Annotated in this window: 41 protein-coding genes, 1 tRNA gene, 1 rRNA gene and 1 pseudogene; 21 read left to right on the top strand and 23 right to left on the bottom strand. The window is 70.5% G+C overall.

Annotated elements, in window-relative coordinates:
- The first annotated feature begins 99 nt into the window (after positions 1-99).
- The 5 genes from KDL01_RS08880 (at position 100) to KDL01_RS08860 (ending at position 3,745) form a co-directional block, all read left to right on the top strand.
- A tRNA-Gly gene (locus KDL01_RS08880) sits at positions 100-170 on the top strand.
- 193 nt (positions 171-363) lie between these two features.
- Positions 364-1,179, top strand: a complete 816-nt coding sequence (locus KDL01_RS08875) for a hypothetical protein (protein ID WP_212527895.1) — start codon at positions 364-366, stop codon at positions 1,177-1,179.
- A gap of 45 nt (positions 1,180-1,224) precedes the next feature.
- Positions 1,225-1,794: an ArsR/SmtB family transcription factor gene (locus KDL01_RS08870; protein WP_212527894.1), complete on the top strand. Its 570-nt coding sequence runs from the start codon at positions 1,225-1,227 to the stop codon at positions 1,792-1,794.
- Positions 1,791-3,101, top strand: a complete 1,311-nt coding sequence (locus tag KDL01_RS08865; protein WP_212527893.1) for an MFS transporter — start codon at positions 1,791-1,793, stop codon at positions 3,099-3,101. The genes KDL01_RS08870 and KDL01_RS08865 overlap by 4 nt, the downstream gene beginning before the upstream one ends.
- Positions 3,102-3,103: 2 nt before the next feature.
- On the top strand, positions 3,104-3,745 hold the full coding sequence (locus KDL01_RS08860; RefSeq protein ID WP_212527892.1) for an FMN-binding negative transcriptional regulator: 642 nt from the start codon (positions 3,104-3,106) through the stop codon (positions 3,743-3,745).
- Here KDL01_RS08860 and KDL01_RS08855 read toward each other — a convergent pair.
- Genes KDL01_RS08855 through KDL01_RS08830 form a run of 6 tightly spaced genes read right to left on the bottom strand, consistent with a single transcriptional unit; the run spans position 3,742 to position 9,178 of the window.
- Positions 3,742-4,314, bottom strand: a complete 573-nt coding sequence (locus KDL01_RS08855) for a methylated-DNA--[protein]-cysteine S-methyltransferase (RefSeq protein WP_212527891.1) — start codon at positions 4,312-4,314, stop codon at positions 3,742-3,744. The two genes, KDL01_RS08860 and KDL01_RS08855, sit on opposite strands and share 4 nt — an antisense overlap.
- A gap of 15 nt (positions 4,315-4,329) precedes the next feature.
- The gene (locus KDL01_RS08850; protein ID WP_212527890.1) at positions 4,330-5,460 is read right to left on the bottom strand and encodes a methyltransferase; all 1,131 of its coding nucleotides are present in this window, start codon (positions 5,458-5,460) and stop codon (positions 4,330-4,332) included.
- Entirely contained in the window at positions 5,457-6,341 is an 885-nt protein-coding gene (locus tag KDL01_RS08845; protein WP_212527889.1) for a metal ABC transporter permease, read from the bottom strand. Before KDL01_RS08845 ends, KDL01_RS08850 begins: the two co-directional genes overlap by 4 nt.
- Positions 6,342-7,253: a metal ABC transporter permease gene (locus tag KDL01_RS08840; RefSeq protein WP_212527888.1), complete on the bottom strand. Its 912-nt coding sequence runs from the start codon at positions 7,251-7,253 to the stop codon at positions 6,342-6,344. It abuts the gene before it with no gap.
- An 8-nt stretch (positions 7,254-7,261) separates the two neighbouring features.
- The gene (locus KDL01_RS08835) at positions 7,262-8,182 is read right to left on the bottom strand and encodes a metal ABC transporter ATP-binding protein (RefSeq protein ID WP_212527887.1); all 921 of its coding nucleotides are present in this window, start codon (positions 8,180-8,182) and stop codon (positions 7,262-7,264) included.
- A 27-nt stretch (positions 8,183-8,209) separates the two neighbouring features.
- Positions 8,210-9,178, bottom strand: a complete 969-nt coding sequence (locus tag KDL01_RS08830) for a metal ABC transporter solute-binding protein, Zn/Mn family (protein WP_212527886.1) — start codon at positions 9,176-9,178, stop codon at positions 8,210-8,212.
- 243 nt (positions 9,179-9,421) lie between these two features.
- Between KDL01_RS08830 and hrpA the strand changes: the two genes are divergently transcribed.
- Complete coding sequence (hrpA, locus tag KDL01_RS08825; RefSeq protein WP_212527885.1) at positions 9,422-13,402, top strand: ATP-dependent RNA helicase HrpA; 3,981 nt, start codon at positions 9,422-9,424, stop codon at positions 13,400-13,402.
- A 168-nt stretch (positions 13,403-13,570) separates the two neighbouring features.
- Here hrpA and bldC read toward each other — a convergent pair whose 3' ends face one another.
- Positions 13,571-13,774 carry a developmental transcriptional regulator BldC gene (gene bldC / locus KDL01_RS08820; protein WP_034266952.1) on the bottom strand — a complete coding sequence of 68 codons (204 nt, stop codon included), beginning with the start codon at positions 13,772-13,774 and terminating at the stop codon, positions 13,571-13,573.
- Positions 13,775-14,272: 498 nt separating this feature from the next.
- Here bldC and KDL01_RS08815 point away from each other — a divergent pair, with 498 nt between their 5' ends.
- On the top strand, positions 14,273-15,364 hold the full coding sequence (locus tag KDL01_RS08815; protein ID WP_212527884.1) for a Glu/Leu/Phe/Val family dehydrogenase: 1,092 nt from the start codon (positions 14,273-14,275) through the stop codon (positions 15,362-15,364).
- 285 nt (positions 15,365-15,649) lie between these two features.
- Positions 15,650-15,907: a DUF3073 domain-containing protein gene (locus KDL01_RS08810; RefSeq protein ID WP_212527883.1), complete on the top strand. Its 258-nt coding sequence runs from the start codon at positions 15,650-15,652 to the stop codon at positions 15,905-15,907.
- Positions 15,908-16,122: 215 nt separating this feature from the next.
- Here the strand turns inward: KDL01_RS08810 and purM are convergent, their stop codons facing one another.
- From purM to purD, 12 genes and pseudogenes are all read right to left on the bottom strand, one after another.
- Positions 16,123-17,202 carry a phosphoribosylformylglycinamidine cyclo-ligase gene (purM, locus tag KDL01_RS08805; RefSeq protein ID WP_212527882.1) on the bottom strand — a complete coding sequence of 360 codons (1,080 nt, stop codon included), beginning with the start codon at positions 17,200-17,202 and terminating at the stop codon, positions 16,123-16,125.
- A gap of 40 nt (positions 17,203-17,242) precedes the next feature.
- Positions 17,243-18,739: an amidophosphoribosyltransferase gene (gene purF, locus KDL01_RS08800; RefSeq protein ID WP_307846191.1), complete on the bottom strand. Its 1,497-nt coding sequence runs from the start codon at positions 18,737-18,739 to the stop codon at positions 17,243-17,245.
- Between the two features lie 108 nt (positions 18,740-18,847).
- Positions 18,848-21,628 (bottom strand): PKD domain-containing protein, encoded by a 2,781-nt coding sequence (locus KDL01_RS08795; RefSeq protein ID WP_212527881.1) that lies wholly within the window; start codon positions 21,626-21,628, stop codon positions 18,848-18,850.
- Positions 21,629-21,677: 49 nt separating this feature from the next.
- Positions 21,678-24,245: a PKD domain-containing protein gene (locus KDL01_RS08790; RefSeq protein WP_212527880.1), complete on the bottom strand. Its 2,568-nt coding sequence runs from the start codon at positions 24,243-24,245 to the stop codon at positions 21,678-21,680.
- Between the two features lie 134 nt (positions 24,246-24,379).
- Positions 24,380-24,646 (bottom strand): annotated as a pseudogene (locus tag KDL01_RS08785) (sterol carrier family protein); the annotation flags it as partial.
- Between the two features lie 37 nt (positions 24,647-24,683).
- Positions 24,684-26,954, bottom strand: coding sequence for a phosphoribosylformylglycinamidine synthase subunit PurL (purL, locus tag KDL01_RS08780; protein ID WP_212527878.1), 2,271 nt, complete (start codon positions 26,952-26,954; stop codon positions 24,684-24,686).
- Positions 26,954-27,655, bottom strand: coding sequence for a phosphoribosylformylglycinamidine synthase subunit PurQ (gene purQ / locus KDL01_RS08775; RefSeq protein ID WP_212527877.1), 702 nt, complete (start codon positions 27,653-27,655; stop codon positions 26,954-26,956). The genes purL and purQ overlap by 1 nt, the downstream gene beginning before the upstream one ends.
- The gene (purS, locus tag KDL01_RS08770) at positions 27,655-27,900 is read right to left on the bottom strand and encodes a phosphoribosylformylglycinamidine synthase subunit PurS (RefSeq protein ID WP_212527876.1); all 246 of its coding nucleotides are present in this window, start codon (positions 27,898-27,900) and stop codon (positions 27,655-27,657) included. The genes purQ and purS overlap by 1 nt, the downstream gene beginning before the upstream one ends.
- A 149-nt stretch (positions 27,901-28,049) precedes the next feature.
- Positions 28,050-28,958 (bottom strand): phosphoribosylaminoimidazolesuccinocarboxamide synthase, encoded by a 909-nt coding sequence (locus KDL01_RS08765; RefSeq protein ID WP_212527875.1) that lies wholly within the window; start codon positions 28,956-28,958, stop codon positions 28,050-28,052.
- Positions 28,955-30,265 (bottom strand): adenylosuccinate lyase, encoded by a 1,311-nt coding sequence (gene purB, locus KDL01_RS08760; RefSeq protein WP_212527874.1) that lies wholly within the window; start codon positions 30,263-30,265, stop codon positions 28,955-28,957. Before purB ends, KDL01_RS08765 begins: the two co-directional genes overlap by 4 nt.
- A gap of 92 nt (positions 30,266-30,357) precedes the next feature.
- Positions 30,358-31,659: a hypothetical protein gene (locus KDL01_RS08755; protein WP_212527873.1), complete on the bottom strand. Its 1,302-nt coding sequence runs from the start codon at positions 31,657-31,659 to the stop codon at positions 30,358-30,360.
- 233 nt (positions 31,660-31,892) lie between these two features.
- The gene (gene purD, locus KDL01_RS08750; RefSeq protein ID WP_212527872.1) at positions 31,893-33,194 is read right to left on the bottom strand and encodes a phosphoribosylamine--glycine ligase; all 1,302 of its coding nucleotides are present in this window, start codon (positions 33,192-33,194) and stop codon (positions 31,893-31,895) included.
- 26 nt (positions 33,195-33,220) lie between these two features.
- Between purD and KDL01_RS08745 the strand changes: the two genes are divergently transcribed.
- The 4 genes from KDL01_RS08745 to KDL01_RS08730 are packed head-to-tail and all read left to right on the top strand — an operon-like array spanning position 33,221 to position 35,341.
- Complete coding sequence (locus KDL01_RS08745; RefSeq protein WP_212527871.1) at positions 33,221-33,664, top strand: fluoride efflux transporter FluC; 444 nt, start codon at positions 33,221-33,223, stop codon at positions 33,662-33,664.
- A complete protein-coding gene (locus tag KDL01_RS08740) occupies positions 33,661-34,002 on the top strand; it encodes a DUF190 domain-containing protein (RefSeq protein ID WP_212527870.1) in 342 nt (113 codons plus the stop codon). The genes KDL01_RS08745 and KDL01_RS08740 overlap by 4 nt, the downstream gene beginning before the upstream one ends.
- A gap of 2 nt (positions 34,003-34,004) precedes the next feature.
- Positions 34,005-34,376 carry a fluoride efflux transporter CrcB gene (gene crcB / locus KDL01_RS08735; RefSeq protein WP_307846188.1) on the top strand — a complete coding sequence of 124 codons (372 nt, stop codon included), beginning with the start codon at positions 34,005-34,007 and terminating at the stop codon, positions 34,374-34,376.
- A 23-nt stretch (positions 34,377-34,399) separates the two neighbouring features.
- Positions 34,400-35,341 carry a DUF3626 domain-containing protein gene (locus KDL01_RS08730; RefSeq protein ID WP_212527869.1) on the top strand — a complete coding sequence of 314 codons (942 nt, stop codon included), beginning with the start codon at positions 34,400-34,402 and terminating at the stop codon, positions 35,339-35,341.
- Here KDL01_RS08730 and KDL01_RS08725 read toward each other — a convergent pair.
- Entirely contained in the window at positions 35,235-35,915 is a 681-nt protein-coding gene (locus KDL01_RS08725) for a nucleotidyltransferase domain-containing protein (protein ID WP_212527868.1), read from the bottom strand. The genes KDL01_RS08730 and KDL01_RS08725 overlap by 107 nt on opposite strands.
- Positions 35,916-36,058: 143 nt before the next feature.
- On the opposite strand from KDL01_RS08725, the gene KDL01_RS08720 reads away from it, so the two are divergent.
- From KDL01_RS08720 to KDL01_RS08700, 5 genes are all read left to right on the top strand, one after another.
- Positions 36,059-36,517 carry a hypothetical protein gene (locus tag KDL01_RS08720; RefSeq protein WP_212527867.1) on the top strand — a complete coding sequence of 153 codons (459 nt, stop codon included), beginning with the start codon at positions 36,059-36,061 and terminating at the stop codon, positions 36,515-36,517.
- 183 nt (positions 36,518-36,700) lie between these two features.
- Positions 36,701-37,903, top strand: coding sequence for an endo-1,4-beta-xylanase (locus KDL01_RS08715; RefSeq protein ID WP_212527866.1), 1,203 nt, complete (start codon positions 36,701-36,703; stop codon positions 37,901-37,903).
- 118 nt (positions 37,904-38,021) lie between these two features.
- Positions 38,022-39,149 (top strand): MFS transporter, encoded by a 1,128-nt coding sequence (locus KDL01_RS08710; RefSeq protein WP_212527865.1) that lies wholly within the window; start codon positions 38,022-38,024, stop codon positions 39,147-39,149.
- Positions 39,150-39,199: 50 nt separating this feature from the next.
- Positions 39,200-40,792, top strand: coding sequence for a leucyl aminopeptidase family protein (locus tag KDL01_RS08705; RefSeq protein ID WP_212527864.1), 1,593 nt, complete (start codon positions 39,200-39,202; stop codon positions 40,790-40,792).
- Complete coding sequence (locus tag KDL01_RS08700; protein WP_212527863.1) at positions 40,782-41,474, top strand: maleylpyruvate isomerase N-terminal domain-containing protein; 693 nt, start codon at positions 40,782-40,784, stop codon at positions 41,472-41,474. Before KDL01_RS08705 ends, KDL01_RS08700 begins: the two co-directional genes overlap by 11 nt.
- 51 nt (positions 41,475-41,525) lie before the next feature.
- Here the strand turns inward: KDL01_RS08700 and KDL01_RS08695 are convergent, their stop codons facing one another.
- Positions 41,526-42,215, bottom strand: a complete 690-nt coding sequence (locus tag KDL01_RS08695; RefSeq protein ID WP_212527862.1) for a YbhB/YbcL family Raf kinase inhibitor-like protein — start codon at positions 42,213-42,215, stop codon at positions 41,526-41,528.
- 156 nt (positions 42,216-42,371) lie between these two features.
- Between KDL01_RS08695 and KDL01_RS08690 the strand changes: the two genes are divergently transcribed.
- Positions 42,372-43,250, top strand: coding sequence for a helix-turn-helix transcriptional regulator (locus KDL01_RS08690; RefSeq protein WP_212527861.1), 879 nt, complete (start codon positions 42,372-42,374; stop codon positions 43,248-43,250).
- Between the two features lie 6 nt (positions 43,251-43,256).
- On the opposite strand, the gene KDL01_RS08685 is transcribed toward KDL01_RS08690, so the two are convergent.
- Entirely contained in the window at positions 43,257-44,705 is a 1,449-nt protein-coding gene (locus KDL01_RS08685) for a DHA2 family efflux MFS transporter permease subunit (protein ID WP_212527860.1), read from the bottom strand.
- A gap of 59 nt (positions 44,706-44,764) precedes the next feature.
- Between KDL01_RS08685 and KDL01_RS08680 the strand changes: the two genes are divergently transcribed.
- Entirely contained in the window at positions 44,765-45,217 is a 453-nt protein-coding gene (locus KDL01_RS08680) for a MarR family winged helix-turn-helix transcriptional regulator (RefSeq protein ID WP_212527859.1), read from the top strand.
- 85 nt (positions 45,218-45,302) lie between these two features.
- On the opposite strand, the gene KDL01_RS08675 is transcribed toward KDL01_RS08680, so the two are convergent.
- A complete protein-coding gene (locus tag KDL01_RS08675) occupies positions 45,303-48,116 on the bottom strand; it encodes a PKD domain-containing protein (RefSeq protein WP_212527858.1) in 2,814 nt (937 codons plus the stop codon).
- A 255-nt stretch (positions 48,117-48,371) separates the two neighbouring features.
- Between KDL01_RS08675 and KDL01_RS08670 the strand changes: the two genes are divergently transcribed.
- On the top strand, positions 48,372-51,194 hold the full coding sequence (locus KDL01_RS08670) for a PKD domain-containing protein (protein ID WP_307846193.1): 2,823 nt from the start codon (positions 48,372-48,374) through the stop codon (positions 51,192-51,194).
- Between the two features lie 539 nt (positions 51,195-51,733).
- A 16S ribosomal RNA gene (locus tag KDL01_RS08665) occupies positions 51,734-51,793 on the top strand; the annotation flags it as partial.

Here is a 51,793-nt window from a genome sequence, read left to right as displayed (position 1 = left end):
CGCCCCCCAACCTGCTCCCATCCCGCCGCCCGAATCTGCTAACCTGAGCGGGCGCAACACGCAGTCGCCACCGGTTCACCGGTGACGGACGGTGGTCGTGCGGGTGTAGTTCAATGGTAGAACATCAGCTTCCCAAGCTGACAGCGCGGGTTCGATTCCCGTCACCCGCTCGGTACGAAGGCCCGGCCCGGAGATGATCTCCCGGCCGGGCCTTCGACGTTGTGTCATATCAGTGGCCCGGCGGTCTACGCTGGCGGCGTGACGAAGTGATCCATCGCGCGGTGGGATGCCGCGCGGCGAGGGTTCAGACATCCGACAGCGCGCGGCGTTCTGCCTGCGTGCGGTTCACCCTTGGAAGATCACATGACGCTCGATCACTTCATGCAGTCCTTTCCCGCCGGCCTGTCGGCCCGCGGTGTCTTCGATGCCTTCCTGCGCGCCGCCGGCGACGACGCGCGCGTGGTGGGGGTGGTGCTCACGGGGTCGGCGGCTCGGGCGGGGATGGCTACCGTGCGGTCGGACTACGACGTCTACGTCGTGGTCGAGGACGACGACGCATCCGGCACCGACTCCGACGCCGCCTCACTCCTGGGGCTCTCCGGCTTTCGCTCGGCTCAGCTGGATCTCAACGTTCTTCGGCTTGCCGAGTTCCACGACTATGCGATGCCGACGCATCCGGCTTCGTGGGACGGCTATGCGTTCGTGGGAGCGCAGGTGGTGCTTGACCGGGCCGGCGGGTTGATCGGCGAGCTCGTTGTGCGCAAGGCGGTGCTGAGCGAGGCGGACGCCCGTCGGCGGGTCGTCGATCACTTGGATGCGTATACGAATTCCGTGTACCGGTCGCTGAAGAACCATCGGGACGGGCGGCTGGCGGCGGCTCGGCTCGATGCCGCGGACACCGTTCCCTGGCTGCTGACCTTGGCCTTCGCGCTGCAGCGTCGCATCCGGCCTTACAACAAGTACCTGGAGTGGGAGCTCGCGCAGCGGCCGTTGGACGGGGAGTGCTGGGCGGCGCCGGTGCTGTTCGACGGGATGGAACGGATTCTGGCGGACGCGGATCCGGGCACGCAGCGCTTGTTCTTCGCGGCGATCGAGCGCTCTGCGCGGGCGCAGGGGCATGGCGAGGTTCTCGACTCCTGGAGCGATGACCTGCTGTTTCTTCTGGACAAGACTCCTTAATCAAGACTTCTTGATTAAGGAGTCTTGAGCGCGTACGCTGGCGCCATGAGTACTGACCCTCAGGCACTGCGCGCGCTGGCACACCCGCTCCGGTGGACGCTGATGGACGTGTTGGAGCGGGAGGGGAGCGCGACGGCCACGCGGTGCGCGGAACTGACCGGGGAGAGCGTGGCCAGCTGCGCGTACCACCTGGGCATTCTGGCCAAGTACGGCTACGTCGAGGCATCTCCCGACCGCTCGGGGCGGGAGAAGCCGTGGCAGCTGACCGGGCAGGAGCAGCGGATCGGCGGCGATGACCTGGACCTGGACGGGGAACTCGCCGCCGAGGCCGCGGTGGAGGCGTTCCTGGAGCACGAGTTCGGGCGGATCCGGCAGCGTGCGCGGCAGCGCAGTCGCCTGACTCCGGAGTGGCGCGAGGCGAGCTGCGTCCTCGGATCCTCGATGTGGCTGACCGCCGAGGAGATGCGCGAGATCAAGACGCAGCTGACGGAGATCGCGTACCGGTACGCCGCGCGCGACGCCGACGCCTCGCTGCGGCCGGAGGGCGCGCAGCACGTGCGGCTGTTCAGCGCGACCACGGTGGCGGTGCCGCCTTCGGGTGAAGGCGCGATATGAGCAGCGGACCGCTCGCGGATCCGCGCTTCCGCAGACTGCTTGCGGGGCAGGCGCTTTCGAGCTTCGGTGACGCGGCGCTCTACCTGATGCTCGGGATCTGGGCCAAGGAGCTGACGAACAGCGACTCCGCGGCCGGCGCCGTCTTCCTGGCGCTGGGGCTTCCGGCCTTCCTCGGCCCGCTCGTCGGGCAGTTGGCGGATCGAGTGCGGCGTCGGCCGCTGCTCATCGCGACGAACGCGGTCGCCGGAGTCGTGGTGCTCGCGCTGCTGGCCGTGCACGGGCGCGACCAGCTGTGGATCATCTACGCGGTCGCGTTCGGGTACGGGCTCGCCTCCGGCATCCTGAGCAGCGCGGGCGCGGGACTGCGCAAATCCCTGCTGGGTGACGAACAGGCCGCCGCGGGCAACGCCATGCTGCAGAGCGTCACCCAGGCCCTGCGCGTCGCGGCGCCGCTGGTCGGCACGGGTTTGTTCGTGGCGGTGGGCGGCGGCGTGGTCGCGATCCTGGACAGCGCCACGTTCGTGGCGGCGATCGTGGCACTGGTGACGATCAGGCTGGATGAGGGCAAGCGGCGGGCGGACCATGCCGATCACGGCGGCCGCGGCAGCTCCTTCCGTGCCGAGGTGACGGCGGGCTTCCGGCACATCCGCTCGGTGCCGCTGCTGTTCCAGGTCACGCTGGTGACCGGCTGTGCGTTCGCGGTCATCGGGCTGACCGAGACGGTGATCTTCGCAGTGGTCGATCAGGGCTTGCATCGCTCGCCCGCGTTCCTGAGCGTGCTCAACACCGTCCAGGGCGCCGCGGCGGCGGGCGGTGGGCTGGTCGCCTCGTTGCTGCTGCGCCGACTCGGCGTGGCGCGGGTGGTCGGGCTGGCCCTCGGGGCCTTCGGGATCGCGTCCTTGTTCTACATGACCGACTCGACCGCGCTGTGCCTGTGCGGATCGATCGGCGACGGGTTCGGCCTGGTCTGGCTGGTCGTGGGGCTGAGCACGGCGGCGCAGGTGCACACCCCGTCCGCGTTGCAGGGGCGGGTGAACTCGGCCTGGACGATGGCGGTGCTCGCCCCGCAGTCGCTGTCGATCGCGGCCGGGACGTGGCTGATCGCAGTGGTCGACTACCGCGTCCTGTTGCTCGCGATCACCGTGACGATGGCGGTGTGCGCCGCGATGCTGCTGATCAGGCCGGCTGCGGCGCCGGACCCGGCGGTCGAGCCCGTCCCCGAGCCCGCACCCGAGGCCGCCTCCGAGCCCGCACCCGAGATCGTCGCCGAGCCTGTCGCCGAGCTGGCCACCCAAAGTACGATGTGATCATGTATGTACCTGCGCACTTCGCGCTCGAGCAGGACGCCGTCGCCGAGCTGCTGACGAATCTCGGCGCCGCAGACCTCGTCACGATCACCGCCGACGGGATGGATTCCACCTTCCTGCCGCTGCTGTTCGATCCGACGCGCGGCGAACACGGCGCGCTGCTCGGCCACGTGGCCAGGAACAACGAGCAGTGGAAGCGCCCGGCGATCGGCGACGCGCTGGTGATCGCGCACGGGGAGCAGGGCTACATCACGCCGTCCTACTACGCCTCGAAGGCCGAGCACGGACGGGTCGTGCCCACCTGGAACCACCTCACCGTCCACGTGCACGGAACCTTCGTCGTGCACGACGATCCGGAGTGGGTGGGGTCGCTGGTGCGGCGGCTGACCGAGAAGTACGAGGCCGGGCGGGAGCGGCCGTGGGCCGTGTCCGACGCGCCGGAGGACTTCATCGCCGGTCAGCTGCGGGCGATCGTCGGCGTGGAGGTGCTGATCAAGCGGATCGAGGCGAAGGCAAAGTACAGCCAGAACCGTTCCGCCGCGGATGTGGACGGGGTGGTCGCCGGCCTTTCGCACGACGGCTTCGAGGAGCACGCGAACGCGGTGCGCGCGGCGCAGAAGAACCGGGAGAGCCGGGAAGGCTAGGCCGGGTCCGGGCCGTCCCAGTCGAGGGTCGGCGCGAGGCTGCCCTCGAGAGTGAGCAGCCAGCGCTTGGTGGGCAGCGCGTCGGGTCCCGCGCCGAAACCGCCGAGCCCGTCCGCGGCGACGACGCGGTGGGCCGGGATCAGGATCGCGATCGGGGTGGTGCCCATGAGGGTGCCGACGATACGTGCGGCCGGGCCGCGGGCCGCCTCGGCGTCGAAGGCACCGCAGCGTTCGGCCAGTTCGCCGTAGGTGACGGTCTCGCCGTAGCCGACGGTGCCGTAGAGGCATTGCAGCACTCTGCGCTGCAGGCCGCTGGTCAGGCTCCAGTCGATCGGCAGCTCGAGCCCGCGGCGGCGGCCGGCGAAGTAGTCCGCGTAGCGCTCGGCCACCATCGCCGCGCGCCGGTCCGCGGATATGTCCGCCAGGTCGAGGCCTTCCGGAAGCAGGACCGTGTCATCCTCGTGGAAGGCCGCCCACAGCACCCCGTTCTCGCTCGCCGCGACCCGGATCCGGCCCGACGGCAGCGGCGTGTCCACGCTGAACCGCACGACCGGTGCCGACGGTGGCATCGAGCTCAGTGTCCTTCACTCCCCTGGGACGGCGCCGCCGGTGGCGCGTGCGGGCGCGGCAGGTGCGGCGGTGGCACGCAGGATCACGAACTTGGCGTTGCCCGCCACGGTGTCGCAGTTCCCGAATACGCGGCGGAGCTTTCCATGGTAGCCGAGGTGCCGGTTGGCCACGACCCACAGCTCACCGCCCGGCCGCAGCACCCGCCGCGCGCCGGTGAACATCCGCCAGGCCGTCTCGTCCGAGGTGGCGCGGTGGGAGTGGAAGGGCGGGTTGTTCAGGACCAGGTCGACGCTCGCCGGCCGCAGTGGCTCGGTGGCGTCCCCGGCCAGGAACTCGGCCTGTTCGAACTGCGCGACCGGGACGTTCTCGGCGAAGCTCGCGCGGGCCGAGGCGAGCGCGGGGAAGGACTCGTCGAGGAAGGTCAGGCGGGCTGCGGGATTCGCCAGGGCCGCCGCGAGGCCGAGCACGCCGTTGCCGCAGCCGAGGTCCACGACGCGGTCGGTGCCACGCCGGGTGGGCAGGTTCTCCAGCATGAAGCGGGTGCCGATGTCGAGGTGGTCGGCGCAGAAGACGCCCGCGTGGTTGACCACGGTCCGCCCGGCTACAGGGCCGAGAACTTTATCCACAGGCAGTGCATAACGCAGTGGCCAGGGATTCGACGGTGCGGTCGCGGTCGCGGACGGCTCCGGCGTGGCGAAGATCAGCCGCGCCTTGCGCACCGCGAGTGAGGTGCGCGTCGGCCCGATCGCCTTCTCGAACAGCGTGAGGGTCGAGGTGTGGATCTCGGTGGACTTGCCCGTGCCGACCACGATCGAGCCCTGATGCAGCCTCGGCGCGAGCCGGTAGAGCTGATCCTCCAGCAGGGCCAGGCTTTTCGGGACGCGCACCACGAGCACGTCGATCCGCTCGGGCGGCTCGTCCTGCGTGGTCAGGACCTGCGTGGCGGCCTGTGCGCCGGGGGTGCGGCCGGCCAGGTACGAGTCGGTGATCAGGACGGGCCGGCACCGCGGATCAAGCGCGATCAGCCCTTGCACGAGCTCGCCGGTCCGATCGCCGAACACCACGGTCGTTCCGGTGAGGTCCACCGCCTCGTCGGCGAGATGCCGCAGGACGTAGTCGTCGGCGGCGTCGGGCCCGGGCGTCATGCCGCGGCCTCCTTGGATGTGGCGGACTCGGCGGGATCGGCCGGCTTGTCGGGCGCGCGTCGTTTGGCTCGCGCGCTGCGGGAGTACGCGACCGCGGCCGCGTACGTCACAGCCGCGACGGTCATGATCCAGAAGCTCGTGGGCGCGCGCGGCACCAGATGTGTCAGCAGCAGGCCGATCCAGATGTCGGCCACGGCCAGCCCGGCTGACAGGGCCAGGCCGAGGTACGGCCGATCCGTCAGCAGCAGGGCGGTGCCGGCGGGGGCGGCGAGCAGTCCCAGCAGCAGCATCGATCCCACGGCCTGGGTCGCCTCGCCCGCCGTCACGCCGATGAGCACCAGGAAGCCGTAGCCGAGCAGCCGCACCGGCACGCCGCGCGCCGCCGCCACCGACTCGTCCAGGGTGGCGAACAGCAGCGGGCGCGCGATCAGCAGCAGCACCAGGCTGACCGCGAGCCCGATGGCCAACGCCGTCACCGCCATGCTGCTGGACAGGCCGAGGATCGAGCCGAACAGCACCTGCACGGTCTGGTTGCCGCCGTCGCCCGAACCGGACTGGTTCGTCGTGTACAGCGTCATGAAGAACACGCCGAGGCCCAGGATCCACGCGAACACGTTGCCGATCACGACGTCGTCCGCGCGCCCCCGGCGTCCCAGGGCGCCGAAGAGCACGGCCACCAGGACGCAGCCGGCGAACAGCCCGACCCGCAGGTCGATGCCGAAGGCCAGGGCGGCGAGCGCGCCGGTGAAGGCCACGTGCGAGAGCGCGTCGCCGGTGAACACCTGCGCTCGCAGCACCAGGAAGTAGCCGACCAGCCCGCAGGCCAGCGCGATCCCGGTGCCCGCCACGAGCGCGGTGAGCATATAAGAGTCCTGGAACATCTAGGAGACCCCCTCCAGCGCGCCGGACGCGGCCGCGGGCGTACGCAGCCGGGTCCGGACCGCCCGGATCGCCAGGGCCAGCACGTAGCAGCCGAACGCGAGCGTGGTGATGGTGAAGCCGGTGCCCTGGTTGCCGAAGAACGCCCAGGCCAGGCCGATCCAGGTGGACAGCACGCCGATGACGACGCCGATGGCCAGACCCAGCGCGGGCCGCGCGGTGAACACCTGCGCGGTCGCGGCCGGCATCACCAGCAGTGCGAAGACCAGCAGCGCGCCGGTGAACTGGGAGACCTCGGCCACGGTGGCCCCGAGCAGCACCAGGAACAGCGCGTTCACGGCGCGCACCGGCACCCCGCGAGCCGCGGCGACGGCGGGATCGATGGAGACGAACAGCAGCCGCCGGCCGATCACCGCCATCACCACGAGCACCACCGCGGCGACCGCGACGAGCACCACCACGTCGGCCGAGGTGATGCCGAGGAAGTTGCCGAACAGGAAGTCGGAGGTGCTGTTCAGGAATCCGCCGTAGAGCTGCAGGAAGAGCGCGCCGAGGGCGAGTGCGAAGGCCTGCACGACCGCGATCAGCGCGGAGGAGTGCGCCCGTTCGCCCGCCGTGTCACCGGATCCGCTTCCCCTGGTGTAGTAGGCGATCACGAGTGCGGCACCGATGCAGAACCCGAAGTAGCCGAGCGTCGCGCTCAGGCCCGTGTAGACGGCCGCCGCCGCGCCCGGGAACCCGGTGACCGCGATCGAGTGGCCGGCGAAGGTCTGGCGCCGCAGCACCATGAACCAGCCCACAACCCCGGCCAGCACCGCGACGACCACGCCGGCGCGGTAGGCGTTGAGCACCGAAGGCACCGACCAGAGCCACTGCACGTCGGTGACCAGGTTCCAGCTGAACTGAGGATTCATCGAGGTGCCTAGGACCCGAAGCCGCGCGGGGACGCGGCCGCGGCGGCGTGCGCGTGGCCGTGGTCGGAGTGGTGCCGGTCGCTGTGCAGCGCGGGCGCCTCCGGCCCGCCGACCACGACCAGCCGTCCGTCCGCGGCCTTGAGCACCTCCACCGGCGTGCCGTAGAGCCGGGTCAGCGTCTCGCTGGTGATGACCTCTTCGGCCGGGCCCGAGGCAGCGCCGCCGGCGACGATGTACACGACCCGGTCCAGGTAGCTCAGGATCGGGTTCACGTCGTGCGCCACCATCACCACGGCCACGTCCTCGTGCCGGCAGATGCGGTGGATCAGCGCGGCCACGCCGGCCTGGTTGGGCAGGTCGAGGGAGTCGAGGGGCTCGTCGAGCAGCAGCAGCCGGGGCCGGCGTACCAGTGCCTGCGCGATCAGCAGCCGCTGCTGCTCGCCGCCGGAGCACTCGCCTATCGGCCGGTCCGCGTACGACGAGGCGCCGACCAGTTCGACCACCTCGCGCACCCGGGTCTCGGCGGCCCGGTGCCGGGGGCTCAAGCGCGAGGCGAAGGGCAGCGGCACGCCCCACCGGTCGCCGTCGAGGCCGAGGCGCACGATGTCCACGCCGCGGATGCGCAGCGAGCCGTCGAAGTTGCGCCGCTGGGGCAGGTAGCCGATCTGGTCGCCCGCGCCGCCCGGACGCGCGCCGAGCACGCGCACCTGCCCGGCCGCGGCCGGCAGCGTGCCCAGCAGAACCTTGATCATGGTGGACTTGCCGACGCCGTTGGGGCCGAGGACCGCGACGAACTCGCCCGGCCGCACGGTCAGGTTCACCCCGCCCCACAGCCGGCGCCCGCCCACCGCCACGGCCGCGTCCCGCAGTTCGAGCACGGCGTCCGGCAGCGGCGGGATCCCGGCGGCTCGCGTATCGGTGTTCTTCATCCTCTTCGTCCCTCCTCGCGGCGCGACTTACTGGTGCCCGGTCGCCTCGGCCAATGCGGCCTCGAGGCTCTGCAACTGCGTGACCATCCACTGTTGGAAGGTGTCGCCGGCGGGGGAGAGGGTCTCGGTGACCGTGGTGACCGGGATGCCCTGCTGCCGGGCCAGGGCGATCTGCGCCTGGATGTCGGGCGTGGAGTTCTGCGAGTTGTACACGTAGACCTTGATCTCGCGGTCGGTGATCTGCTGGTCGATCAGGCTCTTGTCGGCCGCGGTCGGGTCGGAGCCCTCGCTGATGTCCTTCAGGAAGGAGTACGGCGTGCGCAGGTCGAGCCCGAGGCTGTCGGCGAGCGGCGAGACGATGGACTCGGAGGCGCCGATCGGCGTTCCGGCGTACTGCGCCTTGATCTCGGTCTCGAGCCGGTTGTAGTCAGCCAGCGCGGTGTTCTCGAACCAGGTCCGGCGCTCGGCGAAGTACGACGCGCCGGCCGGGTCGATGCGCTGGTAAGCCGTGGTGATCGCGTCGATGACCGCGTACACGCTGGCGCGGGAGTACCACTGGTGCGGATTGTCTCCGTCGGACAGGCCCAGCACGTCCCCGACGGTCAGCACGGTACGCGCAGAGCTGGGGTTGGCCGCGACCAGGCTCGGCGCCCAGGAGCTGTCGTAGCCGATGCCGTTCTGGATGAACAGGCGCGCGCCCGCGATGCGCAGCGCGTCGGCCGCGGTGGGCTCGTAGGAGTGCGGATCGGTCTGCGGGTTGGAGATGAGCGAGGTCTCGGTGACCCGGTCCCCGCCGAGCTGCGCGGCGATCGAGCCCCAGAAGTTCTCCGCCGCGACCACGCTGATCCTGCCGCCGGAGTCGGCCGCGCCCGCGGAGCCCGGCGCGGTGGTCGCGCATGCCGAGGTCGCCAGGCCCGCGGCGACCAGCACAAGCGCCGCGAGTACGCGCAGGGGACCGGGCCCCCGACGCGGCCCGCAGGCGCGGCGTGCGGTCATGGCGATCCCCCATCCGGTGGTAATGAACATCATTTTAGCCCGAGCTATCCTCTCGAGCTTAGCGATAATGGTTTTCATATGCAATGGATCATCCGTGGGGGGCCGGATGGGCGGCCCGAGCCTGCCCGAACGGGCAGGCCGACCCGGGTCGGGGCCCCGCGACCGCGGTCCTGACCGCTGCGCGAGGGCCGCGCGAATAACGTGAGGCGCGCCCGTGTGCGGAGTCTCTATGCTGGTGACGTCATGTGCGCACAACGCCGGCCTGCCGCAGGCTCTTCTCATCCGGCCTCCGCGGGACCCGCGGCCGCCGCCCTCGCCGCTCTGCGCCCCCGCCTCGCCGAACTCCCGCCACGGGACGCGGCCCGGCTGCGGCGGCGGATCGAGGGCGCCCGCAAGGTGCGCAAACCGGAGGCGGCCGCCGCCATCGCGGCCGAGATCTCCGCCCAGATCGACACCGCCATAGCCGGGCTCGCCTCCCGCCAGGCCGCCCTGCCGGAGCTCAGCTATCCGGAGAACCTGCCGGTCAGCGCCAAGCGCGAGGAGATCCTGGCCGCGATCAGGGACAACCAGGTGGTGATCATCGCGGGGGAGACCGGCTCCGGCAAGACCACCCAGATCCCGAAGATCTGCCTGGAGCTCGGGCGCGGGGTGCGCGGCGTGATCGGCCACACCCAGCCGCGCCGGCTCGCCGCCCGCACCGTCGCCGAGCGCATCGCGCAGGAGCTGCACACCGAGCTCGGGCAGGTCGTCGGCTACAAGGTCCGCTTCACCGACAAGGGCGGCGCCGACACCCTGGTCAAGCTGATGACCGACGGCATCCTGCTGGCCGAGCTCCAGCACGACCGGGACCTGCTGCAGTACGACACTCTGATCATCGACGAGGCGCACGAGCGCAGCCTCAACATCGACTTCATCCTCGGCTATCTCAAGCAGCTGCTCCCCCGCCGGCCCGACCTCAAGGTCGTCATCACCTCGGCCACCATCGATCCGGAGCGCTTCGCCGAGCATTTCGCCACCGCGGACGGCACCCCCGCCCCCATCGTCGAGGTCTCCGGACGCACCTACCCGGTGGAGGTGCGCTACCGGCCGATCGTCGATCTCGACGATCCCGACGGCGACCCGGACCGGGACCAGATCCAGGCCATCTGCGACGCGGTGGTGGAGCTGCAGGCCGAGGGCGCGGGCGAGGGCGACATCCTGGTCTTCCTGAGCGGGGAGCGCGAGATCCGCGACACCGCCGACGCGCTCGGCAAGATGCAGCTGCGCCGCACCGAGGTGATCCCGCTCTACGCGCGGCTCTCCAGCGCCGAGCAGCACCGCGTCTTCCAGCCGCACAGCGAGCGCCGGGTGGTGCTGTCCACGAACGTGGCGGAGACCTCGCTGACCGTCCCCGGCATCAAGTACGTCATCGACCCGGGCACCGCGCGCATCTCGCGCTACAGCCACCGGCTCAAGGTCCAGCGGCTGCCGATCGAGCCGGTGTCGCAGGCCTCGGCGAACCAGCGCAAGGGCCGCTGCGGACGCACCTCGGACGGCATCTGCGTGCGGCTGTACTCCGAGGCCGAGTTCCTCTCCCGGCCCGAGTTCACCGAGCCGGAGATCCTGCGCACGAACCTGGCCTCGGTCATCCTGCAGATGACCAACATCGGGCTCGGCGACATCGCCGGCTTCCCGTTCGTCGAGCCGCCGGACCGGCGCAACGTCAAGGACGGCCTCGACCTGCTGCACGAGCTCGGCGCCATCGACGAGGTGACGGCGGACCACCAGCCGCGGCTGACGCCGGTGGGACGCAGGCTCGCCCGCATCCCGGTGGACCCGCGGCTGGCCCGCATGGTGATCGAGGCGGACCGCGCCGGCTGTCTCAACGAGGTGCTGGTCATCGCCTCCGCGCTCTCCATCCAGGACCCGCGCGAGCGTCCGGTGGACAAGCAGGCGCAGGCCTCGCAGTCGCACGCGCGGTTCGTGGACAAGGAAGCCCAGTCGGACTTCCTGACCTACCTCAAGCTCTGGGACTACATCAGGGACAAGCAGCGGGAACTGTCCTCGAACCAGTTCCGCCGGCTGTGCAAGAGCGAGTACCTGCACTACCTGCGCATCCGCGAGTGGCAGGACCTGCACGCCCAGCTGCGCCAGTCCGTGCGCGACCTCGACGTCGTGCCCAACTCGGCCGAGGCCCACCCGCAGGTGGTGCACAGGGCCCTGCTGGCCGGGCTGCTCTCGCACATCGGCATGTACGACCCGGAGAAGCGCGAGTTCATCGGCGCCCGCAACGCCCGGTTCGCGATCTTCCCCGGCTCCTCGCTGTTCAAGAAGTCCCCGCGCTGGGTCATGGCGGCCGAGCTGGTGGAGACCTCACGGCTGTGGGGACGCGTGGCCGCCCGGGTCGAGCCGGAGTGGATCGAGGAGCTCGCCGGGCACCTCGTCAAGCGCAGCTACAGCGAGCCGCACTGGTCCAAGGCCGAGGAATCCGTGCTGGCCTACGAGAAGGTCACGCTCTACGGCATCCCCATCGTCGCCCAACGCCGCGTCAACTACGGCCGGATCGACCAGGAGCTGAGCCGGGAGCTGTTCATCCGGCACGCGCTCGTCTACGGCGAGTGGAACACCCGCCACCAGTTCTTCCACGACAACCGCAAGCTGCTCAAGGAGGTCGAGGAGCTCGAGAACCGGGCCCGGCGCCGCGGCATCGTCGTGGACGACGAGACGCTGTTCGACTTCTACGACCAGCGCGTGGGTGCCGACTGCGTCTCGGCCAAGCACTTCGACACCTGGTGGAAGGCGGCCCGGGCCGAGCAGCCGGACCTGCTCTCCTTCGAGCGCTCCATGCTCGTCAACGAGGGCGCCGCGGCGGTCACCGAGGAGCAGTACCCGAACACCTGGCGGCAGGGCAAGCTGCGGTTCAAGCTGACCTACCAGTTCGAGCCCGGCGCCGACGCCGACGGCGTGACCGTGCACATCCCGCTGGCCGTGCTCAACCAGGTCGAGCCGGAGGGCTTCGACTGGCAGATCCCCGGCCTGCGCGAGGAGCTCGTCACCGAGCTGATCCGCTCACTGCCCAAGCCGATCCGCCGCAGCTTCGTCCCGGCGCCCAACTACGCCAAGGCGCTGCTCGAGAAGCTCCCGCACGGCGTCGACGGGCGCAACGGCTCGCTGCTCGACGGTCTCGAGCGCGAGATGCGCCGCATGGGTGCGCGCGATCTCGAGCGCCAGGACTGGGATCTGGACCGGCTGCCCGAGCACCTGACCATGACCTTCCGGATCGTGGACGACCGCGGCCGCAAGCTGGCCGAGGGCAAGGACCTGGCCGCGCTCAAGGAACAGCTCAAGCCGAAGCTGCGCGAGGAGCTGTCCTCGGCGGCCGAGGACCTCGAACGCACCGGCGCGCGCGGCTGGGACTTCGCCACCGTGCCGCAGGTCTACGAGCAGCACCAGCGCGGCGTCGCGATGAAGGCGTACCCGGCGCTGGTCGACGAGGGGCAGACGGTCGGCCTGAAGCTGCTCGACACCCCCGAGGAGCAGGCCGAGGCGATGCACTTCGGCGTGCGCAGACTGCTGCTGCTCACGATTCCCTCTCCGGTCAAGGCGATGCTCGCGGCCCTGGACAACAAGCAGAAGCTGGCCCTGGGTACGAACCCGTACGGCCCGGTCCCGCTGTTGTTCGAGGACTGTGTCGCCGCCGCGGCCGACTACCTGATGGAGCGCGCCGGGGGACCGGTGTGGGACGAGGCGGGCTTCGCCGCACTGCGGGAGAAGGTGCGCGCGGATCTGGCCGAGACGGCCGAGAACGCGCTGCTGATCGTCTCCGACACGCTCGTCGCGGCGCACGAACTCGAGCGCCGGCTCAAGGGCACCGTGACGCTGGGGCTGCTGCCCTCGCTCACGGATGTCAAGACCCAGTTGGCGCGCCTGCTGCCGAAGGGCTTCATCTGCGCCACCGGCTACGAGCAGTTGCGGCAGCTGCCGCGGTACCTGCGCGCGATCGCGTACCGGCTGGAGAAGATGGCGGACGACCCGTATCGGGACCAGGCGAACATGGCCAAGGTCGCGCAGCTCGAGCGGGAGTACGAGGACGCACTCGCCCGGGTGCCCAAGGGTCGGCGGCCGAGCCCGCAGCTGCGTCAGGCGCGCTGGCTGATCGAGGAGTACCGGGTCAGCCTGTTCGCACAGCAGATCGGCACGGCGAGCACGGTCTCGGAGAAGCGGATCCGCAAGCTGCTGGCGTGAACGCGGCAACGGCGTGCACCCGAGCATGGCTTGCGCCGGCACGGCGGCCTGCGGCCGTCGGAGAAGCCGGATACGGCAGTCCGTCTGGGTAGGGGACGGACTGCCGTTCTTGGCGCGAACCGGTCGGCGCCCCGCGACGCCTCCCGGAAAGGGTGTGTGGTTCGGGTCTCAGCCTTCGCGCTGAGCCGGGATACCGGCCAGCAGGGCCCGCACCTCGGCCTCGCGATAGCGCCGATGTCCGCCCAGCGTGCGGATCGACGTGAGCTTGCCCGCCTTGGCCCACCGGGTGACCGTCTTGGGGTCGACGCGGAACATCGTGGCCACCTCGGCCGGGGTAAGCAGCGGCTCAGCGTCGGGCGTGCGCGCGGTCATGAGCGGCTTCCTCCATCTCCATGATGAACGGCCCGCCAGGGCCGATTCGGCAGGATCCTCCCCGATGGTCCGTCATGCCCTCTGGTGCAAGGTCAGGCGTGCCGGTAATCGGACGAACGGCTTGTCGTTCAAGAACTAGAACTACACCATCCGGGCCCGCTTGGCCGCGAAGTCTATGAAATCGATACATAGAAGAGGCAAATCGCTGGAAGCAGGCAGAAGCGGCGAGGCGCCCATTTGCGGACAGTGGCGACATGGTGACTTTTCGTCATGCACCCGCCGTAACGGCGCCACTGCGGGCGCTGCGGCCATAGCAGACGTGTCCACTGTACCGACTTAAAACCGAACGATATTGGATCATGCCAGAGAACGGAAGACCCTCGTGGGCCGCCTGCGCGCACCCGAGGATCTACCCTGGTGCCTGGACGGTTCGGGAGACCCCTGATCCCGTCCGCACCAGGCGCACCAGCCGACGTCTCAACGAGGAGACCCCTTCCTATGAGCACCCCCTCCCCCTTCCGGTCCGGCGGCCCCGAACAGGTCGTGTACTGCCATGACGAGCCCACCGGACTGCGTGCGATCATCGCGATCCACTCCACCGCGCTCGGCCCCGCACTCGGCGGAACCCGGTTCTACCCGTACGCCGACGAGGACGCGGCCCTGGCCGACGTGCTCAACCTGGCCCGCGGCATGGCCTACAAGAACGCTCTGGCCGGACTCGACCTCGGCGGCGGCAAGGCCGTGATCATCGGCGACCCGGCCACCGGCAAGACCGAGGCGCTGCTGCGGGCCTACGGCCGGTTCGTGCAGTCGCTGGGCGGGCGCTACTTCACCGCGTGCGACGTCGGCACCTACGTCGCCGACATGGACGTCATCGCGCGCGAGTGCTCCTTCGTGACCGGGCGCTCCCCGCAGGACGGCGGCGCCGGGGACTCCTCCATCCTGACCGCCTTCGGCGTCTACCAGGCCATGCGCGCCTGCGCCCTCGACCGCTGGGGCGAGGCCAAGCTGGGCGGGCGCCGGGTGGGCATCGCGGGCGTGGGCAAGGTCGGGCGGCACCTGATCGAACATCTGACCGGCGATCAGGCCGAGATCGTGGTCACCGACGTGAACGCGGCGGCGCTGGACTGGGTCAGGGCGAACCACCCGGGTGTACGGATAGCGGACAGTACGGACGAACTGCTTGACTCCGAGCTCGACGTCTACGCCCCGTGCGCCCTCGGCGGAGCCCTGAACGACGAGACCGTGGCGCGGCTGAGCGCGGCGGTGGTGTGCGGGGCGGCCAACAACCAGTTGGCCCATCCGGGCATCGACAAGGCGCTGGCCGACCGCGGCGTGCTCTACGCGCCGGACTACCTGGTCAACGCCGGCGGGGTGATCCAGGTCGGCGACGAGGCCGCCCACCTGCGCGGCGGCGGCTTCAGCTTCGACCGGGCCAAGGCCAAGGCGGAGCGGATCTTCGACACCACCCTGGAGATCCTGCGCCGCTCCAAGGCCGACGGGGTGCCCCCGGCCGCCACCGCCGACCGCCTCGCCGAGGAGCGGATGCGCGACGTGAGCCGGCTGCGCGGCATCCTGCTTCCGGGCTAGCGGCGGGTCCCGCTGTACGGGCCCGGACGAATCACGCCGCCGCCACACAGTGTGGAATCGACCATCAGCACGGAAGCCATGTATTCTCGACCGAGGTATCGAGTCCCCGTGTAGGAGAAGTTTCGGCCCCCGCCGTACCGATTCGACGCGGAACCAGGTACCTTTAGCTGTGTGACCGGTCCAGCGATCCCCACGTGAGGCATCGGTCACGCCAGTGACTGTGTCGTTGATCGTTGTCGAGACCCGGGGCCGTGCGAAACGCCCCGTCGTTGAGGGGGTCGAGCCATGGGGCGCGGCCGGGCCAAGGCCAAGCAGACCAAGGTCGCTCGCCAGCTGAAGTACCAGCCGGCTGGTGATCTGGACCGTTTGCGGTCGGAGCTGGGCGTAAATGAACCGAATGATCCGCCGTCGAGGAGCAACGGCTCCCGCGAGCATGAGCTCGATGACCGCTATGCGGCCTACGCGGATTATGCGGAAGACGCCGAGGATGAGGAAGATGACGACGATGAGGATGACGAGGACGACTCGTATCCGCATCGTTGAGCTCGCGGCCTGCGCCGACGAGGTGATCCTCAGATCGAATGACAGCTCGCTTCACCCGTAGATCGGTGGACCTGGGTAAGGGTGTGCGGGACGGTTGACCCCGTCCGGCACACCCTTTTCGGGCTTTCGGTCCAGCCGGTCTTCGTCACCCGAACGGAGTACGGGCGCCCGATTGCGAGCGCCCGTTTCAGCCGTTGCCGTGATCCTGCCTTTGGTTACGCCGCGTAGTCGCCGACGAGCTCCGCCGTGCCCTCGGCCCGCGTGTCCGGACCGGCCGTGATCTCGCCGAGCACCCAGGCCCGCTGACCCAGCGCCTCGAGTTCGCGCAGCGCGGCGTCGGCCTGGGCGGCCGGCAGCACGGCGACCATACCGACGCCCATGTTCAGCGTCTTCTCCAGCTCGAGCCGCTCGATCCCGCCGACCTCGCCGACCGTCTGGAACACCGCGGCCGGGGTCCAGGAGGCCCGCTCCAGCCGGGCGTGCAGGCCGGTCGGGATCACCCGGGCCAGGTTCGCGGCCAGGCCGCCGCCGGTGACGTGCGCGTAGGTGTGGATCTCGACCCGGCGGGCGAGCTCGAGGCAGGCCTTCGCGTAGATCTTGGTCGGCTCGAGCAGCTCCTCGCCGAGCGAGCGGCCGAACTCCGGCACCTGCCGGTCCAGCGCCCAGCCGGCCTGGTTGAGCAGCACGTGGCGCACCAGCGAGTAGCCGTTGGAGTGCAGGCCCGAGGAGCCGATCGCCAGGATCGCGTCGCCCTCGCGCACCCGGTCCGGGCCCAGCAGCGCGTCCGCCTCCACCACGCCCGTGGCGGCGCCGGCGACGTCGTAGTCGTCCGGACCCAGCAGTCCGGGGTGTTCGGCCGTCTCCCCGCCGATCAGGGCGCAGCCGGCCTGTACGCACGCCTCGGCGATGCCGCGCACGATCGCGGCGACCCGCTCCGGCACCACCTTGCCGACGCAGATGTAGTCCGTCATGAACAACGGCTCGGCCCCGCACACGACCAGGTCGTCCACCACCATGCCGACGAGGTCGAAGCCGATGGTGTGGTGCACGTCCAGCTTCTGCGCCAGCGCCACCTTGGTGCCCACCCCGTCGGTGGAGGTGGCCAGCAGCGGGCGGCGGTAGCGGGTGAGCGCGGAGGCGTCGAACAGCCCGGCGAAGCCGCCGAGGCCCCCGAGAACCTCGGGGCGGGCGGTCTTGGCCACCCATTCCTTCATCAGTTCGACGGCGCGGTCGCCGGCCTCGATGTCCACGCCGGCGGCGGCGTAGGTCGCGCCGGCACGCGGGTTGTCGTTCACGGCTGAAGCCTTTCGGGGCCGAGGACGGACGCGGGGTCCGTCAGGGGCGGGCGAGCGGGGAGGCGGCGGAGGCCGGCACCTCGAGCAGGTGCTTGCCGAGCCGCTCCGGGTCGGGCAGTTCCACCGGGTAGAAGCCGTCGAAGCAGGCGCGGCACAGCCGCTCGGCGGGGATGGTGGTGGCCTCGATCATCCCTTCGAGGGAGATGTAGCCGAGCGAGTCCGCGCCCATCGAGTGCGCGATCTCGTCCACCGAGAGCCCGTTGGCGATCAGCTCGGCCCGGGTGGCGAAGTCGATCCCGTAGAAGCAGGGCCACTTCACCGGCGGGGCGGAGATGCGCAGGTGGATCTCCGCGGCTCCGGCCTCGCGCAGCATCTTGATCACGGCGCGCTGGGTGTTGCCGCGCACGATCGTGTCGTCCACCACGACCAGGCGCTTGCCCTCGATCACCTCGCGCAGCGGGTTGAGCTTGAGCCGGATGCCGAGCTGGCGGATGGTCTGGCTCGGCTGGATGAAGGTGCGGCCCACGTAGGCGTTCTTGACCAGGCCGTGCCCGAACGCGATGCCGGACTGCTCGGCGTAGCCGATCGCGGCGGGCGTGCCGGACTCCGGGGTCGGGATGACCAGGTCGGCCTCGACCGGGTGCTCGACCGCCAGGCGGCGGCCCATCGCGAGCCGGGAGGCGTTGACCGAGCGGCCGGCGATCGTGGTGTCCGGGCGGGCCAGGTAGACGTACTCGAAGACGCAGCCCTTGGGCTCGGGCTTGGCCCAGTGGTGCGAGCGCAGGCCGTCCTCGTCGATGACGATCAGTTCGCCCGGCTCGATCTCGCGGATGAAGGTGGCCCCGACGATGTCCAGGGCCGCGGTCTCGCTCGCCACCGCCCAGCCGCGCTCCAGCCGGCCGAGGACGAGCGGGCGGATGCCCTGCGGGTCGCGGGTGGCGTAGAGCGTGGTCTCGTCCATGAACACGAGGGAGAAGGCGCCGCGCAGCTGCGGCAGCACCTGCATCGCCGCGTCTTCGAGGCTGAGCTCGGAGCGGCTGGCCAGCAGGTCGGTCATCAGGTCGCTGTCCGAGGTGGCGCCGCGGTCCTTGCCGATCACCTCGCCGTTCGCCCGGGCCGCGCCGACCAGCTCGCCGAGCTCGGCGGTGTTGGTCAGGTTCCCGTTGTGCCCGAGCGCTATGGCGCCGTGCGGGGTGGCCCGGAAGGTCGGCTGCGCGTTCTCCCAGACGGAGGACCCGGTGGTGGAGTAGCGCGTGTGCCCGACGGCGAGGTGGCCGCGCAGCGAGGCCAGCGTCTGCTCGTCGAAGACCTGGGAGACCAGGCCCATGTCCTTGTAGACGAGTATCTGGCTGCCGTTCGAGGCGGCGATGCCGGCCGACTCCTGGCCTCGGTGCTGCAACGCGTAGAGGCCGAAGTAGGCGAGTTTGGCGACTTCCTCCCCCGGCGCCCAGACTCCGAACACCCCGCAGGCGTCGTTGGGGTGCTTGTCTTCGTCGGGGAGTATGTCGTGGGTCAGTCGTCCATCTGGGCGCTTCACGCCCCCCAGTCTACGTCATGGCCGGTTATGCGAAGATCCGCGCGTTCCGGTATGGGAACGCACGGATCTTCGCTGGTGGAGAGCCCGGACCTGGCGGCTCGGCGGGACTCAGTAGGAGAAGTAGCCGAACACGTCGGAGATCAGATCGGCCTTTCCGGCCGACTGGTTGTAGACGCTCACCTGCTGTTGCGTGCCGTTGGTGGCCAGGATGTCCAGGCCGGAGACGGTCTGGTCCTTGAGGTAGTTCAGGCTCGAGACACTCGGCTGGCTGGTGTACGACTGGTACGCCGTGATGTAGCCGTTGGCGGTCTCTTCGGTGAGCGTGAGGTTGGTGACGAGCGTCGCGTCCATCGGGATGTTCTGGGTCTCGTACGCGCTCAGGAAGTACGAGTTGGTGTGGTCGGCTTGGAGCATGCCCCCGGCCTTGCGCGTGTCCAAGGCCCGGTACGGCGTGATCGGCACGTACGCCTCGGAGTACTCGCCGACCGGCCCCGGGGCGAAGTAGCCGGCCACGTCGGCGATCAGGTCCACCGAGCCGCTGCCGCCGCCGTTGTAGAGCTCGACCTTGCCGTCCTTCGCGACCGGGACGATGACGGTGTTCGACACCGTCTGGCCCTTGAGGAAGTTGAGGATCGAGGTCGAGGGCGTCCCGGCGCCGTCGGGCTCCGCGGCGATCCAGCCGTTGGCCGACGCGTCGGTGACGGTCACGTGCAGGGCCACGGCCTTGACGCCGGCCGGGATCGCGTCCTTGCCGGAGACGGCCACGGACAGGCCGTGGTTCGGCGCGACCTTCGCGCTCGGCGCGCCGGTGCCGTGCCGGGTGTCCAGGATGCGGCCGGGGGTGACGGCGGTGTAGCGGCTGCCCGCGGACTGGCGGAAGTAGCCGGAGACGTCCGCGATCAGGTCCACGCTGCCGGCGGCCGTACTGACGTCGTACACGTCGATCTTGCCGTCGGCCGCGACCGGGACGATCGCGTAGTTCGTGACGGTCTGGCCCTTGAGGTAGTTGATGTTCGAGCTCTTGGTGGCCGCCGTGCCGTCCGGCTCGGCGCTGACGTAGCCGTTGGCGCCGGTGGCGTCGGTCACGGTCAGGTTCAGGGCCACGGCGGTCACCCCGGCCGGGATGGAGCCGTTGCCCGCGATCTTCAGCACGACGTGTCCGCCGGTGGAGACCTTGGCCTGCGCCGCGCCGATGCCGTGCCGGGTGTCCAGGATCCGGGTCGGGCCGTACGCCGTGTAGTCGGATCCCACCGTGGTGAACTTGGTGGTCGTCTTCGCGGTGTTCCCGCCCGAGTCGGTCACCGTCTCCGTGATCGTGTACGTACCCGACGCGGCGTAGATGTGGCTGACCACCTCGCCGTCGTCATCGGACACGGCCGGGGTGCCGTCGCCGAAGTCGAGCGAGACACTCGCGATACTCCACGCGTCCGTGATGCCCGACGGGTCCGCGTCGACCATCGTGGACTGATCCGCCTTGACGGCGAGCGAGGGCGTGAGCGGCGCCGCGGCGACGGCGTAGACGGTCAGGGAGCTGACCGAGACGTAGCCGTATCCGTTGTAGTTCACGGCGAGGTCGACCGTGTAGGTGCCCGCGGTCGGCAGCGCGAGGCTCATGTCGGTGGCCGTGGTGGTCACCGTGGACGAGCCGTTCGGGCCGTAGAAGCTGTATTCGTACGTCGGGCTGTCCGACCAGGTGTCGGCGTAGTTCGTGTGCAGCGCGACCGTGGCTCCGATCGGAGCCTGGCCGGCCGACGCGGTGAACGTGCTGCCCGTCAGCGTGGTGTGCGGGTCCTGGAACTCGACGGCACCGCGGTCGTAGTAGTCGTACGACCCGGCGCCGGTGTGCGCGACCGTCGGGTCGGACACGCGCGGGTTGCCGTAGTAGTCGGTCGACTGCTCGCCGGGCGCGTCGGAGTCGGCCGAGTCGATCATCGGCGAACCGTCGGCGACCGTGGTGCTCTGCACGGTGTTGAAGTCGTGCCGTCCCTGGCCGGTTGCGGCGTCGAGGCTCGAGGCGGTGCCGTAGACGTTCCCGCCCCACTCGTATCCGGCGGAGGAGTAGACGTCGTTGTAGTCGCTGACGGTACCGGCGGCGGAACCGGAGTCCACGACCATGCCGTAACCGCCGGCCGAGGACGGGCAGGACGACTGCGAGGCGTCGAGGCTGACGTTGTTGTTCTCGATGTTCGTACCGCCGGACGCGCCGGTGACCGAGATCGCCGATCCGCAGCCGCTGATCTGGTTGCTCGTCACGTCGGTGCTCTGGGCGCCGACGAGGGAGACCGGACTGGCGTAGTCGGAGGCGATGATGTTCGTCGTCAGCATCGTGCCGGTGCTGCCCGCGTCGATCAGGACGCTGTCGAGCCGCGAGTCCTGCACCGTCACGTCCGATGCCGCGCCGGTCACGTGCAGCCCGGACGAACCGGTGACCGGGGGCCCCTGGATGATGTCGTGCGCGAACGTGACGTTGGAGCCGCCGGACACCGTCACCGTGCCGACGGCGTTGCCGAGGGCGAGGTCGTCGAACTCGATGTCCGAGGCGCCGTCCAGGGTGAGGCCCTGAACGTGGACGTTGGTCCCGGTCTGGGCCGAGCCCTGCACCGCGACGAACTGGATCGGCGCGGACGCCGTGCCGGAGCGGGTGAGGGTGGGCGCCGCGTAGGTGCCGGGCCCCACCCTCACGATGTCACCGGGGTTCGCCACGTCGGCCGCGGCCTGGAGCGTGCAGTAGGGCGCGTCGGCCGTGCCGCTGCCCGAGTCCGTGCAGCCGGAGGCGGCGCTGTTGCTGACGTAGATCGTGTTCTGGCCGTCGGCCTGCGCCTCGAGCGGCGCCAGCGAAGCCGCGGCGAGGACGGTGGCCGTGGAGACGGCGAGGACTCGGGAACGCATGTCCCCACTCCTGAGGTTTCTCTTGTTCTGCCCGGGTTCGGCGGTCATCTCAGCCACCCGTCACGGTGTAGGTGAGGTAACTGCCGCTCGGGAGCGGAAGGGTCGCATAGGTGTTGTCGACCGCGGTGCCGGCGTTTCCGAGACCGTTGCCGGCGTCACCTGTCCAGCCGTCCCAGGACCCGTCGTACTCGCGCGTGTCGGACAGCTCCCCGCCGTTCTTCGTGACGACGCTGATGGTGGCCTCGTACCAGTAGCTGCCCGCGAACACGGGGCCGGCGCCGATGGAGACCTGGGAGACGCTGGGCGAGCCCTTCGGGGTGGCCCAGGCCTGCCAGGTTCCGTTCCAGCTGCGGATGGTGTGCCTGAGCACGCCGGTGGAGGTCACCTCGGCGATCTGCGAGGAGCCGTCGAGCACACCCGCGATGCTCGCGTCGACGATCTTGACGCCAGGCTGGGACAGCGCGTGCCAGCCCTGCCAGCTGCCGTTGGCGTTGCGGATGTCGTGCATGAGCACGCCGGAGGTGGTGACGGCGACGAGCTGCGCGGATCCGTCCGGCATCGCGGCGATCGCGGCCCGGACGAAGCCGGTCGAGCCGGCCGGGCTGGTCCAGGACTGCCAGGTGCCGTTGGCGTTGCGGATCGTGTGCAGCAGCTTGCCGGTGGTGGTGATCTCAATGGCCTGGGTCGATCCGTTGGGCATGCCCGCGATACCGATCCACTTGGCCTTCACCCCGGTCGGCTGGCTGAGCGTCTTCCAGTTCGCCCAGGACGCGACGCCGTAGGGCGAGTTGCTCGGGGCACCGAGGGAGAATTCGACCGAACCGCCGGTGGTGACCGCGAGGAGCTCGCCGGAGTCGTTCGGCAGGGCCGCGCTGGCGGCCTGCGCGATGCCGGTGGAGTTGGCCGGGACTTCCAAGCCCGGGATCAAGGCGCTCGACTGGACCAGCGTGCCGGCCGGAATCGCGTTGGTGCTGAAGCTGCGCCAGGCGCTCGCCTTGGCCCCGCTCTGGTCGGTCACCGTCTCGGTGATCGTGTAGGTGCCGGCCTTCGCGTAGGTGTGCGTGACCGTCATGTTGTCCGTGGTGCTCTGGACCGCGGAGCCGTCGCCGAAGTTGAAGGTGACGCCGGTGACGTTCCAGTCGTCGACGGTGCCGTAGTCCGAGACGTCTACGGCGTACTTGCCGTCGGCATAGGTCGAGACCTCCGGAGTCAGCCGCGCCAGCGGCGCCACCGTGAAGGAGACCGAGCCGAAGGACACCGTCGGCGCGGTCGCGCCGTTGGTGGGGACCAGGTACAGATTCGCGGAGTAGGTTCCCGGCGTGGTGAAGGACACCACGGCCTTCCCGCCCACTCCGGCGTCGACCGTCGTCCCGTTGCTCAGCTTGAACTGGTAGTCGAAGCCGTCCGACCAGGTGTCGGTCGCCGCGCCGCTCAAGATGATGCCCGCGCCGACCGGAGTCTTGGACGCGGAGGCGGTGATCGAGGACGTCACCTTGGTCACCGGGTCCTGGAACTGGACCGCGCCGCGGTCGTAGTCGTCGTACGGCCCGGCACCGGTCGGGGCCACCAGCGGGTCGAGGACGCGCGGATGTCCGTAGATGTCCGTGGACTGCTCGCCGATCGCGGCGGAGTCCGCCGAGTTGATCACCTGCGAGCCCTCGCGCGGGGCGGTCGAGAGTCCGGCGTTGTCGTCGTGCTGAGCCTGCCCGGTGGCGGCGTTGAGCGGGGCGGCCGTGGTGTAGTCCGTACCTGCCCACTCGTACGCCGAGCCCGAGCCGTTCACGACGTCGTTGTAGTCCTCGGTCGTGCCGGCCGCAGACGTGGAGTCGACGAGGATGTCGATGTTCGGGTCCGAGGACGAGCAGAACAGCGAGCCGGCTGAGATCGGGCTGACCAGGACATTGTTCTCGATGCTCGTGCCTGCGGCGGAGTCGGCGACCGAGAGCTCCGGACCGCAGGAGTCCACCGTGTTGCTGGTGATCGCGGTGTCCGTGGCGCCGTCCACCGAGACCGCGCTGGTGTAGTACCCGTACAGCAGGTTCGTGCTCAGAACCGTATCGGTCGAGCCGCCGTCGACATCGATCCCGTCGGCACTGGAGTCGAGCACCGTGACACCCGAGGACGCTGTGATGTGGAGCGAAGGCTGCCCGGCCGTGGAGCTACGGAAGCCGTCATTGCGGAAGGTGATGTCGGACGCACCGCTCACGACGGAGGCGGGAGCGGTGGTCCCTGGGAGGAACCCGAAGTTCTGGATGCGTATGTGGCTCGCACCGCTGATCGAGAGCAGGCCCCACGCCTCTCCGGTCATCCCCGTCGTGCTCCAGATCCCGTTGCCGGTGAAGACGATCGGGGCGTCGGCGGTGCCCGAGCGGGTGATGGTGGCGGCGGCGTATGTGCCCGCCGCGACGCTTACCGCATCACCCGGGTTCGCCGCGTCGGCCGCGGCCTGGATCGTGCAGTAGGGCGCCGCGCTCGTACCGGTCCCCGAGTCCGTGCACGCGGAGCTGGATCCGTTGACGTAGAGCGTGTTCTGGCCGGCAGCCTGCGCCGTGAAAGGCGATAAAGAGGCTGCCGCGATGAGCGTCGCCGTGGATGCGGCGACGACGCGAGGACGCATGTCCCCCCCACCTCTGATTTCAGTTGTTCTTCAGTGAATTTCCCTCATGAAACTCAACTACGGAGCATACGCCGAACCCCGACACCGTTGAAGGTATCGGGGTTCGGCGTAGAGCAGTCGTTACACTCGGGCACTTACAGCGGCAGATACCCGCTCAGATCGCTGCGCGGGCCCGAGGCCGAGATCCGGCCGTCGGCCACCGCCTCGGCCCAGCCGAGGCTGCCGTCGGCGAGGGCGAGCCAGGTGGCGGCGTCGGTCTCGACGATGTTGGGCGGGGTGCCGCGGGTGTGCCGGGGTCCCGGCACGCACTGCACCGCGACGTACGGCGGGACGCGCAGCTCGACGCTGCGGCCCGGGATCTTGGCGGCGAATGCGCGCACTGATTCCCGGACCGCGGCGGCGAACTCCTTGTCCATCGGATCCGTCTCCCGCGTCGGCTCAGCCGAACAGCTTCGGGAAGGTCCCGGTCCACGCCTCGCGCAGTTCGGCGAGCGGGATCTCGAACTGGCCCTGCACCTCGAGGGTGTCGCCGTCCACCACGCCGATGCGCGCCACCGGCACGTTGCGGAAGACGCACATGTCGGTGAACCGCTTCTCCTCGCTGCGCGGGACCGCGACCACGGCGCGCCCGGCCGACTCGGAGAACAGCTCGACGAAGGGGTCGAGCTCGCCCGGCAGTACCACGCGCGCACCCTTGCCGCCGCGCATGCAGGACTCGGCCAGCGCCTGGATCAGGCCGCCGTCGGACAGGTCGTGCGCGGCCGAGAGCATGCCGTCGCGCGAGCCGGCCACCAGGATCTCGCCGAGCTGGCGCTCGCGCTCGAGGTCCAGCTTCGGCGGCAGGCCGCCGAGGTGCTCGTGCACCACGTGCGCCCACTCGGAGCCGCCGAACTCGTCGAGCGTCTCGCCGACGAGCAGCAGCACCTCGCCCTCGGTCTCGAAGGCGGAGCGGGTGCGCCGGGCCACGTCGTCGATCACGCCGAGCACGCCCACCACCGGGGTCGGGTGGATCGCCTCGGAGCCGGTCTGGTTGTAGAAGGAGACGTTGCCGCCGGTCACCGGGGTGCCGAGGATCTGGCAGGCGTCCGTCAGGCCGCGACAGGCCTCGGCGAACTGCCACATCACCTCGGGGTCCTCCGGGGAGCCGAAGTTGAGGCAGTCGGTCACCGCGAGCGGCGTGGCGCCGGTGGCGGCCACGTTGCGGTAGGCCTCGGCCAGGGCCAGCTGGGCGCCGGTGTACGGGTCGAGCTTGGTGTAGCGGCCGTTGCCGTCGGTGGACAGCGCGATGCCGAGGCCCGACTCCTCGGACAGCCGGATCATGCCGGAGTCCTCGCCGTGGGCCAGCACCGTGTTGCCGCGCACCCGGTGGTCGTACTGCTCGAGCACCCAGGTCTTGTCGGCCAGGTTGGGGCTGGCGACCATGCGCAGCACGGTGGCGCGCAGCTGCTCGCCGCCGGCCGGCCGGGCCAGGCGGGCCGCGTCCGGGGCGTCGGCCTGCAGCGCGTCCTGCCAGTCCGGGCGGTGGTACGGCCGCTCGTAGACAGGGCCCTGATGCGCGAGGGTGCGCGGGTCCACGTCCACGATCGTCTCGCCGTGCCAGGTCATCCGGAGCCGGCCGGTGTCGGTGACGGTGCCGATGACGGTGGAGATCACATCCCACTTCTCGCAGATCTCGAAGAAGCGGGGCAGGTTCTCGGGCGTGACGACCGCCATCATCCGTTCCTGCGACTCGCTCATCAAGATCTCCTCCGGCACGAGCGTCGCGTCGCGCAGGGGGGCGAGGTCGAGCTTGACGTCCATGCCGCCGGTGCCGGCCGCGGCCAGCTCAGTGGTGGCGCAGGACAGGCCGGCCGCGCCGAGGTCCTGGATGCCGGTGACCAGGTCCTCGGCGTAGATCTCCAGGCAGCACTCGATCAGGACCTTCTCCATGAACGGGTCGCCCACCTGGACGCTCGGCCGCTTGGAGGGCTTGTCCGCGTCGAAGGTCGCGCTGGCCAGCACCGAGGCGCCGCCGATGCCGTCGCCGCCGGTGCGGGCGCCGAACAGGACCACGTGGTTGCCCGGGCCGTCGGCCTTGGCCAGCTTGATCTCGCTCTTCTTGAGCACGCCCACGGACAGGGCATTGACCAGCGGGTTGCCGGAGTAGCAGGCGTCGAACACGACTTCGCCGCCGATGTTGGGCAGGCCGAGGGAGTTGCCGTAGCCGCCGATGCCGCGCACCACGCCGGGCAGCACCCGGTGGGTGTCGGCGGCGTCGGCCGGGCCGAAGCGCAGCGGGTCGAGCACCGCGATCGGGCGCGCGCCCATGGTCAGGATGTCGCGCACGATGCCGCCGACGCCGGTGGCCGCGCCCTGGTAGGGCTCGACGTAGGACGGGTGGTTGTGCGACTCGATCTTGAAGGTGACGGCGAGGTCCTCGCCGACGTCCACCACGCCCGCGTTCTCGCCGGGGCCCACGAGCAGGAAGTCCACCTCGGGGGCGCGCTCGCCGAACTGGCGCAGGTGCACCTTGGAGGACTTGTAGGAGCAGTGCTCCGACCACATCACCGAGTACATGGCCAGCTCGGAGGAGGTCGGCCGGCGCCCCAGGATCTCCCGGATGCGCGCGTACTCGTCGTCCTTGACCCCGAGCGCCTCGTAGGGCTGCTCGGTCTCGGGGCTCGCCTCGGCGCGCTCGACCGTGTCGGCCTGGTAGGTGTGCTCGGACATCAGGCGTTCACCAGCTCGGAGTCGATCAGCCGCTGCAGGACCGAGGTGAAGAAGGGCAGGCCGTCGGTGGCCGGGCCCGGGTAGGGGCCGGTCAGCTCGTCGATCGCGTGCTCGGGGTGCGGCATCAGGCCCACCACGTTGCCGGCCGCGTTGGCCACGCCGGCGATGGCGCGGGCCGAGCCGTTCGGGTTGTCCAGGTACCGCGCGACCACGCGGCCGGTGGCCTCGAGCTCGTCCAGGGTCCGCTCGTCCGCGGTGAACTTGCCCTCGCCGTTCTTGATCGGGATGACGATCTCCTGGCCGGCCTTGTAGCCGCCGGTCCAGGCGGTGTCGGCGGCCTCGACCGTCAGGCGCACGTCCCGATTGACGAACAGCATGCCGTCGTTGCGGATCAGCGCGCCGGGCAGCAGGTGGGACTCGCACAGCACCTGGAACCCGTTGCAGATGCCGAGCACGGGCATGCCCTCGTGCGCGGCCGCGATGACCGACTCCATCACCGGGGAGAACCGGGCGATGGCGCCGCAGCGCAGGTAGTCGCCGTAGGAGAAGCCGCCGGGCAGCACGATCGCGTCCACGCCGTGCAGGTCGGCGTCGCGGTGCCAGAGCGAGACGGGCTCGGCGCCGGCCACGCGCACCGCGCGCAGGGCGTCGGCGTCGTCCTGGGTGCCGGGGAAGGTGACGACGCCGATGCGGGCCGGCATCAGGCTTCCACCCGGACTCGATACTCTTCGATCACGGTGTTGGCCAGCAGTCTCTCGGCCATCTCGCGGACCCGGGCGAGCGCGGCCTCGTCGGCCGGGCCCTCCAGCTCCACCTCGAAGCGCTTGCCCTGACGGACGTCGACGACCCCGTCGAAGCCCAGGCGCGGCAACGCGCGATTGACTGCCTGACCTTGCGGGTCGAGGATTTCCGGCTTCAGCATGACGTCTACCACGACGCGTGCCATGAAAGCTCCCGGTGTCGTGACCACACACGTCCGCGTGTGATCGCTTTGTGGCGGTGCCTCTAGGGTACCCGGGCGGGAGCGGTGCCCCCGCCCGGGTGCCGATCACACCAGGTCAGAGCCCTTGAAGGACGCCAGGTTGGCGCCAGGTACTACCGGAACGCCTCGCCGGTGAGCCTCTCGTAGGCCTCCACGTAGCGGGCCCGGGTGCGCTCGATCACCTCGTCCGGCAGCGGCGGCGGGGCCTCGCCGGAGTGCCGGTCCCAGCCGGAGGCCGGGGAGGTGAGCCAGTCGCGCACGTACTGCTTGTCGTACGAGGGCTGGGCGTGGCCGGGCTCCCACTGGTCGGCCGGCCAGAACCGCGAGGAGTCGGGCGTGAGCACCTCGTCGGCCAGCACGACCGTGCCGTCGGCGCGGCGGCCGAACTCGAACTTCGTGTCGGCCAGGATGATGCCGCGCTCGGCCGCGATCCGGTGCGCCCGGTCGTAGATCGCCAGGGTCAGGTCCCGGATCTCGGCGGCCAGGTCCGCGCCGACCCGCTCGGAGGTCTCGGCGAAGTCGATGTTCTCGTCGTGCTCCCCGACCGCGGCCTTGGCTGCGGGTGTGAAGATCGGATAGTCCAACCGGGAGCCGTCCACCAGCCCCGCGGGCAGCGGAACGCCGCAGGCGGTGCCCCGCTCCTGGTACTCGGCCAGGCCGGAACCGGTCAGGTAGCCGCGCGCGACGCACTCGATCTCGATCATCGAAAGCCGCTCGCAGAGCATGCTCCGGCCGGACAGCACGTCCTTGTGATCGCGAAGTTCCACGGGGAACATCGCCGGATCGGTCGTCACCAGGTGGTTCGGAACGACGTCGGCGAGCTGTTCGAACCACCACAGGCTCAGCTGGGTGAGGATCTTGCCCTTGTCCGGGATCGGCGTCTCGAGCACGTAGTCGTACGCGGACATCCGGTCCGAGGCGACCAGCAGGAGATTGCCGTCCACCTCGAACAGCTCGCGCACCTTGCCGGAGCCCAGGTGCCGCACGCCGGGCACTCCGGCGAGGATCTCGGTATCGCTCATCGGAGGTCCGCCAGCTTCTCGAACATCCCGTCCAGGCGCTCGACGAAGCGCTCGGGCCGGCAGACCTGGTCGAGCCGGGCCTCGTCGATCGTCAGACCCGCCGCCGCGGCCTCCTCGCGCAGGGTCTCGCGGAAGGGCCGCCCGGTCTCCCAGGTCTTCATGGCCGCGCGCTGGCTGAGCGGGTAGGCCTCGGTGTCCCGGGCCAGGCCCATCTCGACCAGCTCGAGCAGCACGGTGGAGGTGTAGATCAGGCCGCCGGTGGACTCCAGGTTGGCCAGCATCCGGTCCTTGTCCACCACGAGTCCCTCGATCAGACGAATAGTCAGATTAAGGAGATAATCCAGCGAGATCGAGGCGTCCGGCAGCGAGATCCGCTCGGTGGAGGAGTGCGAGATGTCCCGCTCGTGCCACAGCGGGATGCCCTCCATCACCGGCACCACCTGGGCGCGCACGATCCGGGCCATCCCGGCGATGCGCTCGGAGACGATCGGGTTCTTCTTGTGCGGCATCGCGGAAGAGCCCTTCTGGCCCTTGCCGAAGGCCTCGGACAGCTCCCTGACCTCGGTACGCTGCCCGTGCCTCACCTCCAGCGCGATGGCCTCGAGCACCGTGGACATGATCGCCAGGGCGCTGACCCACTCGGAGATCCCGTCGCGCAGCACCACCTGCGTGGACACGTCCGCGGCCCGCAGGTTCAGCTTGGCGGCGACGTACTGCTCCACCGCCGGATCGATGTTCGAGTAGGTGCCCACCGCGCCGGAGATCGCCATCACGCCGACGGCCTCGCGGGCCCGGCGGATCCGGTCGCGGGAACGGGCCACGCCGTAGGCCAGGTCGGCCACCCGGTGCCCCCACACGTCCGGCTCGCCGTGGATGCCGTGGGTGCGGCCCACCCGCAGCGTGGCCCGGTGCGCCAGCGCGTGGTCGCGCAGCACCGCCACCAGCCGGTCGGCCTTCTCCAGCAGCAGGGCGCTCGCCTCCACCAGCTGCAGCGCCAGCGCCGTGTCGAGCAGGTCGGAGGAGGTCATGCCGAAGTGCACGTAGGCCGCGGCCTCGCGCGGCTCGGTGTTGTCCGCCCACGCGCTCAGGAACGCGATGACGTCGTGCTGGGTGACGGCCTCGATCTCCGCCACCGCCTCGGGGGTGGGGGCGGGCGCCTTGCGCACCGCCTCGAGTGCGTCCTCGGGCACCACACCGGCCTCGGCGTGCGCCTCCATCACCAGGGTCTCGACCTGGCACCACAGCTCGTACTTGCGGGCCTCGCTCCACACGCGGCCCATATCCGGGAGGGTGTACCGTCCGATCACGGAGGATCGCTCCTTTTTGAAGAGACTCGGCGGGACAGACCTGGCCCGCCGCCACCGATCCTAATCCGGTTCCGCGTCCGGCCCGCCTCAGCTCACAGCCGAGAGGCGTAGGAGAGCCAGTCGCGCAGCGAGGAGAAGTCGGCCGAGTCGACCAGCGCGTGCACCAACTCGTCCACCGGCACGGTCAGCCCGGCCCGGTCCCGCAGGATCACCCCGTCCAGCCAGTCCAGCGCGAACTGCGCGTGGCCCAGGTCGACCAGGCCGCACTGGAGCACCGCCCGCAGCCCGGCCGGCAGTTCCCCGTCGCCGGCCTCGTGCCCGCCGCCGCCCACCCCGGTCGGAGTCGGCAGCTGTAGCAGGTCCCTGGTCTTGGCGATCAGCGGATGGTCCGGCGCGGCGGCCGCGGCCCGGCGCAGCGCGGGTTCGGCCACCACCGCGGTGTAGCGCTCCCACCCGAGCGGGCGCCGCTCGACCGGTTCCGCGTAGACGAGGGGCACCACGGCGGACACGGCTCGGTCCATCGCCCCCGGCTCGTCCAGCAGATCGCAGGCGGGGCGCTCACTGAGCCGATCCGCCAGGCCCACCCCGACCCGGTCCCGCTCGCCGAGCTCGACCAGCGCCGAGACCAGCGCCGCGTTGAGCGAGTCCGGGGCGTACCCGGCCTCCCAGGCGGGCCGGGCCAGCCGGGTCAGCAGCCGGTCCCATCCCGCCGCGACCAGTCCCACCTGCTCGTGTGCGTAGACCCGGCCGGCCGGCTCGACGATCCGGGCCCGCTGCGAGGCCTGCGCAGCGATCAGCCGCTCCATGCCCTCGGCGCGGCCCCGGCACAGCTCGGCCACCTGCGCCACCATCCCGCGCGGCCACGGCGCGCAGCCGTGGTGCTCGGCCACGTCGAGGCGGCGTACCACCCGGCGCGCCCGCACCACGGCCGGATCGTGCGCGGCCTCGAGCCCGGCGATGACCGGGGCGAGCAGTCCGCGCAGCTCGCTCACCCGCAGCCACCACAGGAACGGGGTGCCGATGACCAGTACCGGACCGCCCACGCGGGGCTCGAGCCAGGCGTCGCAGTCGGGTGAGAGCTCCACCCCGCTCGGAGTCGGGACGCCGAGCGCGGAGGAGATCTGGCGCACGATCAGGTTCAGCTCGCTCTGTGCCCCGCCGTCCACCGGAAGGGTGCTCGAGGCCGGTGGCACTATCCGGTGGAAGCGCCACACCGGGGTTATCGCGCCGGCGGCCAGGACCAGGCAGACCGGCACCGCGGCGCTCGTCGGCAGCAGCAGTGCGGCGGCCAGCACGCAGCCCGCGGCCAGCACCGTCCAACCGGCGGTGGCCAGGGCCTCGATCCGCAGGATCGTCTTGGCCAGTCGCACCGGCTGGTCCATGGCGGCGGCCACCGGCGTTCACCTGCTCCCGAGTGCGTACAGCGCGGGCGGGGACGGATTTCGGTCCCTCCAGTTCCGGACTGTAGCGCCGGTGGGGGCGGCCCGGCACCCGGGATTGAGCCGGATGCGCTCGTATGAGTGACTGACTACTCGTACAACCGCCCGCCCGCACGTGAGAGGCCCGCGCGGCCCCGTCGGAGCCGGTCACGGGGGCGGCGCGCGCCGCCCTCGCCCGTACGCCCGGACTACGCCTGCGCCGCCGCCCGCACCGTGCCCGCGACCGCCGCACCTGCGATGTCGCCCCGGTGCTGGGCCCCGTCGAACTCGATCTCGGTCACGCCCGCGTACGCCATCTTCCGCGCGCTCTCCAGGTCGCGGCCGCGCCCGGTGACCGTCAGCACCCGGCCGCCCGCCGTCACCAGCTCGCCGTCCGGGTTGCGCGCGGTCCCGGCCTGGTAGACCCGCACCGAGCCGCCCGCACCGGACGAGAGCATCTCGGCCGCGCGCACGCCGCGGATCACGTCGCCGTTGCGCGAGCTCTCCGGGTATCCGGCCGAGGCCAGCACCACCGTGGCCGCCGCGCCCTCGTGCCAGCGCAGCGGCTCGAGCCGGTCGAGCACGCCCTCGGCCGCCGCCGCGAGCACCCCGGCCAGCGGCGTGCGCAGCAGCGGCAGCAGCACCTGCGTCTCCGGGTCGCCGAAGCGGGCGTTGAACTCCACCACCCGGGTGCCCCGGCTGGTCAGCGCCAGACCCGCGTAGAGCAGGCCGACGAAGGGGGTGCCGCGGCGGCGCAGCTCGTCCACCGTCGGCTGCAGCACCCGCTCGAGCACCTCGGCCACCAGGCCGGCCGGCGCCCACGGCAGCGGCGCGTACGCGCCCATGCCGCCGGTGTTCGGGCCCTGATCGCCGTCGCCGATCCGCTTGAAGTCCTGGGCCGGCAGCAGCGGGAGCACCGTGGTGCCGTCGGTGATCCCGAACAGCGAGACCTCGGGTCCGTCCAGGTAGGCCTCGATCACGACCCGGCCCCCGGTCCGCCCGAGGCAGGCGCGGGCGTGGGCCAGCGCGGCCTCGCGGTCCTGCGTGACCACCACGCCCTTGCCCGCGGCCAGCGCGTCGTCCTTGACCACGTACGGCGCGCCGAACGCGTCCAAGGCTCGCTCGGCCTCGGCCTCGGTCGCGCACACGAAGGACTCGGCCGTCGGCACCCCGGCCGCCGCCATGATCTCCTTCGAGAACGCCTTGGAGCCCTCCAGCGCCGCCGCCGCGCCGGACGGCCCGAAGCAGGCGATCCCGGCTTCGCGCACGGCGTCCGCCACCCCGGCCACCAGCGGGGCCTCCGGGCCGACCACGACCAGGTCGGCCGTGACCTCGCGGGCCAGCGCGGCCACCGCGGCCGGGTCGAGCGGGTCCACCTCGCGCAGTTCGGCCACCTCCGCGATACCGGGGTTGCCCGGGGCGCAGTAGAGCGCGGAGACCGACTCGTCCTTGCTGAGCGCGACACAGATGGCGTGCTCGCGGCCGCCGCCGCCGATGACCAGAATCTTCACGGGCACCGAGCCTATACGCTGATCCCATGGCCTCCGAAGCTGACCTGCGCCCCTTCGGCGCGGGCGGCACGCGCAGGCGCCGGCACGACCCGCGGATCCTGGCGGCCGTGGCCGCGGGCGGGTTCCTCGGCGGCGAGGCGCGCTACCTGCTCGGCCTGGCCTTCCCCACCAGCCGCGACACCTTCCCGGCCACGATCTTCGCGGTCAACGTCTCCGGCGCCTTCGTGCTGGCCCTGCTGCTCGCACTGATCCTGGAGGTCCGGCGGCCCAGTGCGTACGCCAGGCCGCTGTGGGGCACCGGCTTCTGCGGCGCTTACACCACCTTCTCCACCTGGATGGTGGACACCGACCGGCTGGTCTCGGCCGGACGCTACGGTCTGGCGGCGGCGAACCTGTTCGGGGCCTTGGCGGCGGGCCTGCTCGCGACGATGCTGGGGGTGAGCCTCGGACGATGGAGGACACTGCGATGAGACTGACCGGGCCCGCCCGCCGGCTGACGATCTTCATCGGCGAGAGCGACCAGTACCACCACCACCCGCTCTACACCGAGATCGTGCACCGCGCGCACCGGTCCGGGCTGGCCGGCGCCACCGTACTGCGCGGGATCGAGGGCTTCGGCGCGAGCAGCCACATCCACACCACCCGGCTGCTGAGCCTGTCCGAGGACCTGCCGATCGCGATCGTCATCGTCGACGCGCCCGAGCGGATCGACGCCTTCCTGCCGCAGCTCGACGAACTGGTGGCGGAGGGGCTGGTGATCCTCGACGACGTCGAGGTCATCCGGTACGTCGGACGAGAGGCCAGCTGACCGTGGGCCTGGCGCTGCTCGTGGGCCTGGCCGCGTCGGCCGGCGCACTCGCCCGGTACCTGCTGGACCAGGGCGTCTCCCTGCGCTTCGAGTCGGCGCTGCCGTGGGGCACCTTCGTCATCAACGTCTCCGGCTCCTTCGTCCTCGGCCTGCTCACCGGGCTCGCCGCGCACCAGGGCCTGCCCGCGCCGGTGCTGACCGTGCTGGGCACCGGAGTCTGCGGGGGCTACACGACCTTCTCCACGTTCTCCTACGAGACCGTGCGCCTGGCCGAGGACGGCTCGACGCTCGCCGCGGTCGGCAACGTCGCCGCGAGCCTGGCCGCCGGCCTGCTCGCCGCCGCGGCCGGCCTCGGCCTGGCGCTCGCGGTCTGAGGCGGCGGACGCAGATGTCTCAGATGCCGACGACGCCGTACCAGCGTGCGATCGCGTTCGTCGAGGCCAGGTCAGAAGGCACGGCCATCGACCCGGCCGTGCGCGTGACGCTCAACTTCCACCCGGACCGCGCCGCCCGCGGCATCCCCATCCTCGCCGCGCTGGCCGCGGACGGCGTCTACCGCTCGCAGTTCGCGACCGGGACGAGCAACGGCGGCCTGACCGCGTTCCCCGGCGGAGACCGGTGGCGCTGGGAGAGCCGGATCTTCGGCGGCGTCTACGACGAGGCCGATCCCGCGCACCGGCCGGTGTACGGCGGCCTGAACTTCCGCGCCAAGCCCTACGGCGCCGGCCCGCGCTTCGGCTCCGCGCATTTCCGGCTCACCGCCGAGGCCGCGGCCCGCGCCACGTTCTGCTACCCCGACAGCGCCGCCGAGCCCGAGCACTTCGGCACGGCCGCACGCATGAGCCTGATCGAGCGCGCGGCCGCCGACACCGGCCGGGACGCGCTGGACGACTACATCGAGGCGCACGTCCACGGCCCGGTCCGGCTCGAGCGCGACGTGGAGGCGATCGTCCTCGACCCCTGCTACGCCGGCACCGAGGTGCAGGCGCTGGCCGAGGCGCTGCCGTGCCCGGTCGAATGGCACGGCGGCTTCCGCCTCGAGGTCGCCGAACTCCAGCGCCACCCCGACTTCCGCGGCCCCGAGATCGTCGCGCTGGGCCGGCACATCGCCGTCGACAGCGTCCTCGACCCCGCGATCATCGGCGCCGCGGTCGCGACCGGACAGTACGATCCGCAGGCGCTGAAACGGATCTGGCACCACGTCGGGCGCTTCGGTGCCGCAGCGGATCCCGCTAGTCCCGCCGTTCCCAGTCCCAGAACGCCCGGCGCACCCGCAGCAGCCAGTCCTGCGCCGCGTCGTAGTCCGGCTCGTCCGCGAGCACCGTACGCGCACGGTTGAAGCGGTCTTCGGCCTCTGCCATGAACGGCACCGCACGCTGCGGATCCTCGGCCACGGCGGCGCCGAAGTCGAGGAGGCGCTGCGGGTCCTCCAGGCGGATGCGCACGGTCCCGGTCGTGTAGAGCTCGTATCCCTGCTCGACCAGGCGCATCAGGTGGCGGGCGTGCTTGGCGGTGCGCGCGGGCCGCGGCTGCACCCCGGCCTGCGCGAGCAGCTTCTTGAACTGCTGCGTCGCATAACCCAGATACGCCTCCTTCGCCCGGTGCGCGCACAGGAACCTCGCGCGCAGGGCGATCGCCTCGTCGCCCAGCGGCGTGCGCACCTCGTAGAGGTCCTCCGGCAGCCAGAGCAGCTCCATCGTGGTGGGGTTCCCGGCCAGGACCAGGCTCACGGCCTTGCCCGCCTCGTGCCAGGCGACGTCGGGGTTCCTGCCGACGATGCTCAGCCGCGGCTTGTCCAGGCCCACGAGTTCGATCGTGGGCAGCGCGAACATGCCGAGGCGGTCGACGTCGGAGTCCGGTCCGGCCAGTCCGTACGCCGTGGAGCCCACGATCCCGGAGAGCAGCACGTTCATGGCACCTCAGTGTTCGAGCCGGGGGGAGAAAAGTCCACCGGATATCGGGATCCAGCACCACCGACCGCGGCCCGCGCGGCCGCGACGCTGGGAGGCGAGCCCGGTCGACCGACCGGGCGCCGACCGACCGAACAGGTGGCCTCATGTCCGTTCCCGAATCCCGCCCGCCGTTGCGCCGAGGCCGCGCGGTGGGCACCTTCGCGGGCGCCTACGCCGCGGTGACCGTCGTGTGCCCCCTGTTCTACTGGGCGCTCGCGGAGTTGCTGCACAAGCCGCTCGTCAGCGGCAACCCGTTCCACGATCCCACCTACGTGCTCGCGCAGAAGTTCTACCCGCTGCTGAACCTGGCCGTCTGGAGCGCCTTCGCCCTGCTCTACCTGCGCCGCGGCGACCGGCGTCAGGCCTTCGCGCTCGGCCGGCTGTGGCTGTGCCTGGCGCTGCCGGTGGACTTCGTCGGCTTCGTGCTCATCCACAACCCGATGTCGCTGAGCCCGTACGACTTCTACGTCAGTCAGTTCCCGTGGATCTACCTCACCTACGCGGCCGTGTTCCTCGGCCCGCTCTGCGGCGCCAGGATCGCGAAAGTTTCGGATGAAGTCTGACTCTGATTCGACCAGCGTTCTTTGCAGCCACCTGCGATATTTCACTGCCGCGGGTGGCTGTAACCGTTGACACCCCGTCGTTTCGCGCCTAGTTTGGCCTCGCTCGACCGACAGATCTGTCGAAACTTTCGTTTTCACCTATCCGACTTCTGACCCGGATAGGGAAAGAGGAGGCAATACGCAATGAAGCGACGTGGTTTCCTCGCGCTGGGCGCCGGTGCGCTCGCCACCCCGATCCTCGCCCCGTCCGCCGCCCAGGCCGCCACCGGCAGCGCCGGCGCCGCAGCGAAGGCGAACTCGGCGGGCAGCGCGACCGCCGCCGCCGGCTCGATCCCCGCCGACTCCCTGCGCGCACTCGCCGCCAAGGTGGGTCTGCGCTTCGGCAGTGCCCTGATCCCGTCTGATCTCGACACTCCCGCCTACGCCCAGATCGCGGCTCAGCAGTTCTCCGTGGTCACCCCGGGCAACGAGATGAAGTGGCAGGTGGTCGAGCCCGAGCAAGGGGTCTACGACTGGTCCGGAGCGGACAACCTGGTGGCCTTCGCGCAGGCCAACGGCCAGCTCGTGCGCGGCCACACGCTCATGTGGCACAACCAGCTGCCGAACTGGCTCACCGACGGCGTGGCCAACGGCTCCATCAGCGCCACCGAGCTGGCCGGCCTGCTCAAGAATCACATCTACACCGAGGTCGGCCGCTACCGGGGCAAGATCTGGCAGTGGGACGTGGTCAACGAGGTATTCGCCAACTCCTGGGACACCCCCACGGCCAATGGTCTGGTCAGCACCGACTTCTGGATCCAGAACCTCGGCGAGGGCATCGTCTACGACGCCTTCCGCTGGGCCCACGAGGCCGACCCGCACGCGCTGCTGGTCATCAACGACTACAACATCACCGGCGAGGATGGCACGAACGCCAAGTTCGACGCGGTCCACGCCTGGGCGCAGAAGGCGCTCTCCCAGGGCGTTCCGGTGCACGCCATCGGAAGCCAGGCACACCTCGACACCCAGTACGGCTTCCCGACGTCCATGGCCGACGACCTCAGGGCGTACGCCGATCTGGGCCTGAAGACCGCCATCACCGAGGCCGACGTGCGCACCTTCGTGGACGGCCCCACGACCCAGGTGCCCACCGACCGCCTCGCCCCGTGGGCGCAGGCGAACTGGTGGGCGGGCATGCTCCAGGCCGCGCTGTCGTCGCCGGACTGCATCTCCTTCACCGTCTGGGGCTTCTGCGACGCGGACTCCTGGGTCCCTGGTACGTTCAGCGGCGAAGGCGCGGCGTGCCTGTACGACGTCAACCTCAACCCCAAGCCCGCCTACACCGACCTCCAGAGCAACCTGCAGCTCGCCGCCTTCGGCGCGCCGCGCCGCAACAGCGGAAACTGAGGGTCCTGATCCACCGGGGCACCCCCTGATCGAGACCGAGACAGCGAGCACGGCCCGGGTCGGAAACGGCCCGGGCCGGCTCAGCCACGCCGCCGTCGCGCTCGCCTCGCTGGCCCTCGTGGCCTTCGGATTCACCGCCGTCGAGACGCTGCCGGTGGGTGTGCTGCCGCTGCTCGAGGCGGGCCTGCACGTCTCGCCGGCCCGCGCCGGACTCCTCGTGACGGCCTACGGCACGACCGTGGTGCTGGCCACGATGCCGCTGACCCTGGTGGCCACGCGTCTGCCGCGGCGCCCGCTCATCCTCACCCTGCTGGCCATCCTGATCGTCTCCACCTTCGGCTCCGCGCTCGCCCCGGGCTACGCCGCGCTGTTCGGCGCCCGTGTGGTCACGGCGTTGGCGCAGGCGATGTTCTGGCCGGTCGTCGCGCCCCTCGCGGCGGGCCTTTTCCCGCTCGAGCGGCGCGGCCAGGCCACCGCCGTGGTCTTCACCGGCGGCTCCCTCGGCCCCATGCTGGGCGTGCCGCTCGGCACCTGGATCGGGCAGCAGGCCGGCTGGCGCTTCGCCTTCGCCACCATCGCGGGGCTCGAACTGATCGCGCTGGCCGCCGCGTTCTTCGCGGTCCCCGCCGCACCCGCGCACGCCGGACACAGCGAACGCGGCAGCCACCCGAGCCGCGCCCAGTACGTGCAGGTGCTCGTGATCACCGCGCTGACCACGGCCGGGCTCTACGCCGTGTTCACCTACACCGCCTCGTTCCTCACCGCCGTCGCCGCGCTCCCGGCCGCCGCGATCAGCCCGATCCTGATCGTCCGAGGCATCGGCGACCTCGGCGGCACCCTGGCCGGCGGCTACCTCAGCGACCGCCACGAGCGCCTCGGCGTCCTCGCGACGGTGACGCTGTTCCCGGTCAGCCTGGTCGGGCTCTACCTCTTCGGCGACCAGGCCGCGGCCGCCGTGGCGCTGCTCGTGCTGACCGGCGTGGCCATCGGCTCCTCGATCCCGGTGCTCAGCAACCGGGTCATGCGCATCGCGCCCGGCAGCATCGAGATCGCCGGGGCCGGCAACGCCGTCGCCTTCAACGTCGGCATCGGGCTCGGCTCCGCCCTCGGCGCCGCGACCGTCGCCCGTGCCGGGATCAGGGACACCGCCCTGACCGGAGCCGTGCTCGCCGCGCTCGGCCTGCTCGTCGCCGTGTTCTCGGTCGCCCGCTACGCGGTAGCCCGGGCGGACCAAAGCGGGCTCTGAGCCGGGCGTGTCAGCGGCGGCATTTTGTGACGTCCCGTCATGCTGACCTCGTGGTCGCCGCGCACACCGTCTTCGACCCGGTGCCCTCATGGACCCGGGAACCCACCGTCAACGTCCGCGCCGCCGCGCCGGACGCCTGGCCGGACGTCGCCGAGGGCGAGCCGCTCGGCGTTCCGGTCGGCCTGAGCAACGGAGCGGAGGCGGTTGACGGAGACGGGGACGGGGACGGCGACGCCGTCGCACGCGTGCCCGGACTCGGCCGGGACGCCCTAGCCGCCGCGGGCCTGACCGGCGCGCTCGGCCAGACGCTCTCCGCGGCGCTGCCCGGCTCCGGCATCGCGCGGGCCGTGTACTACGGCGTCGGCGAGGCGAAGCACCCGGCCGAACTGCGCGACGCGGCCGCCGCCTACGCCCTCGCGGTCAGGGGCGACTCCGCCGTCACCCTCGCCCTGCCGCGTTCCCCGCTGCCGCTCGAGACGGTCGCGCAGGTGGTGGTGGAAGGCGTGCTGCTGGCCCGTTACGGCTACGAGCCGCTCAAGACCCACTCCACACTCGTGCCCGTCGGGTTCCTGACGCTGCTCGTGCCCGAAGGCGAGGAGGCGGCCGCCGCGAGCGGAGCGGCCCGCGGACTGCTGCTCGCCCGCTGCACCATGCTCGCCCGGGACCTGGCCAACTGCCCGGCCAACAAACTCACCGCCTCGGCCATGGCCACCTGCGCCACCCGCCTCGCCGCGTCCACCGGGCTCGAAGCAGAGGTCTTCGACCAGGACCAGCTCAAGGCGCTCGGCTGCGGCGGGCTGCTCGGCGTCAACGCGGGCAGCGCCGAACCGGCCCGGATGATCAGGCTTCGTTATCGGCCTCCGGCCGGCGGCACGGAGGAGTCCGCCGACACCCGGCCCGGCCGGCTCGCCCTGATCGGCAAGGGCGTCATGTACGACTCCGGCGGCATCAGCCTCAAGCCCAGCGACGCCGTGCACGCGACCATGAAGAACGACATGTCCGGCGCGGCCGCGATCCTGGCCGCCATGGCGGTGCTGCGCGACCTCGGCTGCCGGAACGAGGTGACGGGCTATCTGATGTGCACGGACAACATGCCCTCGGGCACCGCGACCCGCCTCGGCGACGTGCTGACCATCTACGGCGGCGGCACCGTGGAGGTCCTCAACACCGACGCCGAGGGCCGCCTGGTCATGGCCGACGCCCTGGTCCTGGCCAGGGACGAACCGGTCGACGCGCTCGTCGACATCGCCACCCTGACCGGTGCCTGCCTGCGCGCCCTCGGCCCCCGGATCGCGGGCATGTTCGGCGACGACCGGCAGCTGCTCGACCTGATCAAGGGCGCCTCCGAACAGACCGACGAGCCGGTCTGGCAGCTGCCCCTGGCCGAGATCTACCGGCCCGAGCTGGATTCCGACATCGCCGACATCAAGAACATCGGCGGCCTGAACGGCGCCGCCATCCACGCCGCGCTCTTCCTGCGCCACTTCACCGGCGGCGTCCCGTGGGCGCACCTGGACATCGCGGGGCCCGCCCAGAACGACCGCGCCACCGCCTGGCGCCCCCGTGGCTGCACCGGCTTCGGCGCCCGGCTGCTCGCGCACCTCGCGCTGGGGTTCCCGTATCGTCCGGAGCATGAGGCGTGATCAAATCCTGGGAGCGTTCAGTACCGAAGCCGAGCGGTTGACGGCGGAGCTGGACAGGTCGGCCGGATCCTCGGCGGAGCGCTGGTCTCTTCCTACCGCCTGCACCCCCTGGACCGTCCGGGAACTGCTCGGCCACATCGCCGTCACCGTCACCTGGCTCCCCGGCATGCTCGCCGAGCAGGCCCCGGCGCACGCGACCGTGGGCGCGGCGGAGTACTACCGCCCCGACCCCCGTTTCTCGCCGGAGACGAACAACCGCCGCATCGAACTCGCCCGCGAGTACTCCGCCCAGGCCGAGAGCGGAGCGGGAGTGCTGGCTCTGTTCGCGCAGCAGTGGCGCCGCGTCGCCGACCTGTGCGCGGCCGAGCCGCAGGACCGCGTCGTGCGCACCCGCCACGGCGATCCCATGCTGCTCGACGACTTCCTCGTCACGCGCGTGGTGGAAGTGGGCGTACACGGCATGGATCTGGCCGCCGCGCTCGGCAGCGACCCCTGGCTGACGCACGAGGCGGCCGACGTGATCACGACACTGCTCGCCGGCGAGGACGCGGCGGCGCAGTTGGCCGCTCTGGCCTGGGAACCCGCGTTCTTCATCGCCAAGGTCACCGGCCGCATCCCGATGACCGAACAGGACCGGACCCAGCTCGAGCGCATCGGCATCCGTTGGCTGGCACTGGGATAGCGAGTGGGCCCGCACTCTGTACGAGTGCGGGCCCCGTCGTGCCTCTCGCGGTCAGCGACTGGCGTCCACGACCATGCGGGCGTACCCGACGATGTGGCTGCTCATCGTGAACACCGTGACCGCGGCCGGAGTGGAGGCCGGCAGGTCCAGGCTGGCGACGTCCAGCGCGTAGACGGTGATCGTGTAGTGGTGGGCGATGTCGCCGGCCGGCGGGCACGGTCCCAGGTATCCGGTGACCCCGGCGTCATCCGTCCCGACGACCGCGCCCGCGGGGGCCGTCGAGGTCAGCTGACTGCTGTGCGACGGGATGTCCCACTCCAGCCAGTGCCAGAACCCGCTGCCCGTCGGCGCGTCAGGGTCGTACATCGTCACCGCGAAGCTCTTCGCGTCGGCCGGAGCGCCGTGCCAGTCCAGGGTGAACTGCTGGTTCGCCCCCGAGCACCCGAACGCGTCGGCCCACGCGGAGGCCGGGAAAGCGCCGTCGCGGATCTGTGGACTGCTGACCGTGAAGTGCGTGGCGTCGTCGGGGATGCCGCTGCGGACGACGGTGTAGCCGTAACCGCCGTCATTGCTCGACGCCGCGGACTTGGCCGAGGCGGCCCGCGTACCCGGCCCGGCAGGCGCCGCACTGGCCGACGCCGTGACCGTCCCGACCGCCAGCGCGCTCCCGGCTCCGGCGATCAGCAGGGCACGCTTAGAGGAAGCGAAGGCGGACTTCTCGGACCTGGTGGACTTCTTCATGATTCACTCCGTGCGAGTTGCTGGGTTGGTGAGACAACCTTGGTGAGACAACCGTCGCGGAGTCGGTCCAGGCCAGGGAGATCGCGCGCACCCTGGTATGCCCAGTGCCACCCTCCGAGGTGGACGGGAAAGCGCAAGATCGCGCATGCTCGGGACATGACGGGGACCGGAGAGGAACAGGACCGGCGTGGCGAGTTGGGCCGCTTCCTGCGGGCGATGCGGGAGCGGCTGGCGCCCCAGGACGTCGGCCTGCCCGGCCGCGGCGTCCGTCGCACCCCCGGACTGCGTCGGCAGGAGGTCGCCGAACTCGCCTGCGTGAGCATCGACTGGTACATCCGCCTCGAGCAGGGCCGCGCCGGGACTCCGGGCGCCGCCGTGCTCGACGGCATCGCGCGTGCCCTGAGGCTGTCCCTTGCCGAACGCGAGCACCTGCACCTGCTGGCCAGGCGCGAGTATCCGCTGAAACGGCACGAAGCCGCCGTGGAACTGCCCAGGTCGCTCAGCCTGCTGCTACGCGGCATGCCGCTCATCCCGGCTTACGTCATCGACCGCCGCTTCCACATCGTCGCCCGCAACGACGCGGCCGCGGCACTGTTCGGCGAGGAGTTCGGCACCGAAACCTGGCCCAACGCGGCATCCGTGCTGTTCGACGACCCGCGGGTGCAGGCCATGCAACTCGACTGGGAGCGAGTGGCCCGGGAAACCGTCGGCAACCTCCGCGCCGACCTGGCCAGATTCCCCGATGACTCCGACCTCGTCGCCCTGGTCGCCGACCTCCGTACCCACGCCGCATTCCGTCGCTGGTGGGACGACCACACCGTCGAGGAGCGGGCTCACGGCGTCAAGCGCCTCGCCCACCCCGACGCCGGAAGGCTCACCGTCTACTACGACTACCTCTCCGCAGCCGAGCAAGGCCTGCGCCTCGTCACGCTGACCCCCGTCGACGACTCCACCGCCGACGCGATCAGGTCCCTGATCGCGCACCGCACCCGCCGCACCGCCGCCGACGGCGTCCGGGCCCTGGCAGCGGCCTGACGATCGTCAGCCGTGCTCGCGCGGCCGGTGCGTGCGGCCGAGAGTGAACGAGTAGAGCGCGGTGAGCAGCGCGAGCCCGGCCAGTACGAGGAATGCGTCCTGGTAGGCGCTCGTAGACGGCAACGTGGTGGCGGCCGCGGCTCGGTGCCCGGAATTCATGACGAGAGCGGCGGTCACCACGGTCGGCGCCAATGCGTTGCCGGTCTGTCGGACGACTGAGCCGAGGGTCGCGGCCTGCGCCGAGTCGGAACCGCGGTCGAGCGTGGTGATCGAGGCGAGGCCGACCGGTATGAAGAAGGCGCCCATCGTGACGCCGAGCAGGAGCATGTAGAAGCGAATCGTCCACAGCGGGGTGTGCAGGCCGCAGGTCGCGAGCAGGAGATTGACGGCGGTCACGCCGAGCAGCCCGGTGCCGACGATCGGTCCGGGCCCGACCCGCTGGTAGAGGACTCCGACCAGCTGCATCGTCAGCAGCACGCCGAAGGCCTCGGTGAAGGTCGTGCTGCCGGAGGTGAAGGCGTCGCGCCCCTGCGCCTGCTGCAGAAACAGCGGCACCAGGTACATCGCGCCCATCGTGGGGGTGAGCCCAACGAGATTGATCAGGCAGGCCTTGCGGAACAGCCGGTCGGTGAACAGCCGCAGCCGGAGCGCGGGCTGATCGGTGCGCAGCTGGTGGCATATGGCGACGCCGAGCAGCGCCGCGCCGACCACCAGCGAGACGAGAACGAGCGGCGTGGTCCACCCGCGATCCGGACCGGCACACACGCCGTACATCAGGGCACCCATGCCGGTGGCGCTGAGCAGCAGACCGGCCAGGTCCAGCCGCGTCGCCCGGTCCTCGCGGTGCTCGCTGAGGAAGAAACATCCGAACACGACGGCTGCGACACCGACGGGCACGTTCACGAAGAAGACCCAGCGCCAGCTGAACGCCACGATGAGCGAACCGCCGAGCAGCGGCGCGATCGCCGGGGCCAGCTGCTGCGGGATGATCATGTAGCGGGACAGCCGTATCTGCTCGTGCTGGCTGAAGGTCCGCAGCATCAGCCCCTGCGAGACGGGTGTCAGCGCCCCGGCCGCCAGTCCTTGCAGAGCACGGAAAAGAACCAGTTCCGGCAGGTTCTGCGCGGCGCCGCACAGCCCGGAGGCGAGGGTGAACACGCTCAGCCCGAGCAGCAGCACCCGTCGCCCGTCGTGGCGTTCGAGCAGCCAGGCGGAGGCGGGGATCACCATGCCGAGGCAGACCGGATAGACCACGACGACACTGTCCAGGCCCGCGGGCGAGAGGTGGAACTGACGCGCGAGCGCCGGAAGCGCCACAGTGGTGATCCCACCGTCCACAATCACCATGAACACGGTGAAGACCGCCATGATCGGGACCACGACCCGCTGGTTGCGCAGCGGGCTCGGCGTACGGAGTGGCGGTGTGCGCAGTGGCAAGGTGGACTGGACGGACATAGTTACTGAGTATACTCACTATGAGCGAGCTCAGAAATTGATCGAGGGAGCGGCGCGGGATGGCACGTCAACGTCAGGGGAGTCATGGGAGCAGCGACGCCCTGGTGGACGAACTCTTCGACACCACGGTGATGTTGCGTTCCTTCGCGGAGAGCAGGCTGCGCCCGATGGGCGCGTCGGTGGCCCGGCTTCGCGCGCTGCGCATGTTGGCCCGCGAGGGCGAGCCGCTGCGCATGCGCGACCTGAGCGAGATGCTGGGCATCGCGGCGCGCACGACCACGACGATCGTCGACAGCCTGGAACAGGACGGCCTGGTGGAGCGCGTACGGCACCTCGACGACCGCCGGGCGTTCCTGCTCACGCTGACCGAGACCGGGCGCGCACGCTATGAAGAGGCGGAGGCGATCGACACCCAAGCCCTCGCCGAGGCCACGGGCATGCTCAGCGCGCAAGAGCGCGAGCAGTTGCGCGCACTGCTGGGGAAGGTCCGCGACGCGGTCGCACAGGTGTAGCGGTTTGCAGCCCTCGAACAGCCCGGCCCCGCACGGACGAACCGTGCGGGGCCGGGCTGTTCGAGAGTGCCTGGTGTCGGGCGAGTCAGTCGCCGTAGTAGCCGAAGACGTCCACGATCGTCTCGGTGTTGCCGAGGCTGGCGTTGTGGACGGCGAACCTGCCGTAGGTGGGGTCGAGGCCCACGGTGATCGCGTTCTGCGTCTGCTGGCCGGTGAGGAAGTTGAGCACCGACGCGTTGGGGGCGGTGGTGACGTTGGCGGGGAACACGGTGATGAAGCCGTTCGCCGTCGGCGAGACCACGGTCAGGTTGGCGGCGACGGCCCTCGCACCCGTCGGAACCGCCGGAGCGCCGGTGCAGGAGGGATTGGGCGGGCAGACCCCGCCGATCCCCACGTCGAACGTCTCGTTGATCGAGAGCCCGGCCCCGGGTCGCGTGTCGAGATACCGGGCGGGATCCACCGGGACGAAAGCGCTGCCGGTGCCGGTCGTGAAGAAGCCGTCGAGGTCGACGACGACTTCCGCCTGCCCCTTGCCCGAGTTGGTGACGTCGACGTAGTCGTCCGCGCCTACTGCCACGACCGCCTCATTGGGCACGGTCTGTCCGGCCAGGTAGTTCACGTTCGAGGTGGTCGGGGCCGCTCCGCCGTCCGGCGACACGGTGATGAAGCCGTTGCCGGTCGCATCGACCACGGTCAGATTCAGCATCGCGGCGGAGATGCCGGGGTACGAGCTGAGGTCGACCTTGACGGTGTGGCCTGCGGGAATGGCCGCGGTCGTGCGGGTGTCGAGTAGGCGGATCGGGGTGATGGTCTGGTAGCCGGAGCTGCCGTTCGCCCAGTAGTAGCCCTGGAGGTCGGCGATGAAGTGCGTCGTCCCGGAGCTCGCGTTGGCCAGGTCCACGTACCCGTCGGCGCCGACCGCCACGATCACGGTGTTGGCCACGTTCTGGCCGGCCTTGAAGTCGACGTTCGAGACGTCCGGCTCGGACTGACCGTCCGGGTAGGCCGTGATGACGCCGAGCTTGGTGGCCTCGGTGGCCGTGACGTTGAGCGCGACGGCGCTGACCCCGGTCGGCGGAAGGCCGTCGACCCCTGCGATCTTCAGCCTGACGATTCCGCCCGGAGCGACGGGTCCCGCCGCGGCGACGCCGGTGCCGTTGCGGGTGTCGAGGATCCGGGCCGGGGTGACCGGGGTGTAGGAGGAACCCGCGGTGGTGAAGACGTGGGTCACCGACTGCTGTATTTCGCCGGAGTCCCGCACCGTCGTGATGACCGGGTAGGTGCCGGCCTTGGCGTACGTGTGAGTGGCGGCGCAGGTGCTGCCGGACGTGATGACCGGCGTGCTTCCGTCCCCGAAGTCGAAGGAGCAGAGCGCGAGGTTCCAGCTGTCCGTGGTCTGCGAGGCGTCGACCGCGACCCCCAGCGCTCCGCTGGCGGTCACGGCGGCGACAGGCGTCAGCGGCGAGGAGTCGGCGACGACCGAGACGGTGAACTTCTTGGTGCTGACATTCCCGTCGCTGGAGATGACGGCGAGCTGCGCCTGGTAGCTGCCGGTGCTCGTGTAGGCGTACACCGTGTTGCAGTTTCCTGAGCTGTCAGGCGTGACCGAGACCGGTGCGCTTCCGTCCCCGAAGGTGTACGCGCAGGTGAAGGAGTTGCCCCAGCCGTCCGAGACCTGAGTCTCATACATACCGGGCTTGCCGGCGGGCGCCTGGGTCGGCAGGTTCACCGCCGCGATGGTGACGGGGTCGACCTCCTCGATCGCTCCGCGGTCGTAGTAGCTGAAGGTGCCCGCTCCGGTGTTCGCGACGTCGGGATCGTCGACGCGGGCATTGCCGTAGAGGTCCGTGGACAGCTCACCGGGCGCGTCGGAGTTCGCGCTGTCGATGACCGGGGCGCCGCTGACGTCGTGCGCGCCCTGGCCGGTCGCCGCCTCGAAGGCGGCCGCCGTCGTGTAGTAGTGGCCGTCCCAGGAGTAGACGTTGGGGTAACTCGAGCCCTCGTTCTCCGACACGTTGTAGTCGGCGCTCGTTCCCGTGACAGAGGCCGCGTCAACCTGCAGCTGCGCCTCGGCGGCGGCCGTGCTGCCACAGACCGAAGGGTTCACGGACATGCCCTCCACGACGTTGTTCTCGACCGAGGCCGAGGTCGAGCCGTTCGTGACGTCGATCCCGGTGCCGCAGTACTGGTTGAGCGTGTTGGCAGTGACATCTGACGAGGTCGTGCCGTTCAGCGCGACGCTCGGGCCGTTGCTGTTGACGATCACGTCGGTCGTGATGACGTCGCCCGACCCGCCCTGAGTGCCGACGCCGCCGCCCTTGGTCGTGCCGTCGAGTTCGTCCCGGCTCACCGTGGCAGAGGACGAACCCGCGCCGATCGAGACGACGGGAGCCGTATCACTGCCCGCCTGCTGGACGAAGTCGCTGTCCACCACATCGCCCGTACCGTTGGTCACGGCGACACCGCTGTGGTTCCCCGTCTGGAAGATGCGCAGGCCCCGGACGGCGACGTAGGACGCGCCGGTCAAGGTCACCGCGGACGACGTGCTCGCGCGCACGACCGCCCACGGCTCCGGCGCAAAGCCCGACCCGCCGCTGCCCTCGATCGTGATCGGCGCGGCGGCCGTGCCCGAAGCGGTCACCGTGAAAGACGCATACGTGCCCGGGCTCACGACGACCGTGTCCCCCGGCTCGGTCGCCGCATCCACCGCGGCCTGGATGGTGCAGTACGGCGTCACCGCGCTGTAGGTCGTCGTGTCCGAGCAGCTCACGCTGGAACCGTTGTCGACGTAGAAGCTGCTTGCCGCATCAGCCTGCGCGAGCGCGACCGGCCCGAAGGCCGACCCCGCACAGACCACGGCTGCGGTGGTGACCGCCACGCGGCGTCGGCATCTGAGCATCGCGTTCCCTCCCCAAGAACGAGTCCGCCCATCGGGCCGGCTGGCCGGAGAGCAACGATCAACGCTAGTGCCGGCGAGAATGCCGCACCATCGATCAGGCGTCACAGTTGTGGAACGGCCACCTCGCCGGTGCCGCGCAGACGCCGATTATCTATGGCAGTGCACTGTCGGAGCGGGGTACATTGCCGAAGAACCTACGGCTGTGCGCATCAGAGCCTTGGCTGGAAAGGTTCCTGTAGTCGGTGGGGGTTCTTGGTGCGCAAGCGCCACATCGCTGTCCTGGTCGCGCTCTGCGCGGCCGTCGCCGGTCCGGTCCCGTCTCCCGCGTACGCGTCCTCGACGCCGACGACCTACTTCGTCGACAACAGCGATCCCTCGGCGTGCTCCGATACCGGGCCGGGTTCGCAGATCGAGCCGTTCTGCACGGTTCAGACCGCGGCCGACGCCGCGTCGGTGCCCGGGGACACGGTGGAGGTCATGCCGGGCAGCTACCTCGAGCAGGTCGACATCTCCGCGTCCGGCACGCCGAGCGCGCCGATCACCTTCGAGACCGGAGCGTCGATCGGCCGCCTGCGGGGCGCGGTGATCACGTCGGGGTCGGACTGGCACAGCGGCTTCGTGCTCTCCGGTGCCTCGAACATCGTGATCGACGGCTTCACGGTCGCGGAAGTCCGCAGCGGGATCGTCATCGACGACTCCTCCGACGTGACGGTCGACAGAGTGATCGCCGGCAGCGGCAGTGCCGACAACGCACCGATCCAGGTCAACGGGACGTCGTCACATGTCACGTTGAGCCGGGACGAGGCGGAAGGCGGCTGGCACACTCCCGGGATCGCCATCGACGCGAGCGGGTCCGGCGATGTCGTGACGAGCGACTTCGTGAGCTCCGAGACCGGCGACGGAGGCGGAATCTCGGTCATGGGCTCGAGCGGTGCCGTGATCACCGGCAACACCGTCGTCGAGCAGTGCGCGCCCGGCATCTCCATCGGCGATGACGCGAACGGCACCGCGTCCGGCGCCACCATCGAGAACAACGTGGTCGGCCCGAACATGTCCGGGTGCACCTCACCCGGCGCGGGCATCGTCGTGGGTTCCACGGCGGACACGGCAGGCGCCGTACTCGACTACAACGACGTCTATCCCGGAACAGGGGTCGACGCTTATACGTGGGCCGGCGCGAACTACGCCACCGCGGCCGCACTCAACGCGGCCACCGGCCAGGGTGCGGCCGATCTGAACGCGGACCCCGAGTTGGAACCGGGCGCGGGGCAGATCATGAGCCCGACCTCGCCGCTGATCAGCTCCGCGAACTCGGATGCCCCGGGCGAACTGCCCACCGACGCGTCCGGCGCACCGAGGACCTGCGCTCCAGGCGTGACGGAGTCGGGAGTCGGCCACTCCGCCTGCTACGACCGCGGCGCCTACCAGTATCTGGACACCGTCACCCTCAGCGGGGGCAGCGAGCCGACGACCCCCGTGCCCATCGGCACCTCACTCACGGCGAACGCCGGAACCGCGTCGAGCTCCTGGGGCTCCGCGACCTTCGACTACGCGTTCGACTTCGGTGACGGGACGGTCGTGGACGGTGCCGCCCCGACTGCCATCCACACCTACACCAAGCCCGGCACCTATACCCTCACCGAGAAGGTGACCAGCAGCTTCGGTGGAAGCAGCAGCAGCCGCGCCCGGTTCGTCATCAGCCCCGACGTGCCCTTCACCTATCAACTCTCGACATCCGCGAGCGGCACCCAGGCAATCTCCGCGGTAGCCACGATCACGAGTGCCTGGCAACTGACGGATGCGACCATCGCCTTCGGCGACGGGTACTCGGCGCCCGCCGCCAACGGAGCGGTCGTCCACACGTACGCGAAGCCGGGGACCTACCCGGTGACCCTCACGGTCGACAACGTCAACGGCGACCACGGCTCGGTCACCCAGCAGTTCACCACCCAGGGCAGCGCCTACACGCCGGTCGGGCCGGTCCGGCTGCTCGACACCCGCCACGGCACCGGAGCGCCTGAGGTGAAAGTCGCCGTGAACCACTCCGTCGCGCTGAAGATCGCGGGCAACGGATCGATCCCCTCGGACGCCACCGCCGTGGCTCTGAACGTCACGGTCACCGACACGGCGGGCAACGGATACATCAGCGTCACTCCCTCCGGCGCGAGCGCGTCGGTCTCCAACCTCAACTACCTGGCCGGTCAGACCGTGACGAACTATGTGATCGTCCCGGTCGGCTCGGACGGGCAGATCGAGCTGCACGACGCCGGACCCGCCGGCGGCAGTGTCGACCTGATCGCGGATGTCTCCGGGTACTTCACGCACACCGCGGGCGACGACTACAGCCCCGTGGGACCCGCGCGTGTGCTCGACACTCGGCACAACGTCGGTGTGCCGACCGGCAAGGTCGCGCCGGATCACGGCATCTCGGTCGGCGCGCTCGGGATCCCGGCGGGGGCCATCGCCGTCGCGGTGCACGTCACGGTCACCGACACCACCGGCAACGGCTGGATCGCGGCCGAACCCGACGGCGCCGGCACCCCGACCACCTCGATCCTGAACTACCTCAAGGGCCAGACCGTCTCCAACACGGTCATCGTCCCCGTGGCCGCCGACGGCAAGATCGAGCTCTATAACGGTGGCGGCACCGGCTCCGTCGACCTCATCGGCGACGTGGCCGGATACTTCTCCGCCGGCTCGACCGAGGCCTACATGCCGGTGGCCCCGTATCGCAGCTGGGACTCGCGGAAGAACGGCACGGCGTTGACGGCCGGCGGCGACACCTCGTACGACCTCGCCGTGGATCAGGACACGAGCGGCGTGCAGCAGTTCCCGGACAGCGCGACGCTGATCACGAACATCACCGTCACCGACGTCACCGCCAACGGCTACCTCATCGCCTACGGCGCGTCCTCGGTGCGGCCCGGCGTCTCCAACCTCAACTACCTCGAAGGCCAGACCGTCGCGGGCATGAGCCTGCTGGCCACCAGCGGGCCGGCACAGCAGATCGACATCCGCAACCAGTCCTCCGGAACCGGAGACGTGATCCTGGACGTGTTCGGCTACTTCGCGAGTTGAGTCCGGTGGGAACCGGAGATGCCGGCCGGCCGGTCGGCATCAACGCGGCTGCTTCCCATTCCAAGCAGCCGCTCCACAGGCTGTGTACAACGCGCTCGACTCCGTCACGTCGGTCGGAACCGGCCCCGCCCCTGATGAACGGCCCGGGCCGCAAGCTTGGATTCGGCCTGGTCAGAGGGCCGCCGGCGGGATAAATCAGGGCTCTGGCTAGCCGATTTGACTCCGCTCGGCCGGAGGCCTAATGTTCACCGAGTCGCCTGAAACCCCCTGAAGCCCGGAAACGGGTCAAGCGGTGTGTGGCGTCACCGCGCTGGTAGGGCGCGGGGCGGGACCGGTGAGAATCGGGCCGCTGAGACTCTGCTAAAGTAGAGATCACCGCAAGGGAAACGCCGAGAAAAACAAAAGATCTCGGAGAATTACCTGGTGTGTGGCTGTTTCTTGAGAACTCAATAGCGTGTCATATTGAATCGTTGATGCCAATTGTTTGATTGGCTATTATCCCGACCCCCGTCGGGATGTTTAGCCAGGTCATTGAATTCTTTTTGGAGAGTTTGATCCTGGCTCAGGACGAACGCTGGCGGCGTGCTTAACACATGCAA

It is taken from the genome of Actinospica durhamensis, from assembly GCF_018139695.1.
In the GTDB taxonomy this organism is placed as follows: domain Bacteria; phylum Actinomycetota; class Actinomycetes; order Streptomycetales; family Catenulisporaceae; genus Actinospica; species Actinospica durhamensis.
Note: the sequence above shows the minus strand (reverse complement) of the source record. Positions and strands in the feature narration are given on the sequence as shown.

What these genes read in the sequence shown, in the direction of transcription:
- KDL01_RS08875 (WP_212527895.1), top strand. Translation starts at nt 364, where the DNA reads ATGACGCTCGATCACTTCATGCAGTCCTTTCCCGCCGGCCTGTCGGCC.
- KDL01_RS08870 (WP_212527894.1), top strand. Translation starts at nt 1,225, where the DNA reads ATGAGTACTGACCCTCAGGCACTGCGCGCGCTGGCACACCCGCTCCGG.
- KDL01_RS08865 (WP_212527893.1), top strand. Translation starts at nt 1,791, where the DNA reads ATGAGCAGCGGACCGCTCGCGGATCCGCGCTTCCGCAGACTGCTTGCG.
- KDL01_RS08860 (WP_212527892.1), top strand. Translation starts at nt 3,104, where the DNA reads ATGTATGTACCTGCGCACTTCGCGCTCGAGCAGGACGCCGTCGCCGAG.
- KDL01_RS08855 (WP_212527891.1), bottom strand. Translation starts at nt 4,314, where the DNA reads ATGCCACCGTCGGCACCGGTCGTGCGGTTCAGCGTGGACACGCCGCTG.
- KDL01_RS08850 (WP_212527890.1), bottom strand. Translation starts at nt 5,460, where the DNA reads ATGACGCCCGGGCCCGACGCCGCCGACGACTACGTCCTGCGGCATCTC.
- KDL01_RS08845 (WP_212527889.1), bottom strand. Translation starts at nt 6,341, where the DNA reads ATGTTCCAGGACTCTTATATGCTCACCGCGCTCGTGGCGGGCACCGGG.
- KDL01_RS08840 (WP_212527888.1), bottom strand. Translation starts at nt 7,253, where the DNA reads ATGAATCCTCAGTTCAGCTGGAACCTGGTCACCGACGTGCAGTGGCTC.
- KDL01_RS08835 (WP_212527887.1), bottom strand. Translation starts at nt 8,182, where the DNA reads ATGAAGAACACCGATACGCGAGCCGCCGGGATCCCGCCGCTGCCGGAC.
- KDL01_RS08830 (WP_212527886.1), bottom strand. Translation starts at nt 9,178, where the DNA reads ATGACCGCACGCCGCGCCTGCGGGCCGCGTCGGGGGCCCGGTCCCCTG.
- hrpA (WP_212527885.1), top strand. Translation starts at nt 9,422, where the DNA reads ATGTGCGCACAACGCCGGCCTGCCGCAGGCTCTTCTCATCCGGCCTCC.
- bldC (WP_034266952.1), bottom strand. Translation starts at nt 13,774, where the DNA reads ATGACCGCGCGCACGCCCGACGCTGAGCCGCTGCTTACCCCGGCCGAG.
- KDL01_RS08815 (WP_212527884.1), top strand. Translation starts at nt 14,273, where the DNA reads ATGAGCACCCCCTCCCCCTTCCGGTCCGGCGGCCCCGAACAGGTCGTG.
- KDL01_RS08810 (WP_212527883.1), top strand. Translation starts at nt 15,650, where the DNA reads ATGGGGCGCGGCCGGGCCAAGGCCAAGCAGACCAAGGTCGCTCGCCAG.
- KDL01_RS08795 (WP_212527881.1), bottom strand. Translation starts at nt 21,628, where the DNA reads ATGCGTTCCCGAGTCCTCGCCGTCTCCACGGCCACCGTCCTCGCCGCG.
- KDL01_RS08790 (WP_212527880.1), bottom strand. Translation starts at nt 24,245, where the DNA reads ATGCGTCCTCGCGTCGTCGCCGCATCCACGGCGACGCTCATCGCGGCA.
- purL (WP_212527878.1), bottom strand. Translation starts at nt 26,954, where the DNA reads ATGTCCGAGCACACCTACCAGGCCGACACGGTCGAGCGCGCCGAGGCG.
- purQ (WP_212527877.1), bottom strand. Translation starts at nt 27,655, where the DNA reads ATGCCGGCCCGCATCGGCGTCGTCACCTTCCCCGGCACCCAGGACGAC.
- purS (WP_212527876.1), bottom strand. Translation starts at nt 27,900, where the DNA reads ATGGCACGCGTCGTGGTAGACGTCATGCTGAAGCCGGAAATCCTCGAC.
- KDL01_RS08765 (WP_212527875.1), bottom strand. Translation starts at nt 28,958, where the DNA reads ATGAGCGATACCGAGATCCTCGCCGGAGTGCCCGGCGTGCGGCACCTG.
- KDL01_RS08745 (WP_212527871.1), top strand. Translation starts at nt 33,221, where the DNA reads ATGGCCTCCGAAGCTGACCTGCGCCCCTTCGGCGCGGGCGGCACGCGC.
- KDL01_RS08740 (WP_212527870.1), top strand. Translation starts at nt 33,661, where the DNA reads ATGAGACTGACCGGGCCCGCCCGCCGGCTGACGATCTTCATCGGCGAG.
- KDL01_RS08730 (WP_212527869.1), top strand. Translation starts at nt 34,400, where the DNA reads ATGCCGACGACGCCGTACCAGCGTGCGATCGCGTTCGTCGAGGCCAGG.
- KDL01_RS08725 (WP_212527868.1), bottom strand. Translation starts at nt 35,915, where the DNA reads ATGAACGTGCTGCTCTCCGGGATCGTGGGCTCCACGGCGTACGGACTG.
- KDL01_RS08720 (WP_212527867.1), top strand. Translation starts at nt 36,059, where the DNA reads ATGTCCGTTCCCGAATCCCGCCCGCCGTTGCGCCGAGGCCGCGCGGTG.
- KDL01_RS08715 (WP_212527866.1), top strand. Translation starts at nt 36,701, where the DNA reads ATGAAGCGACGTGGTTTCCTCGCGCTGGGCGCCGGTGCGCTCGCCACC.
- KDL01_RS08700 (WP_212527863.1), top strand. Translation starts at nt 40,782, where the DNA reads ATGAGGCGTGATCAAATCCTGGGAGCGTTCAGTACCGAAGCCGAGCGG.
- KDL01_RS08695 (WP_212527862.1), bottom strand. Translation starts at nt 42,215, where the DNA reads ATGAAGAAGTCCACCAGGTCCGAGAAGTCCGCCTTCGCTTCCTCTAAG.
- KDL01_RS08690 (WP_212527861.1), top strand. Translation starts at nt 42,372, where the DNA reads ATGACGGGGACCGGAGAGGAACAGGACCGGCGTGGCGAGTTGGGCCGC.
- KDL01_RS08685 (WP_212527860.1), bottom strand. Translation starts at nt 44,705, where the DNA reads ATGTCCGTCCAGTCCACCTTGCCACTGCGCACACCGCCACTCCGTACG.
- KDL01_RS08680 (WP_212527859.1), top strand. Translation starts at nt 44,765, where the DNA reads ATGGCACGTCAACGTCAGGGGAGTCATGGGAGCAGCGACGCCCTGGTG.
- KDL01_RS08675 (WP_212527858.1), bottom strand. Translation starts at nt 48,116, where the DNA reads ATGCTCAGATGCCGACGCCGCGTGGCGGTCACCACCGCAGCCGTGGTC.